The following is a 57,671-nucleotide window of genomic DNA, read 5'->3' as shown; positions in this document are numbered from 1 at the left end:
CGACTGTTTCTTCGTCTGCCTTTAAATCTTTATCCGTGATCTGTAATTCGTGTTTGACAGCATATTCGTCACTGCTTTCTGATTTGCTTGAATCTCTTGAAACGGAATCGCTCTTTTTACTTTTAAAAATATCAAATAGTCCCATGGTTAATCTCCTTTTAAAAAACGTTGTACTATAAGAATACTGAAAGTGCTTTATTTAGTCAATTGATGAATTGAAATCACTTGATTATTCAAATCAAGGGCTATGAGTTGAAGTTATATTAGAGCGGTGACAAACTATTAGCATAATAGTTTTTAAGGAGGAGTTTTAATGGTAAAAACGTACAGAATAGTAGAGAATCCACCTTTCCCAAACCATCCATTGCCGGTGCTTTATTATCCTCATGCTTTAGACGAAGTGTTTGACCGGTCAGATCCTGCTGAAAGTGTGAAAGCCTTCTTCAGTGACAATGGCTACAGTAATGGGTGGGTAAATGGTATTCATGATCATCATCATTTCCACTCGAACACCCACGAAGTATTGGGTTGTATTGCCGGGAGAGGGACAGTACAACTGGGTGGTCCAGGCAAAGATGAATATCCTTTCAATAAAGGAGATGTCGTACTCTTACCCGCAGGAACGGCACATAAACTGATCGATTCCACAGATGATTTCAAAGTGGTGGGGGCGTACCCTGATGGCATGGACCCCGACATGCAACGCGGAGAGGCACCCGATTATGACGAAGTTCAGCAAAAAAGTTACGATGTCTTGGTTCCGGCCACCGATCCCGTAACGAAGTTTGAAGGGCCTGTACATGAACACTGGCAAGTATAACTGAAAAAAAGTGCTGGGGCCCTGATTCCAGCGCTTTTATTGTCTAAAATATCAACCGTTTACATATAAGTAAAACTTATACTAATTATAAAAATAAACAGTTAGACTTTTGTTTGAAGAGCCTATATGATTGTTTTGTAAGCGATTACCAAACGTGTTTATAGATAACATGAATTATTTTAATAAATGCTAATTAGATTATAAAATATTATAGGAGGCGTAACATGAGAGAAGTTGTCATTGTCGAAGCAGCACGTACACCGATTGGATCTCACGGAGGAGCATTGAAAGATGTTTCCGCGGTAGATTTAGGAGTGGCCGTTGTAAAAGGTGTTATGGAGAGAGCGAAACTTGATCCGAGCCAGGTAGACGAATTGATCTTCGGAAATGTTTTAAGTGCCGGGTTAGGCCAGAACGTCGCAAGACAAGTTGCCATCTATTCTGGAATCCCACAAGAAGTGCCATCGTTTGCTGTAAATAAATTATGCGGGTCAGGACTTAAATCAGTCGCTCTTGCAGCTCAAGCGATCATGGTTGGCGATGCGGATGTCATTATTGCAGGCGGAACCGAAAGCATGAGCAATGCGGCTCACGTCATGAAAGATGCACGCTGGGGCAAACGCATGGGGGACATGAAAGTCGTCGATACAATGCTTAAGGACGGTTTAATAGATGCCTTTAACGATTATCACATGGGTATCACAGCTGAAAACATCAATGATAAATACGGGTTTACACGAAAAGAGCAGGATGACTTTTCTTTAACCAGTCAAAACAGAGCAGAAGAAGCGATGAAAGCCGGTAAATTCAAAGATGAAATCATTCCTGTTGAAGTGCCGCAGCGTCGTGGAGATCCTGTCATCGTTGACACCGATGAATATCCAAAATTTGGGATGACCTATGAAAAGCTGGAAAAAATGCGTCCGGCATTCAAAAAAGACGGTTCTGTCACAGCCGGAAATGCTTCAGGGCTCAATGATGGAGCAGCAGCTTTGATCTTGATGAGCAAAGAAAAAGCGGAAGAGTTAGGTATGAAACCACTTGTGACTTTGACTGCGTATGCAAGTGCCGGTGTGAGCCCGACAATTATGGGATGTGGACCGATTCCTGCTACTCAAAAAGTATTGAAAAAAGCGAACTTAACTGTTGAAGATTTAGATTTGATCGAAGCGAACGAAGCGTTTGCGGCTCAGTCACTAAGTGTCGTTAAAGACTTGAACTTAGATACGGACATCGTCAACGTCAACGGCGGAGCGATTGCCTTAGGCCATCCGATCGGAGCAAGTGGTGCGCGTATCCTGGTGACACTGATTCACGAAATGCTGAAGAGAGACTCTAAAAAAGGTCTTGCCACATTATGTATTGGCGGCGGTCAAGGTATTGCCGTTACAGTAGAACGATAGGAGGATAAGGATGGACAAGGTAATAGGAATCAACGAAGCAATCAAAGACATCAGAGATGGCGATACACTTATGATCGGTGGCTTTATGGCCAACGGTGCTCCAGAAAAATTAGTGGATGCATTGATCGCAAAAGGAATCAAAGATATCATCTTGATCAGCACAGATACCGGCTTGGTGACAACCGGATCAGGCAAACTGATCTCTAGAAAATTAGTGAAAAAACTATATGCTTCTCATATTGGAACAAATAAAGAAACAGGCCGTCAGATGAACGAAGGGGAAACAGAGGTCGAACTCGTTCCTCAAGGCACATTGGTCGAACGCATTCGCGCCGGTGGATACGGTCTGGGTGGTATTTTAACAAAGACGGGCTTGGGAACACTAGTTGAAGAGGGTAAACAGAGAATTACCGTTGATGGCGAAGAATATTTACTTGAAACACCATTAAAAGCGGATTTCGCACTCATTCACGCAGCCAAAGCTGACCGAAACGGGAATCTGGTGTACAAAGGATCAACAAACAACTTCAATAATGTCATGACTGCAGCAGCAAATGTGACGATCGTTGAAGCTGATGAAGTGGTTGAAAACGGTGAAATCGATCCGAACTTTGTGCATACGCCTGGCGTATTTGTCAATCATGTCGTGGATGGAGGTGCAATCAATGGATAAATTAGAAATGCAGGAGTTTATTGCAAAACGTGTAGCAAAAGAACTGGAACACGGCTTGGTTGTCAACCTGGGTATTGGCTTGCCTACGAAAGTAGCGAATTATGTCCCAGAGGGTATAGAAGTCATATTCCAGTCTGAAAATGGGTTTGTCGGATTGGGTTTAACACCGACGGAAGAGGAGCTGGATCCCAACATCGTCAATGCAGGTGGCATGCCTGTTACGATTAAACCGGGTGGTGCTTTCTTTGACTCATCTACTTCTTTTGGAATCATTCGTGGCGGACACGTTGATTTAACTGTGTTAGGTGCTTTACAAGTGGATGAAAAAGGGAACATCGCCAACTACATGATCCCTGGAAAAATGGTTCCTGGTATGGGCGGCGCAATGGATCTGCTTAGTGGAGCTAAAAAAGTAATTGTCGCAATGGAACACACTGCCAAAGGAAGACATAAGATTTTGGGAGAATGTAATTTGCCGCTCACAGCTCTTGGGGCAGTGGACAGTATCATTACCGAAATGGGTGTAATCAAAGTAACGAATGAAGGATTACTTTTAACTGAAATCAATCCGGGATTTACTGTCGAAGAAGTACAGGAAGCCACCGGTGCAAAACTTTATGTAGACAAAGAATTAAGAAAAATGGAAGTATAAAAAAATAATATAAATGGAGGAATAAAACATGGTAGAAGGAAAAGTTGTCCTCATTACAGGTGCAGCAAGCGGAATTGGACATGCAATCGGTTTGGAATTTTTAGAAAAAGGTGCCAAAGTTGTCTTCACTGACGTCAATGAAGAAAAACTGAATGAAGTAACAAAAGAATTACAGGATCAGGGTAAAGACTGCATAGGCATCAAAGTTGATGTAACGAAAGAAGAAGACATCAAAAGTGCCTTTGACCAAACGATCGAAAAATATGGTCGTTTAGATGTTTTACTTAACAACGCTGGGTTACAACACGTTTCTCCAATTGAAGATTTCCCTACAGATAAATTTGAATTCATGATCAAAGTCATGCTGACGGCACCCTTCATGGCAATCAAACATGCGATGCCAATCATGAAAAAACAAAAATTCGGACGCATCTTGAATATGGCTTCAATCAACGGGTTGATCGGATTTGCTGGAAAATCAGCTTACAACAGTGCGAAACACGGCCTTATCGGTTTGACTAAAGTAACAGCTTTAGAAGCGGCTGAATATGGTATCACAGTTAATGCTATCTGCCCGGGCTATGTTGACACACCACTTGTTCGTGGACAGTTGAGTGACTTGGCTGAAACTCGCAATGTTCCTTTGGAAAGTGTACTGGAAGATGTTATTTATCCATTAGTACCTCAAAAACGTTTGCTTGATGTATCTGAAATTGCGCACTTAGCTTTATTCTTAGCAAGTGACGAAGCTAAAGGCATAACTGGTCAGGCATCAGTGCTTGATGGCGGCTATACTGTTCAATAAATTTCAAATAAGGTAAGGGAAACGGTAGGGACAGATAAAGTCTATTTCTACCGCTGTTTCCTTGTTAATAACTGTAAAATCAAAAGTTATAGGGAATGCCTGCAGTATTAAAATAAAGTTCGATTAGATAAGAGGAGTGAGAAATATGGAAGTATTAGGCATTATTATTGGGTTAATTATATTGATGGGCCTAGCCTATATGGGTTATTCAATTATTTGGGTTGCCCCAGTTGCTGCCGGGTTCGTTGCGTGGACAGGCGGTCTTAATTTACTAGATGCATACACAGGTGTTTACATGTCTGGACTTGTCGGGTTCCTGCAGACATGGTTCCCGGTATTCATGCTCAGTTCCATCTTTGGTAAATTGATGGAAGATACAGGTATGGCACGTTCGATCGCTTTAACGCTTTCTAAATTATTAGGAGAAAAAAGAGCGATTTTAGGCGTGTTCATATCTGCTGCTGTATTGACGTATGGTGGTATCAGTTTATTCGTTGTGGTATTTGCTGTTTATCCACTGGCCTTATCTTTATTTAGACAGGCCAATCTACCAAGACGTTTAATTCCAGCAACCATTGCTTTAGGTGCGTTTACCTTTACAATGACGGCTTTACCAGGTACACCTCAAATTCAAAACTTGATTCCTATGCCTTATTTCTTCACAACGCCAACTGCCGCACCTATTATGGGTATTGCCGCAGCTTTAGTTATGGCAGTCGGTGGCTATTTCTACTTGATGTGGAGACAGAATCAGTTGATCAATAAAGGTGAACTTTTTGACGAACCAAAAGACAACACGGTTGTTGAAGTATCAGATGAAGTACCTAACGTATTTTTATCATTGATCCCACTTCTATCCGTTTTAATTACGTTAAATATATTGGAATGGAACATTGTGGTCTCATTGTTGGCAGGTATTATACTTATTCTGCTTTTAAGCTTACCAAGAATCAGACACATCGGTGTGACAAATTCAGTTAACGTCGGAGCTAAAGGTTCCGTTACGGCTATCTTAAATACCAGTGCGGCGGTTGGTTTTGGTACAACGGTACAGGCTGTTCCAGGCTTTGCCATTTTAACTTCCGCTTTGATGTCGATCCCAGGAAATCCACTTGTTTCGCTATCAGTAGCAATCAACTTGCTTGCTGGTGCAACAGGTTCAGCTTCAGGTGGTATGGGTATTGCATTAGAAGCACTCGGTGAACAATATTATAACCTGTCACAAACATCAGGTATTTCTCCTGAAGCATTCCATAGAGTGGCTTCCATCTCATCTGGTGGACTGGATGTTCTCCCACATAACGGTGCAGTATTAACCTTACTCACAATTACAGGGTTATCACACAAAGATAGTTACGTGGATATTGCTGTCGTAGCGATTGTTATTCCGGTTCTTTCTGTTGTTGTCGCTATTATCTTAGCTTCAATGGGCTTATACTAAAAAATAGTTACTTCTTTATAAGATATTAGACAAAAAAAGAGTGAGCTGTGAGAAATCATAGTATCACTCTTTTTTTCGTTTTGGATCATGTTCGATATAAGGATTGCAATCTTTTGTTAGTGATCGCGTGCCCTTCAGGTACCCGAAAAACCGACGAAGGGAACGCAAGTCACATTAACACAATAATTTAGAATAAAGCAGTATAAAAATCAAAAAAGCAAAAGGATAGGATGCTTGTCCTATCCTTTTTTATGTGATTGATAATATTCTTTCATGTAATTAAAAACATAATCCTCGATTCGCGAATACCGTTTTTTTTTTCTGCGACATAACACAACTTCCCAACGTAGGGGGTGCTTAAATTCCTTCCTTATGACATCAGGTGATGAATAATATTGTGCAACCGGTGTGGGTAAGACCGTAAATAAATTGGAATTACGGGTTGAGTTGAGCAGCAGATCCCAAGAAGCAGACTGTAAATACAGTTGTGGTTTAACGTTCTGACTCGAAAATTTATTTAACAATTGATGATGGATCATGTAGCTTGAGTCAAAGATGGCCATGGGCTGGTTATGCAGATCCGTCCACTGCAGGTTATCTTTTTGAGCCAATGGATTCTGACTGCTCATAAAGGCGGACAGAGTGTCGTTTCTTATGACTACTTCTTCAACGGTGCTGGAATCGAGACCGGTGGGGCGCAGGAGCACTGCTATGGGGAGCTCCTGTAAAAGTAAATCTTTTTTCAATTCTACAGCCCCTGCTTCCTTGATTTCAAAGCGAATCTCCGGATTAGTGGAAATCAATGTCGGTAAAATTTCTGGAAATACGACCGAGATAACGACGGGAGGGATGCCTATTTTTATGGTTCCTTTTAATTGTGTCGATTCTTCCTGAAGGTCTTTGATCATGTCATCATACTTTTGAATGATTTCCTTGGCATGTTGGTACAAGACGTCACCTGCAGGCGTTAATGTTTGCAGTCTTCCGTGAGCGCGTTCGAATAAAATGATGTTTTCATTTTTTTCCAAATTCGCAATGGTCTGACTTAAAGCGGGTTGAGAAATATGCAGAATTTTTGACGCTTGAGATATATTGAAATCATTTTCAACAATGGAGATGAAATAATGCATTTGTTTGATATCCATGCAAGATCCTTTCTTAAGCTAACCGGCTATTTGAACAGCTCATGATACTAAAATGAGTACTTCTCTCGGATTAATAATGATATGTTGTCCTTTGATGATGCCAAGTGGGGTTAATCCGGCTGAGTGTCGATTAGCTAGAATCGTCCATTCATCAGGAAAAGGGTAACTGCTTTTTAATTCCACTTCTTCTGAATGAGGGGTGGTATTGATAATGACTGCCATCATTGTCCATTCTTCTTCATTCAACGTATTGGGTATGGTATAAGCAAGCAGGTTTTCTTTCAGTTGTGCAAAGGTAACAGCGGCGCCCGTTTTGTTGGTTGCGTCACGTAACGGTGCATAGGCTTTCCTGATCGCCATCATTCCTCTGTAATACTCGAGCAGGTGTTTGTTTTCATAAGCTTGCGACCAATTCAACTGGTTGATCGAAATCGATGATTTGAAACTGTTCTCATCGCCTGACTTAGTACGGCCCCATTCTTCTCCAGCTTGCAAGAACATACCGCCCAAAGAAGTGAACAGCAAAGCGGCACTGAGTTTATTCAGCTGAATAGCTGTTTCATCCCGGCGATAATCTGGTTCATGCTGAAGTGTTTTGACCAATTTATCATAGAGGGTCAGATTGTCATGCGCCGAAGCATAGGTGATGACCTGAGCAGGATTTCTGGCCCACTGTTTTTCGTCAGGCAACGTAAAACGTCCAACGTCCGACTGTGTATTGGCGAGTATGCTTGCGACCAGATCATTCGTAGAATAAGAACTTGTATCAAAGCCGTTTGCCCCTTGTAAGAATCCGCCAGCTCTTTCATCAAAGACAGGACCCTTGATCGCATCTCTGAAGTCATCATTAAAAAGAGCGATACCGTCAACCAAATCATTGGCATGAAATTTATCGGCTGGTTTGTTCGGTTCATAAATAGCGACACTCCCGGCATTCCAAGGTTCGCCGTAAAGCAAGACGTGCGAAAAGCCTTTTTCATCAAGTGTTTGACGAAGGGTGTTCATCGTGTTGACGTCATGAAGACCCATCAAATCAAAACGAAAACCATCAATATGATACTCTTCTGCCCAGTAGAGGACGGTATCGATAATATACTTGCGCATCATTTTACGTTCACTGGCTGTTTCATTGCCGCAGCCTGATCCGTTGGTGAATTCGCCATAATGGTCCTGACGGTAAAAATAATCAGGGACGGTCAGCTGAAACCAGGATTTCTCTGTGAAGAAGGTATGGTTGAAGACAACGTCCAAGATCACACCGATGTCATGCTGATGCAAGTGCGCAACCATTGTTTTGAATTCAAGAATACGTTTTTTAGGATCGCTGGGGTCAGAGGCGTATTTCCCTTCAGGTACCATGAAGTTCTTAGGGTCATACCCCCAGTTGTAAGCAGGTGAATACTCATCGTTTTCAAAGTCGAAAGCGGGTAACAGATGAATATAATTAACGCCTAACTCTTCTATATAAGACAGCCCCGCTAATTGGTTTTTATCGGAACCCACCGTAACGTTTTCTTCAGTAAAGGCCAGATATTTCCCGCGGCTGTCGGTTGAAAAGTCAGCCTGTTCATCGCTAGAGAAATCCTCCGTGTGTACTTCCCAAATAATGGCCTCAGTAATCGCAGAGACACCTTTATATGAATCGTTTGTCCAGTTGTCGGGATTGGTTTCTCCGAGATCGATGATTGCAGACCGGTTACCGTTCAAGCCGACCGCTTTTGAATAGACATCTGCAGATTCAACTTCATTTTCATTATGAATAAAACTATACGTGTAAAAATACCCGTTTAAATCTTCATTAAAATTAAAAAACCAGCAATTGTTTTCCAGCTGCATTTTACGTTTATAAAGGGGAGTGGTTGAGTCAGCTTTTTCATAGACATTCAAATAAACATGCTGAGCCAAAGGAGACCACACTTTAAAGAAAGAGGTTTCTTTTGTGTAAGTAAGTCCTAAATCAGTTTCAGTGTAAGCATGATCTTCTAAATAAGGGATACGTTCTTCGATAGGATAGTGAGGAGTCATTGTTATATTCCTTTCATGAATCTGTAAGTACATTATACCATGGTCAATGTGTTTCAAGAAAAAAAAGAGCTACCCGTTTGACTGACAGTCGTTAAGGGAGTTCTTTAACGACTGTAAGCCGACAGACAGCTGTTTTGGTTGATTTGAAGCGTTAAGACGATTTCCAGTAAAAGGTTTCCATCCGAGGCGATATAAAACGACAGACTGAGGTTTTCCAAAAAATGAGGGAAACACCTTTTTTATGGATATATAGGATAAACTAACTGGATAAGATAAGAAATGATATTATCAGGAACAAAGGTTGTGAAGATGACAGTTGTAAAGAACCGTACAAATTGTTTTTCGTTTTATTGGTTTATTAGGGTGCTTTTGACCGCGACGTTCACTGAGTGAGTTAGGCACTTATTAAAGAGTGTAGTCAACAAAAATTTTCAGGGCTGCTTTATGTCCAATAACTATTTGACTGCCTTCGGGTGACTCTAAAGTCAAAGGCCCTTCAAAGGGTTCGATGTTGATCAAATGATAGCTATTTCCCAACTGAATATCTTTTTCGAGTAAATAATTCAAAAAATCTTCCTGGTCATCAACTTCTTTAATTTTGAATTGCTCGCCTACGTTGACATCGATAAGCGGATATTTAATGGTCTCAGGAATTGAACCGTCTTTATTAGGGATCACTCCGCCGTGTGGATCAAACTTGGGTTCACCTAAAAATACATTTAGCCGTTCAATCAATAAGTCGGAAGAGGCATGTTCAAGTAAATCGGCATCTGCATGTACTTCATCCCAATCGTAACCGAGCTTTTCAGCTAAAAAAACTTCCCAAATGCGATGCTTACGAATCAGCTGATGGGCAACGCGTTTGCCAGAGGGCGTGAGTTTAACGCCTTGATAAGGGATGTGACTGATCAGTTTTTCTCTCAACAACCGCGCGTTCATTTCGGTTACTGAAGCCGCGGATATAGATAGAGCATGAACCAGATCTTTATTAGAGATAACCGTTTCGTCCCCGCCAAGTTCATAAATCGCTTTAATAAAATTTTCTTTATTGGGTGTCATGTATGTCCGTCCTTTTTTATCTTTATAGTTAAGTTTTACCATACTCATTTGAAGGTTGTCAAAAAGATATGCAAATTGAATGATTCGTTTGACTAAAAAATATTTTTAGGGTAGACTAAAAAATATACAAAAGCAACTCTAAGCAATTACAAATGGGGGATAGATATGACAAAGTTAAGATGGTTTAGCATAGCCATACTGCTAGTGTTGATTAGTGGATGCAGTACAGATAATAACACTAATCGAAATGATAGCGAAACAGTATCGATCGTTACAACGACGTCTTTCTTAACCGATTTGGTTGAGACGATCGGTGGAGAAAATGTTTCTGTTACAGGTTTAATGGGACCGGGAGTAGATCCACATGATTATCAACCGTCAACATCGGATATCACCGCAATGGGAGAAGCCAATATCGTCATTTATAATGGTTTGAATTTAGAAGAACGGTTTGCAGAGGTCTTCGATCAATTAGGTGAACGAGATGTGTTAACAATCGTCGCAGCGGATGCTTTAGATGAAGCGAGTATGCTTTTTGATCCGGAAGAAAGTGATTTTCAAACAGTGGATCCGCATATATGGTTCAGTGTTTCAAGATGGAAACAAGTGACGCAATACATTGCGGATGAATTGAGCGCTTATGATCCTGATAATGCAGAAAATTATAGGAGAAATGCCGCAGAATATTTAGACGAATTAGATGAATTAGCTCATTATGTCGAAAATAGAGTAGAAGAAGTGCCGGAAAAATCACGTTATCTGGTGACAGCGCATGATGCGTTTCAGTATTTCGGTGAAGAATTCAACTTTGAAGTGGTTGGACTACAGGGACTAAATACACGTACAGAAGCCGGAACTGGAGATATCAGTGAAATGGCGTCGTTCATAGTGGAAAAAGAAATAAACGCAGTATTTGTAGAAAGTTCGGTATCACCCAGAAGTATCGAAGCGTTGATCGAAGCGACTAACAGTCGTGGACATCAATTGAAAAATGCTGGAGAGTTGTATTCAGATGCTTTAGGAAGCAGTGAAGATGATGCGGATACTTATATAACGATGTATCGGTCAAATGTGGATACCATAGTATCGGCTTTAAATGAAAATTAATAGCCAGAAAGGGGGAGTTAAATAATGAACGATATAGCAATCAACATAGACAAACTTACTGTGGCTTATGATGCTCAGCCCGTTTTATGGAATATATCGCTGAAATTTCAAAAAGGAAAAATGATAGCTATTGTCGGTCCTAATGGTGCAGGGAAATCAACCATGATTAAATCCATGCTTGGTTTAGTGTCACCTGTCATGGGTTCGGTTACGCATCAAGACGAAAATCAAAAAGCGGTACCCTACAGTGAATTAAAAAATCGAATCGCCTATGTACCTCAAAATACATCCGTGGATTGGAATTTCCCGACAACTGTGAGAGATGTTGTCTTAATGGGAAGATACGGTCATTTAGGCTGGTTTAAAAGACCCCGAAAGAAAGATAAGGATATAGCTAAGCAAATGCTTCTGAAAGTGGGGCTTCCGACTTTCGCAAAGCGTCAGATCAGTCAGCTTTCTGGCGGACAGCGCCAGCGCGTTTTCTTGGCCCGAGCGCTTGCTCAAGAAGCAGAGGTTTATATTATGGATGAACCGTTAGCCGGTGTAGATATGAAGACCGAACATATTATCATGAAGTTGCTTAAAAAATTAGTTTCAGAAGGCAAAACAGTCCTCGTTGTTCACCATGATCTGCAGACAGTTGAGACTTATTTTGATGAGATCGTTTTTATCAATCAGGAAGTTATCGCTGCAGGACCAGTTGACCAGACGTTCAACAAACAAAATATCGACCTGACATATCATCGTGATCGCAATGTAGGGGAAGGGGGGTAATTATGCTGACTCAGGTTCTTTCTGTGTTTACTGATTATACCTTTCAACTTGTTGCTCTTGGAACAGGTATCATCGGACTGCTCAGTGGTGTGATCGGAACATATGCGACACTCAGAAAAGAAAGCTTGTTAGGGGATGCCTTAAGTCATGCGGCGTTACCGGGAATTGCTTTGGCTTTTGTTATTATACAACGTAAAGAATTAATGTTTCTCATGCTCGGTGCCGTTGTTTCAGGGATAATTGCCACAGCAATCATCCAAGTGATGACGAGAAATACGGTGGTCAAGCTGGACAGTGCCTTGTCTCTTGTTTTATCCAGCTTCTTTGGATTGGGGCTGGTGGTTTTAACGGCGATTCAAAATAATCCGAATGCCCAGCAGGCAGGGTTAAACAGTTTTATTTTCGGACAAGCCAGCGCAATGTTGCGGAGGGATGTTCAGTTAATAAGCAGCGTGGGTCTGGTATTGCTGTTACTTGTTGTCGTTTTTTGGAAAGAGTTCAAATGTTATACCTTTGATCCGATGTTTAGTCGCTCTTTAGGCTTTTCAAGTAAAATCATCGAATTTCTCTTATCTATGATGATTGTATTAACTATAATTATAGGCCTTGAATCTGTGGGCGTTATTTTGATCAGTGCGTTACTCATTGGTCCGTCGATTGCTGCGAGACAATGGACTCACCGTTTAAGCGGTGTTATGATTTTAGCCGGGATTATAGGTTTCATGTCTGGAGTAATAGGGACATTGATCAGCTCGTTGGGTGTGCGTATCCCGACCGGGCCAACGATTGTAGTCGTTGTCAGTGTTTTTGTCTTTGTGAGTCTCCTGTTTGCACCGAAGCAGGGATACGTTGCAAAATATATTTTAAGACAGAAGAAACAGAAACTCTTTAAGAAACGCTTAGATGAGCTGGAGGAGGCTAAACAATGAGCATGATAAACGAGATTACATTAATTGCTGTTGTCGTTGCTATCGCTTGTGCGTTACCCGGTGTTTTCCTGGTTCTAAGAGGAGCGACGATGGTGTCAGATGCCATCACTCATACGGTATTACTCGGGATCGTTCTAGCTTTCTTCATTACGCAGGATTTGAACTCGCCACTTTTAATGATTGGAGCGACTCTGGTTGGTTTAGCAACGGTTTGGTTGATTGAAACCATTCAACGTTCAAATCTGGTATCTAATGATGCAGCAATAGGCATTGTTTTTCCTTTGTTTTTTAGTATTGCAATCATTTTAATTACTTTCTATGCTGGGGATGTTCACTTGGATGAAGACGCAGTATTGATGGGTGAACTGGCTTTTGCTCCTTTTCGTAGACTGGATTTATGGGGTTACGACCTTGGTCCACAATCACTTTGGGTGATGTTTATCATCTTGATTATCAATTCGGTCTTTATTTTCTTTTTCTATAAAGAACTGAAAGTCACAACCTTTGATCCAGCATTTGCAGCTGCAATAGGTTTTTCACCGGTGGTCATTCATTACGCGTTGATGACACTGGTTTCACTTACAGCAGTTGGTGCGTACGATTCGGTTGGATCGATATTGATCGTCGGCTTTATGGTGGGACCCGCGCTGTCGGGTTATATACTTACCCATTCATTGAATAAAATGATTGGTATCACCGTAATTATGGCGATTATCAATAGTGTAAGTGGTGTGAGATTAGCATTTTTCTTTGATACTACGATTGCCGGCATGATTGCTGTGGTGACTGGTTCAACGACGTTACTAATCTTGATATTCTCTCCAAAAAAAGGACTTTTTCAACATCAAATCAGTCAGAATAGAGCACGTAGAAACTTAAATAAAGAAATTGAAAAAATGGCCTAACTAAAAATGACCCCTGTTTTGACTACCAGTCAAAACAGGGGTCATTTATTTATCAATCGGTATTTTTGGTGGTTCCCCGCTTAATTAATGTGAAAGTCAGTGGGACTAAATCATCCGATTTTTTTCCGAGCTGTCTTAAAAGTAATCGGCAGGCGTTACTACCTTGTTCTTTGATACCATAATCAACCGTCGTCATATTCATGACATCGCTTATAAATAAATTGTCAAAACCTATAACAGAAATATCCTTAGGTACTTTATACCCTTTCTTCTCAAGTCTTGAGACTGCTAAAGCCGCAATGTTATCGGAATGAGTGATGATGGCATCGGGTTTAACCGCTTGTTCTTCGATCCACTGAACAACACGGTCAACATCATGATCTGAGACTATATGTAAAAAAGAGTCAGATGCATAAGGGGTAATGCCTTTTAAAGAGCAAAAATTGTTGTAAGCCATGATCCGTCGCTCTGTATTCAATCCACTGGCTGTCCCATATATATTTAGAATCCGTCGACAGCCCGTATCCCAAGCATAATTCAAAGCGAGTTGTGTCCCTTCGTAATGATCGATAAATACAGAAGGGATAGGATGGGTATCCACATTATGTAAGGTTACGATTGGTCCGTCTTTTAAATAGCTTTCCAACACTTCCCATTCATTGGCGCGGTAAATAAGGAAGATTCCATCCAGCTCTTTTGCTTTCAAGAGGTCAAAGGCTTCGCGTTCTCGTTTTTTGTCACCATTCGTAATAAATAAAGTCGTGGTGTATCCAGCAGAGTAAGCAGTCGAAATGAATGAATTTATTCGGGCCACAGCTGTATCGTTGAATTGCGTGCTGATAATACCGAAATTTTTAGTCTCGCCTGTGCGCAGCATTTGGGCATGCTTATTCGGTCTGTAGTCAAGCTGTTTGATCGCTTCTTCTACAGTTTTTCGTGTTTCAGTACCAACATATCCACTCGAATTTATGACACGGGAAACGGTTGCGGATGAGACCCCGGCATGCTCGGCGATATCTTGTATTGTAGCCATATGTCTGTCTCCTTCCTTACTTAGTATACCAAATTATTATGTCGTAGAAATAAAAAAATAGCAGACCTTTACTCGTTTTGTCGGCCTTCAATATTAGCTCTTAAAGGTAATGTTGAAGGAGAGGAGTGAAGGTCTGCTTGGTTTATTGTCATTCAGTGAGAAAGCTGCTGATTTACTCTGAAAAAGTTTGTTTAGGTAAAATACGCTGGGTTGTTTCCAATTCCATCAATTCTTTTTGAGCATGGACCGCTTTTCGACCACCAGGTGTTGTTTTCTCATAAATACCACTTGAATTCAATGTCCAGGCTTTGACATTATCATAGAGGTACATTTTCAGTATGGAAATGATGTATTTTTTCCATTTGTCGCTTAAAATAGGAAAGGCAATTTCTACACGTTTGATCATGTTTCGCGTCATCATATCTGCAGAGGACAGGTATATGTTCTCTTCACCATTGTGATAAAAATAATAGATACGGCTGTGTTCCAGGAAACGTCCGATAACGCTTCGGACGGTAATGTTTTCACTCACGCCTGGAATGCCGGGTATCAAGCAGCAGATACCGCGAACGATCAATTCTATTTTCACTCCGGCTTGACTCGCTTCATAAAGTTTAAGCAGCATCATCTTGTCAGTCAGTGAATTCATTTTGGCAATAACATGACCGTTTCCATATTGTTTGTGGAGGCGGATTTCTTTTTCGATATTTTCGATAAACGCATCACGGATATCAAAAGGAGAAACATGAAGATATTGGTAGTGTGGTTGATCAGTATAACCGCTCAAGTAGTTGAAGAAATCAAACACGTCTTGGGTGATTTCCTTATTGGTCGTAATGATACTCATATCTGTGTAAAGTTTTGCCGTTTGTTCGTTATAGTTACCCGTTCCAAGATGAACGTATCTTCTAAACCCATTTTCCTCTTTTTTTATTACGAGTGTTGCTTTACTGTGCGTCTTCAATCCTTTTACTCCATATAAAATGTGAGCGCCGGCTTCTTCTAGTTTTCTGGCCCAGTGTACATTGTTAGCTTCATCAAATCGGGCTTTCAGTTCAACTAAAACCGTAACTTGGATGCCTTGCTTTGCTGCTTTTTCAAGCGATTGCACTAATAGGGAATCGTGACTGACTCGATACAACGTTTGTTTAATGGCAACTGTACGGTCATCATCCACAGCTTGTTCTATAAACTGGATGATCGGGTGGAACGAGTCGAAGGGATGATGAAAGAACAAGTCTTGACTCTTAGCCATGCTGTAAATAGATTTTTTTGTAAAAATTTCAGGATAGGCGGGTGTATATTTTTCGAAAAAAAGGTTAACACTTGCGTCTTTAAGTATATTGACCGTACCGAATAAACAGGTTAAATCGAGGGGGCCATCAATATAATAAATGTCACGCTGTTTGATGGACAGTGCTTTTTTTAAATAGGTAATGTCTGTCTCGACCGATTGACTCGTTTTGCGCGTATCGAGTTCTAATCTGACAGCCATCCCATTTTTTCTTTTTTGCAAGTAATCTTCAATGGTTGAGAGTAAATCTTCGGCGCCTTCTTCTTGAATTTCCAGATCTGCATTGCGTGTGATGCGAAAGGTGAACGAGTAGATTACTTTATAGCCCTTAAATAATTCTGACAGGAAGGAGTAAATGATGTCTTCTGAAAAAAGGAGTTGAATTGTTTCCTTACTGTTTATTAAAAAAAGTCGATCTAGTCGTTGGGGGATCGGAATAATCGCAATAAAAGGGCTACCCAATTTTTCGAGACGAACAAACAGATGCAGGACCCCGTCGTTTAAGTGAGGAAAGGGACGGTAAGCATCGATACCATAAGGTGTGAGTGCTGGTTCGATCTCAAATTTAAAAATTTCTCTGGCTCTTTCCTTGTCTGCTACAGATAACTCATCGATCGTAGTGAAATGAACAGAATGAGCTTCCAATTCCTTTTTCTTTTTCTCGAAAAGAGAATAATGACGCTTGACTATTTCCTGATTCTTGACAGTGACTTCCTGTAACTGTTTTTTGGGTGACCATTGTTTTTTCGTATCCGGTTCACTCACGCCCATTTTCAGTTGATCCTGCAAACCGGCCACACGCACTTTATAAAATTCATCCAAATTGGAACTGCCAATAGCTAAAAATTTCAATTGTTCCAGAAGCGGATTAGATGGATCATCTGCTTCTTCGATCACACGTGCATTAAAATCAAGCCATGACAATTCTCTGTTTTGATAATATTTCGGGTTTTCTAGTAAAATGTCTTGACCCTGCATATTTATACCTCCGTTTGAACTGATTCATCTAGTTCTTTTTGAAAAGTGATGGACAGTGATTTGCCTAGAACACGTTCAATATGGTTTTTATGTCTGTTTGCACGATATTCTTCAGCAATAGCCTCACCGCTATACGTCACGCACAATTCGTAATTATCGTCATCGGTTTCAATGAGGTCCATGTCATGAACGAAATTGACATGAGAATCACTCAAGGCTTCTGCAAATTTAATGATGCTTCCCAGATAAAGCAGTACGTCTAGTTCTTTCTTATCGTACCAGCCTTTAAAGTTGCTCGTGTACTGTTTATAGAGTGACCGGTTTTTGTAGCTGGCTAATAGCGCTAAGCGTACACGGTCACTGTGATTGAATCCGTGAAGATTAGTGTTCGATATAATGTAGAACGTATGCTGTGATTTTGAATCATCTTCAATGTAACTGCTTAAATAATAAAGGGTGGCACCATAATGCAGGAGATAAAGGTGTTCATCTTTGATATCTAAGATGCCTTTATCCTTGATCAATTCGATCAGACGGTCAGCTAAAATGATCCGCTGGTGAGCGCTGATCGGGCGAATGTCATATTGTTTAAACAAACGCTGAACCGTTTGTCGTTTGATACCGAATAAATCATAGGCGTCATCATATTCCTGGTTAAGTCGCTCAAGAATAATACCTTCACGCAAGCCGCGATTACTTATAGCGAAAGATTTTGCCTCCATCACGTTGATAAGTTCCGTAAAGACGATTCCGGCCGGAATAATGATATCGCGCCGGTCTTCGCTTAAACCATCTAAATCTCCCAATTCTTCCATTGAACTCTTTACAAGTAGATCAAATGTTTCATCTAAATCATCTTTAAACATCTGATATTCATGGATACCTGCAATCGGATAATCTGTTTCTCGTTGATAAATTTCGGCATAATTACGCGCCGATCCGCCGATCCCAATTAGCGGAACGGAAAGATTTTCGAGCCAATCCAGTGTTTTTAATTGTTCGTTGACCCATTTACGCGCCTTTTTTATGGCTTTTTTGTCATTGTGTTTTTTTTCGTCGAAGAATTGCTTCTGCAGGGAAACTGTACCAAACGGGAAACTGTGTGCTTCCTTGATTTCTTTGTTTTTGAAGTAGGTGACTTCGGTACTGCCTCCGCCGATATCGATACTTACACCATCGGGAATATCCATCGTATATCTTACGGCATAATTGCCGAAATACGCTTCTTTTTGTTCAGTTAAAATAGTTAGTTCTAAATCCACTTCTTTTTTTACACGGGCTATAATAACGTCTCTATTCGTCGATTGTCTGATTGCTGCGGTAGCTATGGCGATGAGGTCTTTAATTTTATAACTTTCCGCTATTTTGGTGAAGCTTTTTAATACTGTAATTAAAACGTTGATACCTTCTTCAGACATTATATTCTTAGTATCTAAATACTGTACAAGACGAGCGGGTGTTTTTATGTTCTGAAGTTCTGTTATGCCTTGATAATCATCCATTTCAAAAATTACTAATCGTATAGTGTTAGAACCTACGTCTAATAGTCCAAAGCGATCTCTTGTCATTATGGTTCACTCCTATATTTATTTGTAGCTTTCAATGTCACAAAGGTGCTTACTTTCTAATTATACTATTTCCAACCGCATAAAGTCTAAAGATGAACCCTTCTTTACAAGAATATTACAAACGCGGAGTAAACGCTATCATTAATACGTGTTATACAAAAATCGGCTTTTTTATACATAAAATCATCTTTTTTTTCAAACTTCTGTAACAAATTGTAAGCCAATCGAAATGTACATCAAAGGTTTTATCGGTATAATAACGGAGCATTGCAAACAGATTTTATACATAAACCCTAAATTAGAAAGGATTGACTATATAAATCATGAAAAAAAATATACTGAGTTTTGCTTTGATTGGTTTAGCTTTTTTACATTTTAATTATTCTCAACCTGTATCCGCCGATTCCTTAGACACTATTAAGGATCAACAAGAGCAAGCAAGACAGGAAATACAGTCACTTCAAACAGAAGTAAGTACTGTTGTAGAGGAAGTAAAAAAATATAACGAGACATTAATGAATATAGAAGAAAACATTAGCACAAAAGAAGCAGAAATCGAGGAAACAAAAGAAGAGATAGCTGAACAAGAAGAAGTGCTCAAAGCTAGATTTGAGCAAGCAAGTGATCGACTACAGTCATTGCAAGTCAATGAAGTCTCACAAAATATTGTTTTAACTGTTTTGGGATCTGAAAACATTTCTGATTTGTTAAACCGCGCACTCGTTGTTATGCGACTGACAGATGCCGGTAATCAACAGATCGAACTAGCTGAAGAAGAAGCGCAAAAACTCATTGATTTAAATGAAAAATTAGTGGATACACGATTAGAATTAGAAGAGCAGCAAGAAGAAGCTGTTGTTCAAAAAGAAGCGCTTGATAGTAAAGTGACTTCTTTAGATACCCTGATACTTGAAAATCGTTCTGAATTGTCTTCACTTGTAAAAAAAGAAGCCGCAGAAGTGGCCCGCATTGAAGAAGCGCGTCGTTTGGCTAGAGAAGAAGCAGAACGTGCTGCAGCGGAAAGAGAATCGGCACAAGCAAGAATCGAACAAAAAGCGGTACAAGCTAAAAACGAACAAGAAGAATCAACTTCTTCATCTGCAAAACAAGTGAGCGCGAAACCAGCCGCATCTAAATCGGTTGCCAGCGAGACTAAAACGTCAGCTCCTAAAAAAGTTGAGACGAAACCCGTTGTCAAAACAGAATCAAAACCGGCGCAATCTTCTGGAAGAACGTTAAAAGTACAAGCAACAGGTTATTCAACCAAACAACCTGGATTAAGTACACATACGTTTATGGGCATTGACTTGCGTAAGAATCCACGTGTAATCGCCGTAGACCCTTCTGTTATCCCATTGGGTTCAAAGGTTGAAGTCGAAGGCATGGGCGTTTATATTGCCGGAGATACAGGCGGCGCGATCAATGGAAACATTATCGATATTCATTTCAAAACAGTGGCTGAAGCCTTACAATGGGGAAGACGTCAGGTTACTATTCGAGTCTTGAACTAAAAAAATCAGCTATCATAAAAAAGCCGGCGTGTTAAATCTTCAGAGATTTAACGCGCCGGCTTTTTTACTGTAAAGAAATAACTAAATCAACTCATTACAAGCGTTTGGTTGCTTTTTACGGTTCTATCCTGTTTAATCAGTATTATAGAAATCAGAGAAAGAGGAGAAATAATGCATACTAAAGAATCGTTACTCAATGATTTGAAAAAGTTGAAGTTAAATCCTGAAGGAACCTTACTTGTTCACTCTTCTTATAAAAGTATTGGCGAAGTGGCTGGCGGACCAGAGACAGTTTTAGATAGTCTGAGTGCTTTTATGAAAGAGGGACTGCTGGTTTTACCCACGCATACCTGGGAATATATAAGTAAGGAGAAACCGGTGTTCGACGTAAAAAACTCGCCTTCAAATGTGGGAATCTTGACAGAAAAATTTAGACAGCGAGAAAATGTCTGCCGTTCCGAGCATCCAACACATTCAGTTGCCGCTTTAGGCATGGATGCGCAGAAGTTTACCGATGGGGAGTACAAACATGAAACGGCCTGTGCCAGAGATTCTGTCTGGGGGAAGATTGTCGACAGGAAAGCTGACATCCTCTTGATCGGTGTAGATTTGACTAAAAACACATTTATACATGGCATAGAAGAGTGGGTAGGCATTCCGGGACGACTGAAGGATACGCACGATGAGCTCTACAGCATCCTGCATTCAGGAAAAAAGGTTCAGGTACCGACTCGCCGGCATCAGGGTCTTTCTTGGTCCGATCATTTCTGGAAAGTCGAAGAGATTTTACTGGAAGAAGGAGCGATGAAAAAAGGCACGTTTGGAGATGCCACTGTCCGTGTGGTCGATGCCGAAAAAACGGCAGAATTGCTGACAGAGCTACTCCAGGTGAATCCCGATTTATTCTCCGACAACGAACCACTTTCTGACAAGTGGCGTTATTATTTTCAGAACCAAAAATAAAACAGACGATTTTAAGAGGTGATAAATGTGAAGTTAACGATACGTCAACGAACATTAGGGACAATTCCGTTGCTGGAAGTTGTAGATGAACGAAGAAGAAACGATGTGTTGCCTCTGATCGTGTATTATCATGGGTGGCAGTCAGCGAAAGAACTTGTCCTTACTCAAGGACGTTTATTGGCTGAAGCGGGCTTCCGTGTTTTGCTGCCGGATGCTGTGAACCATGGAGACCGTTATCAGCCGATTACTAAAATTCCATCCCTGACTTTTTGGCAAAGTATTCAAACCAATTTATTTGAGTTTGGTTATATTGTGAATCATTTCAAAAAATTGGGTGTCGTTGACGACCGGATCGCAGTGGGCGGCGTGTCGATGGGCGGCATCACAACCTGTGCGTTACTTACGCATCATCCGGAAATACAAGCAGCAGCCTGTGTGATGGGATCGCCCCAGCCGGTAAACTACCGGACACGCTTATTGGAGCATGCTGCTAAGCTGGACCGCTTTTTTCCGGAGGATTATGAATCGTTATTGGCTTGGGTACCCAAGTATGATTTGTCTCATCATCCGGATACCTTAGGTGAGAGACCCTTACTGTTCTGGCACGGAATCCATGACTTGGTCGTTCCGTATGATCATGTCGTGGAATTCGTAAAGGAAAACCCTGGAGCCAATTTGACGTTTATTGAAGAGGATGAAGAACATCTCGTGAGAGTTCCCACTATGAAGCAAATTACAGAGTTCTATAAAAGAGAAATGATCGAGAAGAGTCAGTAAAAGTCTAAAACGCTAGCGATAAACTGGTCATCCATGTGTTTTTCTTTTGTAAGTGTCGAACTTGGAAGCAAGTTCGACACTTAGAGAGTGAAAGTACTGCTCTAAGTGCCGAATGCGGGGCTATTCGGTAATTAGAAGCGACTGATAATTCTGAAACTACCGAAGTTGGGTCAAGTTCGACACTCAGAGAGTGAAAGTACTGCTCTAACTGTCGAATGCGGGGCTATTCGGTAATTAGAAGCGACTGATAATTTTGAAACTACCGAAGTTGGGTCAAGTTCGACACTTAGAGAGTGAAATTACTGCTCTAAGTGTCGAATGCGGGGCTATTCGGTAATTACGATTACTTTTCGATATTGAAAGTGTCGAAGTGAATGCAAGCAAAGCGTGTGATAGCGATGATAATAGCTGAACTTAACGAATAGGTCACTAAGAATAAAAAAATACCCGGAAAACAGTTTAAAAACTGTTTTTCCGGGTATTTTATATTAGTATCAACTATTTAAAACGCCATCAGTTCCCAGAGAATGGTATCGCCATCTTCAGGAACAAAGTCTTCGGCTGATTCAGTCACCATTTCTTCATTGGCTTCAAAGACCCAGAACTCATTGTCTTCGATACTTTGCTCGACGCCTTCGATAGCTTCGATAAAGCCTTCATCGGTAACACTTAGTTCGTAATTTTCTTCCATGATTTCCATTAAAGTCGTGTCGGCGCTGACATCAAGCGTGTCATTCGCCAATTCTTCATCATTCGCATAAATCATGACGGTCACTTCATTGGTTTCTTCTGAAGTGGTCTGCGAGTCCGTATCTCGACCAGAAACCCAAAGGATAATTGCGAGGGCTAAGAGTGCTACAGCAACGGTCAGTAAGATATTAGTTTTCTTTTTCATAAAAAATCCCCTTTATAATTCATCGACCCATTTCGTACTGGGTGTTTTTTGATCTGCGCGATTGAATACGCGCATGGCTATGGGATATAACAGCGCGAAGAATATCACGTTTCCACCGGCATGCATGACGTCGTAGACGAGACCGGATAAATAGTATGGAATAAATATATTCCACCCGAAAAACGGTGCCTGGACGAGGGAAATGACTAAACCATACAATAGGCCTAAAAACCCGACGAAAACCTGCAGAACAGGTGTGGGTATGGATTCATACGAATTTTCGAGTAGATGGGTCAGTCCGATTAAAACAGCATACGCCATGAGTTGCGCAATCGTCCAAGGTCCCATACCCAAGTAAAAATTTGTGAGTATAACGGACAAGAGTGAAACGGCTAACCCGTTTCTCCATCCATAATATAGTGTGATACAAACAATGAGCACAGTCATCGGCTGGACATTGGGAAGAAAAGAAAAGCTTAATCTTCCCACCGAAACAAGTGACGTGAGCAGAGCGATACGAGTCAGAGCATACGTACGGCCTCTTGAATACGTCGACTGTTTACGTAAAGGTACAGATCTCACTTTTCATCCTCCTTTCTGTCGTTGATTTTTATTTATCTGATTGGGCAGACGCCTGATGAACAAGATTCCATCGTTTCCAAATCAGCTTTTGTTTCGCTTTGTTCAAACTGGTGAAGCAATGCGGCGTCAAAAGGTTTCATTGATGCTTTGAGCTGTTCATATTCTTCTTTTGTACAGGCTTCATAAGGGGCCAACGTGTAGGTCCCGCCATCATGGCTTAAGAAAGATACGCCAACAAAATTATCCCAACCATCCCATACGCGTTGTTCAGCCTGATGCCATTCACCCGGTTTGACATCGATGGTATTGGAGGCATTGTGTTCCACATATTCTTTCTGGAAACGGAAGTAGGTATCAAACTGTTCGTCCACGGTGGTATCTTCTTTCGTTCGTTTAGAACCACTTGCAACTGGGAAGTCGAAAATCACAGTTCTGGCTTCAGTAATAACCGCTTCTTTTGCCAGTTCATTCTGATCGTAGACGCCATTTGTTCCGATCTCGGCATGGATCTTCCATCCAAGTTCTTTAGCTACCTTGACCAGTGGATCTGTTGCGTTGATACGTACACGACGAATGTAATACGGGCTGTGGCTCATATGCACGCCAGGAGAGACGCCTCCGGCAACTTGTGATAATGTACCTTCAGGTTTCACTGTCGTTGCAAGTAAGGGTGCGTTAACGCGTAATGCTTTAGCATAAGCATCTGCTGCATTACGAGAGGCATCACGCAGTTCGTTCATCCACTTCACTTCATCTTCTTCAGTGCCGTTAACGAGTGCCAGGGCATCTTTCCAGCCTGTTACAGATGTACCGATGAGTCGGTCACGTTGTTGAATATCGTTCCATGAATCGATTTCAAGCGGTGTCAAGGTCATACGCAGACCAATACGAGCAGAAAGCTCTTGGGCGCGTTTTAGCCCTTCTAGATCTAGACTGTTCGTACCATCTTCGTTTTCCTGAACAAAAGCTTTGACGTTGATCGTTGTCAGGTTACAGACGCCTTTAGAATCTAAAATGATTTCACCACAGGGATTGACCCCTTCAGCGTTAGGACGGCGGCGACGTGCTTCTTCCATATTGAAGAAACCGGGTTCACCTTCAAGCTGCATCATTTCAAAGACGAGATGTAGGAAATCTCGTGACGGTTTAGTCTCGAAAGCAATGGAGTTGTTACTCATGCGGCGGTGATCCAAACCTTCACGGCGGTCACCAACGGCGTTCAAGTTATCGAACCAGCGCGGCTTCATGTCTGCTTTTTCTAATAATTTACCAATATTTTTGTGATGCTCGAGTTGTTCTTCTGTCCAGATGCCATTCATCCCATATTTAGCAAACATGGATTCCTGATCATCGGCATCAAATAAGAATATTTCTGCAGTTCTTCTCACTCCACCAACAACAACGTTTGCGCCAATCAAGTTTCCGATATCTAAAATGTGTACCGGACGGACTTTACCGTAGCCTTTCTCATCAATCTCGATTGGATCCAAATGCGGATCGATTTCGTTCTTAAGCACTTTATTGATGCCTTCGAACATTTCTTGCAGTGGGGAAGGTCCGGAGGCTGTACCGCCGAAAGTCTTCAAGCGCTCGCCTTCAGGACGGACACTGTTGTAACTGATCTTAATGGTATGGATATCTTCGTTTTCTTTTTTTGTCAGCAGATCCAGGTACTGAGTGAGAGATTCAACCCAGCCTTCTTTTGAGTCGCCGACGTAAATTTTAGCGAAACCATTTTCCATTTTGACCGTTTGCGTATGTTCTAAGCGCTGCTCCATGGTTACTGGGCGGTACTGAGAATGCAAGAGTGTCGTGTTCGTGCGGATAGGGTCCATCTTTTCAGCCATTTTCTTGCGTGACTTGAAGCCGACACCTGTTCCGACGAGCAGGAGATAGAAGAGTTCACCGAGATCTTCCCATGTTTCAATAGACAGGAAAGAACAGTTGAAATTACCTAAAGCAAAATTTTTGTTCACTTTTTCGTTGGCATTTCCGAGCCAAAGGGTTCTTCCAGAAGGGAACTGTTTCGTATTATAAATAGATTCAAAAAGCTCTTTGGCTTCCTCGCGCATCTGTTTCAAATGAATCGAGTAGCCGATTTTTTTTAAATGTTTGTATTCCAATGCCATATTGTATTCAATGGCGCGTTTGACTGTTTCATGCCAATATTCTCTGCGGCTTTTATCTTCGAGCCAGCGGGAATAGGTGCGGCTATAGACAAATTCTCCAAGTTCATTAAGCGGATTGGGACGCATTGCTACGTATTCTTCTACGTAGGAAGTGGGTAAAAATTCCATGGATGTAACTTCCTCTCATTTGTTCTTTTGATACTATATATGGTATCAAATTATGGAGTCATACACAACATCTATGGTTTTATTAAATTTGTGTAACAAACAATGTTCTCTATTGACATGGCTCAACGGCAAAGAAAAAAGCCCTCATTCTATGAAAATAGAACAAGAACTTTCTCAAATAATTAGTAAATTTTAATAGGGACCGCGAATATGATCGTGAACATTTTCCCAATAAAAATCATTGATGCGTTTTAATTCTTCCTGAGTGAAATCTCTGACATCGAGTGATTTCAAGTTGTCGATGACTTGCTTTTCATTCTTAAATCCGGGAATGACACTTGTCACAGCTTCTTGCTGCATTACCCATTTAAGGGCAGCACGCACCAGACTCTCACGGTCCGCTGCCATCCAGGCGACTTGTTCGCTTAATTCGACACCTTTTTCAAAAGGCAGGCCACCGAATGTCTCGCCGACGTTGAAAGCTTCACCATCTTTGTTGAAGTTACGATGATCATCTTCCTCAAATTTGTGATTCTTGGAGAATTTACCTGTGAGCAAGCCGCTGGCCAGAGGCACACGTGCTATGATGCCCACATTTTTTTCCTGCGCTTTTGGAAACAGTTCTTTCAGCGGTTTCTGTCTCAGTACATTGAAAATTACCTGGAGGGCACTTGCGTCAGTATTGTTCAGGACATATAAACCTTCTTCGTCTGTCTCAACACTCACACCGTAACTCCTGATTTTACCTTCTTTTTTAAGTTTATCCAAGATAGGAAAAATATCTGTTTCTTTAAGCATTTTTAATGGGGCACAGTGAATCTGATAAAGGTCGATCGTTTCACGGTTCAAACGGCGCAGACTGTTTTCCAGATACGTGCGGATCTGTTCTTCCTTGTAAGTATTCGGATCATCGATATCGCCCATACGTATGAATTTAGTCGCAATATGAATGGAATCTTCTTTACCTTTCGTTGCTTTAGCCAGCAGTTCTTCACTGTGACCACCACCGTAAACGTCAGCAGTGTCAAAAAAGTTAACGCCCGCTTCCATTGCATGATGTAATCCTTTTAATGAATCTGAGTCATCGTTTTTACCCCAGCTGCCACCGATCGCCCAAGTACCAAAACTGAGCTCACTGATTTCAAGACCTGTGTCGCCTAACTTGTTATACTTCATCCAATCTACTCCCTTTAGTTAATATAGTCTTAGTATACCAGATAAAAAGTAAGCGGTTAACTTTTTTTGAGAATTGGAATCAAAGCAAAGCGTCATGGGAACTTGGGATTATTGATAGGCTGACAAATGTTCCCATTTTTGGTAAAATGGCTAAGGATAAAAGGACAACGGAAATGGAGGAATTAAACATGGAAGAGGTAATGATAGAATTTTATAAAGAGAAAGACGAACAGGCGTTTTTAGATGTCTGGCAGGAAAAATACGGCCAGTTAACTGATGATGAAATCGACCAACTTTATGCTGACATTGCGGATGCGATCGACGCAGCGATAAAAGAGGGTGAACACAGGTTAGGTCAGCCTTATGAGTATAAAGATGTACTGATTGGTAAATCTGATTTCAACGCATTTCATTCCCTGTATATTTTTGAAGCGGTAAAAGAGTAAGTTCGAGACGATAAAAGAGTGAATGAGAGGGAGGTGATTTTTTTGCCGAATGAACTGATCGAAAACAAACTGCAGTTACTGCCGGATTTGCCCGGGTGTTACATTATGAGAAACAAAGATGAAGAAATTATATACATCGGTAAAGCGAAGAATTTGAAAAATCGCGTGCGTTCCTATTTTCGTGGTGAACACGAAGGGAAAACAAAACGTCTGGTTGAAGATATCGTGGATTATGAAACGATCGTCACAGGTTCGGACAAAGAAGCCCTCCTTTTAGAAGTCACCCTGATTCAAAAGCATCAGCCAAAATATAATATCCGTTTGAAACACGGGACCAGTTATCCGTATCTGAAAATCACAAATGAACGTGATCCGCAGCTGGTCATCACGTCAGATGTTGAAAAAGATGGCGCACACTACTTTGGACCTTATCCGGACGTGTGGGCAGCTTCAGAGACAAAGCAGCTGATCCAGAAGATATATCCGCTGCGCAAGTGTAATGGGTTTCAGAAACGGGCCTGCTTGTATTATCATATCGACCAGTGCATCGGCCCATGTGATCATGAAGTGCCGGTGGAAGAATACGAAGCCCAGATCAGGCGCATCCGGTCTTTTTTAAATGGGAATGTTTCCGATATCAAACGGGATTTGAAACAGAAAATGCAGGAAGCTGCAGAAGAAAGAAATTATGAGCGTGCAGCTGAATTTCGCGATCAGATCTCTTATATTGAACGGACAGTAGAGAAGCAATCGATCATTTCAAATGACTATACACCCAGAGATTTCTTCAACTATTATATGGATAAGGGCTGGATCTCGATTCAAGTCTTTTTTGTCCGCCAGGCGACTCTGATCAAGCGTGAAGCTACGATGTTTCCTATCTTTGATACCCCAGAAGAAGAATTGATGAGTTTCATCCTTCAATATTATGCGAATATAAACAATCTGAAACCTAAAGAAGTTTATGTTCCGGACACGGTGGATACCAGCCTGCTTGAAGAAACGCTGGGAACAAAAGTGATGATACCCATACGTGGGCGTAAGAAAGAATTGCTTGAACTGACAGGGAAAAACAGTGAGATTGCCTTGAAGCAGAAATTCCGACTCTTGGAAATGAAAGAGCAGAAAACAACAGGGGCCGTAGATGAACTGTCGGAGGTGCTGGGGCTGCCTTACATCGAGCGGATCGAAGCCTTTGACCATTCGAACATCCAGGGAACAAACCCTGTATCAGCGATGGTCTCATTTAAAGACGGTGTGGCAGACAAGAACAATTACCGGAAATATAAAATAAGAACCGTTGTTGGCAGTAATGAATATGCGACCACTCAGGAAGTCATCAGACGACGCTACTCACGGTTATTGAAAGAGAAAAAACCATTACCAGATTTGATTCTTATGGATGGTGGAAAAGTGCAGGTGAATGCGGCGGTCGATGTGTTGCAGAATGAATTCGGACTGGATATTCCCGTTGCTGGGATGGTCAAGGATAAAAAACACCGGACTGCCGGGTTGATCTTTGGAAATGATCTGGAACCGGTCATTTTAAATCCTAGAAGCCGGGCATTTAACCTTGTTCAGCGTATCCAGGAAGAAGTTCATCGGTTTGCCATCACTTTTCACCGGAATGTACGTGGGAAGAACAGTATTACGAGTCAGTTGGATGACATTGAAGGCGTCGGACCGAAAACACGGACAAAAGTCTTGCGTCATTTTAAATCCATGAAACGACTCAAAGAAGCGGAAATAGAAGAATTGACAGATTTGGGTATCCCTATTAAAGTGGCTGAACGAATCAAACAGACAGTTAAATAAGCACTATACTCAAGGAGAATAAACATGATCAGAGATGCAAAAAAACAAGATGCTGAAGAAATTATTGAGTTGTTCAAGATAATATTGACGGATATGGAACTTCCCATTATGGAAAAAGTAAGCTGGGAAGAGTTGAAACCGGCGTTAGTCGAAGCAGCCAGACGCGATAATTACCGACACAGCTTCAGAAATGCGATTGTAAAAGAAGTGGATGGGAAAGTAGCCGGTTTTTGTTTTGGATATAAAGGTGGGTTGAGCGATGACGTTGATGAACCGCTCGAATCGATTTTAAAAGAATATGAGCTTCCATTATTCGAAACCTTCACCGATTCCGAAACATTCGAAGGTGAATGGTATCTGGATACACTCGTCACAAGTCCCAAGTACAGAGGCCGGGGGATCGGGAAAGAGCTGATGGAAGGGGCTTACAGTAAGGCGCGCGCTGACGGGATGACGGTTGTCGGTCTGAATGTCGACCACGACAATCCACGTGCCAAGCAGCTTTACGAGCGTCAAGGATTCGAAAAGACGGGAGAAATCGTTTTAGCCGATCACCGTTACGACCATATGCAGAAACAAATCTAAACTAAAAAGCCTCGCGACCCACTGAAAGATCTTCAAGATCTTTCGGTAAGTCACGAGGCTTTATTTAGTTATTTGATTTTTACTTTTTGCCACAATTTTCGCTTGAACTTTATCCAGATTGTATGCATGAAACTTAAACTGTATTTTTCCTGTTGATATTTTTTCAAGACAGTCGATTTATTTTCAGCATAATGATCGAGAAGTACAGCTATCGCCAGAGCGACTGGGATATCCTGTTCCTTGATAAAATCAACGCAATATAAATCACCCATGTACGTAACACTTTTATCGATGGTTCCAATTTTCTTTCCAAAACGTCTCACCGTGAATTGCTGTTTTTCATAATTAGCGGTGATTATCCAATTCAAGCGAGTGATGGTGAAAAACGGGTTTTTGATCCCTCTGAGTCCCGGTCGTTTTTTTAAGGAGCCAATTTTTCTGCCGTCTTTATACAAGCGGAATTTAGGAAACAGAGATAGAATGACCTGTTGGACATCTATGAGACGTTCACCAGCTAAAGAGAAGACAGAGAGTTTGTTGCCGACGCGACCCCATTTGCCGACGATCAAAAAAACCTCTTGTCCTTTGGTATCTGTTACAATCAGCCGGTTTTGGTTTGACCTGTATTCTTGTTTGATGAATAAGCGAACCATTTCATATCACCTCTAGTCCGTATGTTGGCATCTTGTTTTTCTTTTATTATAACACTAGACTCTCAAAAAATGAAGAAGAGAGTCCAGTGAAAAAAAAGTGCACTGACTGAATGGCTGCGCTCTTTAAGCGCTACTATTTGTGAATGTGAGACATGACTGTCGTCAATTCTTTCAAGGCAACAACGATTGCATCAACTTTATTCTCCATCCGGTGCAGTAAAAATAATGAAATGAAGATGGGAAAACCGACATTTGCGATCATATCCAGCGCCGTTGTGAAAAGGGTCAATTGAGTATCCATAGTCTACCTCCTCTCTATCTACAATAACGAGAAAAGGAGACTAACTGTCACCTGTGAAGAATCAAATGCTGTCTTGTCTGTTTAAGCGGTAACCGCTATGGAAAACTGGTCCTACAAATTGATTGTATTTGAATCCGGCTTGGATTGCTTCAGATACAAAGACTTTAGCTTTTTTAATGGCTTCAATCGGTTCTAAGCCTTGAGCAATTCCGGCAGTAATGGCTGCGGCAAAGGTACAGCCGGCTCCGTGATTGTTGGCATTCTCAATTTTTTTAGAGGATAAAGTGAAGTACTCATTGCCATCGTAAACTAAATCGATGGCTTCGTCACCAGCGAGTGATTTTCCGCCTTTGACGACAACGATTTTAGCCCCTTTTTCATGGATGATTTTTGCGGCTTTTTTCATATCTTCCAGGTTGAAAAGAAGACCGATTTCAGCAAGCTGGCCAGCTTCAAATAAGTTAGGGGTGGTGACTGTAGCCAACGGAATCAGACGGTTCTTGATAGCTTCCACATTTTCAGGGTTCAATACTTCATCTTCACCTTTACATATCATCACGGGATCGACCACTAGAGCTGTTTCCGGGTGTTGTTCGACTTGATCAGCGATCGCTTCGACGACTTCTGCGTTAGGCAACATACCTGTTTTGGCGGCTCCAATACTGGGTCCGGCAAAAGCTGTGATGAGTTGATCCTTGACAACTTGGGCACTCATGGCTGTGACACCGTGACTCCAATTGTTAGCTGGATCCATCGTAGCAATGGTGGTTAAAGCAGCAATACCGTACGTACCGAACTCGGCAAATGTTTTTAAATCAGCGGCAATACCCGCACCGCCACTTGCGTCGTTTCCGGCTATCGTCAATGTTAATTTTGGTTGATTCATCATTTAACCTCCAAAGGTTCATTCATAGTGTTTTTAAGGTTGATTATAAAAGAAATAGTATTATTTCTTTACGTCATAAGTATAATGGTTATAGAGAGAATCTGCAAAATAATCTATAACTATAATTTGATTGTTTAGGAGTGGTCGGCATGGATGCCTTACAAGAAGTTGCTGAGTGGTTAGAATCGAGTCAGAAGATTGCTGTCATTACCGGAGCTGGAATGTCGACCGAAAGTGGGATCCCGGATTTTAGATCAGCCAAAGGTCTCTACAACGAACAGACAAATAAAGGCGTCCCCATGGAAGAAGTGTTGAGCGCACATTTTTTTGATAAGTACCCCAAGGAATTTTACCGCATTTACAAAGAAAAGTTACTTTGCCCGAGGGCTCTACCCAATAAGGGGCATCATTTTTTGAAACGTCTGGAAGATTTGGGATACGACGTGACGATCATTACTCAAAATATCGACGGCCTACACCAGAAAGCGGGCAGCGGGAATGTTCTGGAGGTGCATGGCAATGCCAGTATTGTGGTCACCCAATCGGGGAAACTGGCAAGATTTGATGAAACCAGTATGAATGAAGAGGGTTTAAGTGTCGATGGGGAGTGGGCACGGCCGGCTATTACTTTGTATGGCGAAGCACTGGATACAGATGTCCTCAATAAAAGTATCCAGGCGGTCAAAACAGCGGATATCTTGTTCGTTATGGGAACGAGTTTAAATGTCTATCCTGCAGCCGGTTTGATTTATGACTATACTGGAAGCAAAAGTGCTTTGATCAATAAAGGAGCGACACCTTTGAATGCGAATTTCGACTTTGTTTTTGACGAGACGATCAGCGGCTGGGTCGACGCTCTTTCCGCTCATCTGAGCGGCTAACTCGAGTAGGTGAACAGTCAGGATGTAGCCTATTCGATTAAGGAAATCGGATTTGTTATAATGAACAAAAATGAACGTGACCTAGGCAGGTGGAAAATATGATGATAGATAAAATAACGGAGATAATGGCGGGTCATCAGTCAAATGCCATTACGAAGCAAAAAAAATATGCGGTTCTGCTTCCTTTAGTCAAAGTGGATGATGCCATTCACGTGCTGTATGAAGTCCGTAGCAACCGCGTATCACAACCGGGAGAAACCTCTTTTCCAGGCGGAGCTGTTGAAGGAGACGAGTCATTCCTCGAAGCAGCCACTAGAGAAATGGAAGAAGAACTCGGGATCGAGAAAAGCGCGATACAGGTATTAGGAGAAATGGATTATATTGTAACGCAGACACACATCATAAAGTGTTTTGTAGGCTGGCTGCCCGACAGTGAGGTGGTCGATTTGAAACCGAATGAAGAGGTAGCGGCTGTTTTCACTATGCCGCTCGACTACTTTTTGAATCATGAGCCCAAATATTATGAAGTCAGGTTGAAGATGGAACGAGACGATAATTTCCCATTTGAATTGATCTCTGGAGGGAATCAGTACAAATGGCGTAACATCAATCAACGCATTCCGTTTTACGATTTAACGGATCATTACCTTTGGGGATATACTGCCCACATCACCCATCGGTTCAGTGAATTGATAAAAGAGGAAACAGCTGAGATAGAAAAACTAAAGTAATGAAAAGGATGGATAAAGTGATGGAAGCTGCAAAATCAATGATCACGTGTAACGAAACAAGAGTCGTGCAGACTCACCGTATTCTCCCGCCCGATTTAAACGATCACCAGACATTATTCGGCGGAAAGCTGATGAGTTACATTGACGATACGGCTTCAATATCCGTGTCCAGGTTTGCTCGAACGAACGATATCGTGACGGCTTCGATGGATGAACTGCATTTTATCCACCCTGTCAAACCGGGGCATTCCGTTTGTGTGGAAACGTATGTCACCGGAGCTGGCCACACGTCGGTCGAAGTCTTTGCGAAAGTTTTAGGGGAAGAGTTACTGACGGGTGAGCGGTATATAGCAGCCACCAGTTTCATCACCTTTGTCATTGTTGGACTAAGTAAAGACCAGACATTGCCACGTATCCATTCGGAATCAAATGAAGAACAGATGGTTTGTGGGGAATATCAGGACCGAAAAGAGAGACGTCTAGCCGATCGCTCAGCCAATGAAAAACTGGTCAAAGCTATTTCAATTCTGCCTCCATGGATCAGCAAAGGAAATTAGCTTTTAAATAGGGAAACAAAAAAACCACTAGAAAAAAACTAGTGGTTGAAGTTTGTCATGATTGAGTTAAGCTGTATAAAACTTTCCACTCAGTACACGTGAAATAGCCTCAGCCACACCGTTTTGGCGGTTGCTGGATGTTTCATATTGGGCGACCTCTTTTACTTCGGGTTCTGCATTGGCCATCGCAACCGAGTATTTTGCCCATTTCAACATGGATAGATCATTGATGTTATCGCCTAAAGTCATAACTTCATCAGCCTTGATGCCCAGTTGTTTGGCTAATTGAGAGACAGCAATGCCTTTTTGAGCACCTTCGTGGTTTATCTCCAAGTTCCGTTTGCTGGAAGCCGTGATCGCTAAACGCGGGACAGTGCGGTACAGATCGTCTTTCAACGGATCAAGCACGTCACGTCCTTTTTTTGAATGCACAGATACTTTAAGAATGATGGCACTGTCATCGTCAACAATTTCCTTATAGTCGTCGACGAAGTTGATAGCCATTATATCCACATGTGCAGCTGCTTTTTCTTGGGCTTCTTCGTAAGTGGTGTCAGGGCTCATATCGTACAACATGGCGGTCACCATTTCTAGCCGTTGTTCTTTACTGTCAGAAAAGATACCTTTGTTTGTCATGAGTTCTTCATGGATGTCGGTGTATTTTGAAAAAACAGACAGCACATTTCTTACCGTACTTTTTTCTAAGCCGCGGTTATACATGTTTTTGCCGTTCTCATCAAAAAGCTGCGCACCATTTTGAGCAATCAACGGACACTTTATACCGTTTTCTTCCAGCAGAGGGAATGCGAGCGGAAAGTCGCGTCCTGTAGCAATAGCAAAGTGAATACCTTCATGCTGCGCCCGCTTGATAGCAGAGATATTAGCTTGACTGATGTCCATTTCTTCATTTAGCAACGTGCCGTCCATATCAGAAACGATTAATTTTATCATACGTTGGTCTGCTCCTTTTTTTCTCGATCATACTCATCTATGAGTAGCATACCAAAAATGATTTCAAAGCGCATGACTTTAAATGAATTTCGTACACTTTTACATAACTTTTACATGAAAGGATGAAAACATGTCGACACCTATCACTAATGATTGGCGCCCAATTTTAGAAAAAGCAACAGCAAATGAATCATATAAGGAACTGAAAATGTTTTTGAAAGAAGAATATCAGACAGAATACGTTTATCCCAAAGAAGAAAATGTCTGGCAGGCTTTTGAATGGACCCCGTATCAGAAAGTGAAAGTCGTCCTGCTGGGCCAGGATCCGTATCACGGTGAAAATCAGGCACATGGCCTAAGTTTTTCTGTCAATCCCGATATCGCGATTCCGCCTTCACTGCGCAACATGTATAAAGAACTGGAAACTGATTTAGGCATTTCTCCCGTCTCCCATGGATACTTGAAGAAATGGGCAGAAGAAGGCGTCTTACTCCTCAACACGGTATTAACTGTTCGGAAGGGGACGGCCCATTCTCATCAGAACAAAGGTTGGGAAAGTTTAACAGATAACGTCATTCGGGCATTAAATGAACGAGATGAACCGGTCGTCTTTCTGTTATGGGGGAATGCAGCCAAATCCAAACGTAAAATGATAGATGAATCAAAACATGTGGTCATCACCTCGGTGCATCCGAGTCCGTTGTCTGCTTACAGAGGCTTTTTCGGATCAAAACCCTTTTCCAAGACAAATGAAGCTTTGGAAAAAATGGGGCAAGCGCCCATTGACTGGCAGCTTCCTGAAAAGCCGCAGTAAGTAAAAAGAGAAATAGCCAAGTCTGCTGTAATTCTTCGATTATAAGTGTTAAGATAAAGAGCGTATAAAAACAACTTTGGAGGGAAATCCTGTGGAATTATTTGACAGTTTAAAAAGTAAAATCAAAGGGAAAGATTTAAGAATCGTTTTTCCTGAAGCAAAAGATGAACGTATTTTAGGTGCTGTTGTTCGTTTGTACCATGATGATTTACTCACACCTATTTTGATTGGTGACAAGGACGAAGTATTAACGGTTGCCAAAGAACATGGTTTTGACTTGACGGGCATTGATATCATGAACCCGAATACTTACGATAAGTACGATGAAATGGTTGAAGCGTTTGTTGAACGTCGTAAAGGAAAAGCAACCGAAGAACAAGCAAGAGAACAATTGAGAGACGTGAACTATTTCGGGACAATGCTTGTATATATGGACAAAGCAGATGGTTTAGTCAGTGGGGCTATTCACTCTACTAGTGAAACCGTTCGACCAGCACTTCAAATCATCAAAACACGTCCGGGTGTCAGCCGTACATCTGGTGCCTTTATCATGTTACGTGGTCGTGACCAGGAAAAATATGTGTTCTCTGACTGTGCAATCAATCCGAATCCAGATGCTCAAGTCTTAGCGGAAATTGCAGTAGAAAGTGCCCGTACAGCTAAAATGTTCGGTATCGATCCTAAAGTCGCTCTCTTGAGTTTCTCATCTAGAGGTTCTGCACAATCTCCAGAAGTAGATAAAGTACGAGAAGCAACACGTATCGCTCAAGAGATGGCACCGGAGTTTGAAATTGACGGTGAACTGCAGTTTGATGCCGCATTTGTTTCCTCCGTAGCCAAACAGAAAGCACCCGATTCAAAAGTGGCCGGACAAGCAACTGTGTTCGTCTTCCCTGAATTACAATCAGGAAACATCGGCTATAAAATTGCTCAGCGTTTAGGCAACTTTGAAGCTGTGGGACCAATCTTGCAGGGATTGAATAAGCCAGTTTCCGATTTATCCCGTGGTTCTATAGAAGAAGATGTTTACAAAACAGCAATCATCACAGCTAACCAGGCACTACAAAACTAAACTCTTTCTGTAAGCGATGAGTTAAAATGTTTTTTTGATTCTGGAACTTTTATAAATAAAAAAAATTGCATTTCTATTCGTTGAAATTTAACGGATAGAATGCAATTTTTCTTTTTATTATTTTGTACCGAACAATCTGTCTCCGGCGTCTCCGAAGCCCGGGGTGATATAACTATGTTCATTTAAGCCTGAGTCGATTGCGGCTGTGTAGATCTGAACATCAGGAAAGGCTTTCTGTACAGCAGAAATCCCTTCAGGAGAAGCAATTAAACAACTTAAATTAATGTTTTTTGCATCGTGTTCAACTAAAGTTTGGATGGCAGCGATGGCTGTTCCGGCAGTAGCCAGCATAGGATCCACTATAAAAATTTCGCGCTTGTCTATATCCTTAGGGAATTTAGCATAATATTCAACTGCTTCCAGCGTAACAGGGTCTCTATAAAGACCTACATGTCCAACTTTTGCCATTGGGATCATGTTCAAAATACCGGTGACCATGCCTAATCCGGCACGCATTAAAGGGATAATAGCGATGTTTTTGCCACTTAATACATAAGATTTTGTTTTGGACACAGGCGTTTCGATTTCAATCTCTTTGAGAGGTAAAGAGCGGGTCATTTCGTAGGCCATTAAAGAGGATACCTCTTGAACTAATTCTCGAAATTCTTTAGAGCCCGTTTCCTTTTTACGAATCATCGTCAGCTTGTGTTGCAGTAGTGGATGGTCAAAAACAAATACTTCTTTAGTCACTATGATCTCTCCTTCTTTTTACTAAGAGTGTATGCTACAGTATAATGCAACAATACACAAGGAGAAATTTGAAAGTAGGTGCGCAGTTGAAAGTTACTATGCAGGAAATATTAAAGATGGATAGTTTTTTAAATGTCGCTGTTGTAGCGTTGCTGCAGTTCAACGCACAATTAATGGACTGAACTGCAGCTATTCAGAGGGCATATACAGTTCAGCCAGTTGGCCTGTGTGTAAACTAAATCTAACGATACGATAGTTGAAGTTCAGAAAGAACTATAGTGCTGAACTACACTCAAACGTCTGCTAAATAAAGTTGACTCATCATATTAGACACCGAACTAGTTCTATCCCCACTATAAATAAAGTTCACTCTACCACAACGGTACCAGACTCAAAATATATCACCCCAACGCATACAGAAGCACGATTATTCTTTTGAAATATCAAATATCGAATAATCTGGCCTGGCCAGATTAAACATCTTTTATTTAAATCAATGACTGGATACTTTCTTTCGAGCAAGGAAGCATACTTAAATAAGGATGGCTGTTCGCCAACTTACATGCTTTTTATTAGATGAAATGATTTTTACAATGGTATACTTATTAATGATAGTAAGCCTTTTCAAAACAAGCTAAAGAGGAGAATACATACATGGCTGATTATATTATGGCGATAGACCAGGGTACAAGCATTACTCGAGCAATTATTTTCGATAAAGACGGTGAACCGCGGTGGAAAGCTCAAAAAGAAATCAATCAGTATTTCCCCGAACCAGGATGGGTCGAGCATGATGCCAATGAAATTTATTTAAAAACCCTTCAAGTCGTTGCCAGTGTCATGATCGAAGCAGAAATAGAGGCAGACGAGCTGGACAGTATAGGCATCACAAATCAGCGGGAAACAACGGTTATTTGGGACAAGGAAACAGGCGAGCCCATCTATCATGCTGTCGTCTGGCAATCCAAACAGACTTCAGAGATAGCAAATCAGCTGATTCAAGACGGCCATAAAGAGATGATCCATAATAAAACGGGACTAATCATAGATTCCTATTTCTCGGCAACGAAAATAAAATGGATATTAGATAAAGTGGAAGGGGCAAGAGAACGGGCCGAAAAGGGTGAGCTTTTATTCGGAACGATCGATACGTGGTTACTCTGGAAATTGACAGGTGGAAAGGTTCACGCGACGGACTATTCCAATGCCAGCCGTACTATGCTTTACAATATTTACGATTTGAAATGGGATCAGGATATTTTGAAATTGCTTGATATCCCGGAAAATATGTTGCCTGAAGTCCGTCAGTCTTCCGGGATATTTGGAGAGACCATAGATACCATATTCAAAGGAGTCAGTGTGCGGATCGCCGGAATTGCCGGAGATCAGCAGGCAGCTCTCTTTGGTCAGACCGCTTTTGAAAAAGGAATGGTTAAAAATACTTATGGCACCGGGGCATTCATTATTATGAATACCGGTAAAGAACCGATCCAGTCAGAAAATGGCTTATTGACGACTCTGGCGTATGGGCTTGACGGTGAAGTGTACTATGCACTTGAGGGAGCGATTTTTGTGGCGGGATCAGCTATTCAATGGCTAAGAGATGGCTTGCGTATGTTTAGAAAGGCATCTAAAACAGAAGCGTTTTCGACACGTGTAGAAACGACGGATGGCGTCTATGTGGTCCCGGCCTTTACTGGCTTGGGCGCACCACACTGGGATCAGGATGCAAGAGGGGCAGTGTTCGGCCTGACGCGGGGCACTGAAAAAGAGCACTTCATCCGTGCAACATTGGAATCTTTGGCCTATCAGACCCGTGATGTCGTGGATGCGATGAATGAAGATGCCGGACTCAAGACCGAAACCATGCGTGTGGATGGTGGAGCAAGCATGAATGACTTTTTGATGCAGTTCCAGTCGGATATCTTGAATGTCACCATCGAACGCTCTAAAATCATGGAAACGACAGCCTTAGGATCCATCTACTTGGCAGGTTTAGCTACCGGTTTCTTTAAAGACTTAGACGAAATCAAAATGAAATGGGAAAAATCAGCTACCTTTGAACCAGAGATGTCAGAAGAAAAACGCGAAGACCTTTATGAAGGCTGGCAAGCTGCCGTAACCGCGACGCGTTCATTTAAATTCAAGCCAAAAAAATAAATGCTGAAGAATAGTAGGCGTGTAATTCTAGAGATAGAATCGCTGAGTGTATGTATTTTGGAGCTCATAATAGGAACCAAAAGATCTAACACTTTAAAGATAGGCTACTTGATCTATTGATCATTGATGGAAGCATTACAGGGCAGGGCTTACAGCGGGTCTTAACCAGTTCCTAAAATTCATGTTATATTTTGTCAAAAAAAAGAACCCCTTAAAGTTAGATTTCAAGTCTGACTTCAAGGGGTTTGTATCATTAAGGCCAATCTCTTTGGTGTGGGCTAGTATTTTTTCTTGAATATAATTCGATTTATTTGAGTGCACGATTTTTACCAGTGTGACGCATCGGTCGGTTGATTGAGGGCTTCTATCCATTGCTGATCAACGATTTTTAATAATGTTAATGATATTCCTTGCATATTGTAAGATGTTAAATGAGTACCAACTTTTACAAAAGAAATATCAAGTTGTTCCATATTAAATAAACGTCTCAGGTCATTTGCAAAAACATATTGTTCCATCAATGGAGTAGAGCCAAGCCCGTTGACTAAGAGTGCGTATTTTTCATAAGGAACCCAATTGTTAAGTCGTCTGAGCTTATTTATCAGTTCAATCGCTAACTGTTCTGAAGAAATATAGGGTTCCTTCCGGTAACCTTCTTCTCCGTGTATGCCTACACCAAAATAAACTTCATCGTCATCAAGCGTATAGGAAGGAGTCTCGTTTCCAGGCAATCTGGCCGGAGTCAACGCCACCCCTAGCGTATAGAGATTATCAATTACATTATTACCGATAATTTTTAAATCAGCTAATGCCACTCCCTCTTTTGCATAGGATCCAACTATTTTATGTACTAAAATAGTACCGGCAACGCCTCGGTGTCTTTTTTTATAGGATATGTCGTTTTCGATAGAGTGATCATCGGTCACGATAATCATTTCTACGATATGACCTATTTGCTCCGCTTCTTTTTTTGCTTGAGAGAAAACAGCGATATCGCTGGCAAAATTCTTGACTATCAACAAGACGCCTTTTCCAGCATCTGTTTTCTTGATCGCTTCTAATATAGCTTCCGCAGAGGGTGGAACAAACACCGCACCATTTACGCTCGCTGTTAACATGCCATCTCCTACGTACCCAAAGTGGGCGGGCTCATGTCCGCTTCCGCCACCACTAATTAGCGCAACTTGACTTTTATTATTTCTATGTATAATTCTATATTTCGAGTCATAATTGATGAATTGTTTACGTTCGAAAAAATAGCCTTGAAGCATTGCCTCTACATTATGTTTCGGGTTATTTTGAATATATTTCACTTTCAATCACTCCTTATCATGCATCTTGTTTAATAAATCGGTGTACATATATTCTGCCATTGCTTCTGGAGAAATCTCGCAGCCAGATTGAATCCAGTCTTTAATGACTCCAACTAGTCCATGACTTAAAAAACTGGTAATGAGATTCCTGTTTTCCAGGTTTTCTTTGTCTGCAGTATGATAAATGTCATCGAGTGCTCGGGAGAACAGTGATTTCAAGTTGGAGTATAAATACTCTATAAATCCATTTTGCTCAGAAACAGCTAAAGCATTCTTGTAAAAGTCTTGTTCTCTGTCAAAATAAATAAATATCTGCTTCATAATGATGTCCCAGCGTTCATAACCAATCAAATCGCTGATGTTTTCCTTACTTTCCGTTTTGAAAACCCATTCCAACAACTCATATTTATCTTGAAAGTGATAATAAAAAGTCTGTCTTCTCATATCAGCAGTTTTCATGATTTCGCTGACAGAAATTTTTACAAAAGACTCTTTTTGCATCAACGACTTAAAAGCATTTGCAATAATTTTTTTGGTGATCAGTGATTGGTCCATTCAAATCCCCCTCGTTTAGTATAAACGATACAATAGTAATTAACGAGGGTCTTGTAACAATGTTTTTGACAGATTATTGAAATTGTCCGTTTTATTATAAGCGCTTTCATACTATAATGAACTTAATCCTTTCATATTCAATATAATCTGAAAAGGAAAATCTTTAGGAGGTTTTAGAATGGATAAAATATTTGTCAGTCCAAGTCGTTACATTCAAGGGAAAGATTTAATGCACCATGCCGGTCAGTATATGGAGCACTTCGGTAAACAAGTCATAGTCTTAGCGGATGAATTTGTGCAGGATCTTGCAGCCAATACATTGATTGAGACTTTATCAGATACTTTTACAATAACTAAGGTGACCTTTAATGGTGAATGTTCAATGAAAGAAATTAATCGTATCAGTGAAATTGCCAAAGAAAAATCTGTTGATTTTGTCTTGGGGATGGGCGCGGGTAAAGCGCTGGATACTGCAAAAGCTGTCGCAGATAACATGAAGGTCCCTGTCGTTGTTTTTCCAACGCTTGCTTCAACGGACGCACCGACGTCAGGTTTATCAGTGGTTTATACGGAAGATGGAGCTTTTGAACAGTACTTATTCTATAAAAAGAATCCGGACTTAGTATTGATGGATACTAAAATCATCGCGGGTGCCCCAGCGCGTATGCTAGCTTCAGGTATTTCTGATGCCATGGCTACCCTGGTTGAAGCCCGTGCTGTGAAACAGAAAAACGGGAACACAATGAGTGGCGGTAAAGCAACGATCGCAGGTTATGCGATTGCAGAGAAATGCGAGGAAGTTTTATTCGATTATGGCGTACTAGCCTATGAATCCAATAAACATAAGGTAGTTACACCGGCACTTGAAGCGATCGTTGAAGCAAACACGTTGCTTTCAGGTTTAGGTTTTGAAGATTCTGGACTTGCCGCAGCACATGCCATCCATAATGGCTTTACTGCTGTCGATGGCGACATCCATCATCTATCCCATGGTGAAAAAGTTGCCTATGGAACGTTGACCCAACTTGTACTTGAAAATAAAACGATCAAAGAAATCGATCGCTATCTCGAGATGTATGTCGCTCTGGATCTACCTGTAACATTAGAACAGATGCATCTGGAAGATAAATCATATGAAGAATTGCTGGCAGTAGGGAAATCCGCAACAAAAGAAGGAGAAACGATGAGTAATATGCCATTTACTGTCACTCCTGAAGACGTCGTGGAAGCTATCCGAGCAGTCGATGTATACGCAAAAGCTTACCTAAAAAGAACAAAATAAATCAAGTTGGGAGTGATGCTATGCATAGGATGATGTTCCTATCGTCTAGTGTCACTTTTTTCGTTGATGTAAAAAAGTGAGAAGTCGAAAAAGTATAGGTTGGATTGCAAGAAAAATATCCAACCAATGAGCGAAGACAAGGAGGAAATAGAAATTGAAAAAAATTATAAATGATTCGAGTAGAGTGGTAGATGAAATGATTGAAGGATTCTGTTTTGCTCATCAAGAACTGGTGAAGAAAATTGATGACTATCGTGTGATCGTGAGCAGAGACATTGAAAATCAGGTTGGGCTCGTCAGTGGTGGCGGAAGTGGACATGAACCCGCTCATGCAGGTTTCGTTGGTGAAGGCATGCTTTCCGCAGCCGTTTGCGGCGAGGTATTTAGCTCCCCGACACCAGATCAAGTACTAGAAGGGATCAAAGCAAGTGATAACGGACAGGGCGTCCTTCTGGTCGTGAAAAATTATACCGGTGACGTCTTGAATTTTGATATGGCCAAAGAATTAGCTGAAATGGAAGATATAGCAGTGGAAACGGTGCTGGTTGATGACGATATTGCAGTTGAAGACAGTACTTACACCGCAGGGAAAAGAGGCGTCGCCGGAACCATTTTTGTCCATAAAATCCTTGGAGCATATGCCAGACAAGGAAAAACTTTAAAGGAATTAAAAGAGCTTGGAGATGACCTGGTCGGACGGATAAAAACAATTGGCGTCGCTTTGACTGCTGCAACTGTCCCGGAAGTGGGCAAACCTGGTTTCAACCTGAAAGCTGATGAACTGGAGTATGGTGTAGGTATCCACGGTGAACCTGGTTACTTGAGAGAAACGTTGAAAACCTCTAAGGACATTGCAAAAGAACTTGTGGAGAAATTGTCCCAGTCATTCACGTTTAAAGAGGATGGACAATATGGAGTATTAGTCAATGGCTTAGGTGCCACACCGTTGATGGAACAATATGTATTTTTAAATGATGTCAAAAAGGAACTCGCTGAATCGAACATGCAAATTGCTTATACAAAAGTGGGGAACTATATGACGTCTCTCGATATGGCAGGATTATCGTTGACTATTATCGAGTTTAGCGGGACGACTGAAATAGCTGCGTTGAATGAAGAAGTAACCACACCAAGCTGGGGATAGGAAGGAATGAACAGAAATGACATTAACAACTGACGAAACAAGACAATGGTTACTTGAATTCAGTAAAAGGATTCAAGAGCAGAAACAATATTTAAGTGACCTCGACCAGGCAATTGGTGATGGAGACCATGGTTCCAATATGGCACGAGGGGTAACGGCGGTCGAAGATATGATCAAGGATGACAGTTTGACAAAACCCAGTGAGGTGATGAAAAAAGCTGCAATGGCGATGATAAGCAAGGTCGGTGGTGCGTCAGGACCTTTGTACGGTTCCGCATTTTTAGACATGTCTAAAATAATAGATGAAGAAAGTCTGCCTGAAGTTGTGGAAGCCGGGTTAAACGCGATCAAGAAACGTGGAAAAGCTGAGTTGGAAGATAAAACAATGGTCGATATGTGGGGACCCGTTGTGGAAGCCTTGAAGACAGATACATTGACACAAGCATTTATTGAAGAAACGATGGAAGCAACCAAACCACTGAAAGCAAAAAAAGGACGCGCTTCTTATTTAAATGAACGTTCGATTGGTCACCTGGATCCAGGAGCAGTATCCAGTGGTTATTTATTTATCGCTATGATTGAGGAGGTTGGGAAAAATGACTAAATCGTTTGGTGTTGTTCTTGTTTCTCATGTTGAAGAGTTAGCTTTTGGTTTATACAAACTTGTCAAAGAGGGCGCAGCTGATACGTCAGTGACGTATACAGGTGGAACAGATGAGGGTGGTGTAGGATCAAGTTTTGATAAAATCATGAAAGCAGTGAACGATAATGAAGCAGATGATATATATGCTTTCTACGATTTAGGAAGCGCAAAAATGACTTTGGAAATGGTCAGTGAAATGAGCGATAAAAATATAGAAATAATGGATTGTGCTTTTATTGAAGGCGCGTATACGGCGGGGGCCCTCATTCAATCAGACAACAAAAAAGAAGTGATCGATGAACAGTTGAAGCCGCTTATAATTAAGTGAGCAAAGGTATTGTAATACTTTTAACGCAAAAAAACGGGACAGTCATTAAATTGACTGTCCCGTTTTTTTATTTGATTAGTAAGATACGAAGTCGAAAAGTAGTGCCACGAGTGCAAGCCCAATAGCAGTGATACTCATGCGTTTGATGTCTGCTTTTAAGAAGAAACCAATAATACCTAAAACAATAGCGACAATAGCCATAATTGTTGTTTGCCAGAAAAAGCCGACAATTGCTGCTAAAATAGCCACCCAAGCTATAACAGTTCCTATTAAATTCATATTCATTCGTTTAACGCCTCCTTATCTTGTGATAGTGATAAGTTACACAAATCGTTTTCATTATAAATTTTACCATAAATGGCATGATCTGTGCTACACTAGTGTCCAATAATACAGAAAAAATGGAGGGTCATGTGATGGAATGTTATAGTCACAAAGTACAATATTACGAAACGGATCAAATGCAGATCGTTCATCATTCGAATTATATCAGATGGTTTGAAGAAGCACGTACATATTTATTGGATGAAATCGGATTCAGCTATCAACGGATGGAAGACGAGGGCATCATGATACCGGTCTTAGCGGTCAATGCGGAATATAAATCAATGACCCGTTTTGGTGAAACAGTCTTGATCGAAGCGGCAGTCAAACAGTTTACCGGTATTAAACTGATTATGGAATATACTGTACGCGATAAAGAAACCCAAGAAGTTCGCTGCGTAGGTGAAACGAAGCATGCATTTATAGATGAAAAAACCTACCGTCCCATGTCGCTTAAACGTAAACATGTAGAACTGTATGCGTTGTTTAATGGATTATTACAGGAATAGAGGTTGTTCAGACAATGGAGTTGATCTTGAGTGTTGGACCTCAGGCTGCAGGGAAAATGACGAACTCACAGGCAGAAAAAAACTGAGTCTGTCACTTCGGAAACAAAACGATGAACTCACGCGTAGAAAACAGTTGAGTCAGTCATTTCGTGAGTAAAGCTTATAATTGATTTAAAGGTAAGATATTCGTCAAACAATAAAAGCCCCTATTAAAAGGAAAAAACCGGAAGAATCCTCATTTAGTGCTGACCCCTAAAAGTTAGAGTTTTATTACACAGCTAAATCCTACCTTCTTCAACTTTTACGAGTTTGATCCATTTAAACTGTAAGGAGATAGATCAAAGCACCATTTCGATCAGGCTTCCTGGAATCAGGAACGGACTGATTAGCGATAATGATTTTTCGCTAAACGAGAATGGAAATAACCAGAAAAGCTGGTTTAATTATCTCGCTTTTGCTCAATTAATAAGCGAAAGATGATTATTGAAAAGCTATGAGAGTACATTCGTTTATTTGTTAATTTAAGAATCTAAATTAAACTTTAAGAGCCCTTAAGAGGCGTATATATTCAGTAGCCCCAATTGTTATATATAAAGTAAAGAAAGCTACTGACTCGATATTTCTTATCATGTTTAGTATTGTAGAATATTCTTTTTGAATACGCAAAAGAACCTCCCGTTTTGGAAGGTTCTTTTCATTTTTCTAATTAAATTGGGTTATCTAAAAATCATTCCTCCGTCTGATATAATCGATTGACCTGTGATGTAATTAGAATCTTTAGAAGCCAAGAATCCAACAAGATTTGCGACATCTTCTGGCTCCTGTGTTCTTCCTAATGCAATGCCACTGGCATACTTTTCAAAGGCTTCTCCTTTTTTAGTTCCCATGTGTTCCATCATTTTTTCATCTAATCTATCCCACATACCCGTTCCAGCTATTCCAGGACAGTAGGAATTAACTGTGATTTTGTCAGGAGCCAGTTCTTTAGCGGCTGCCTGAGTTATACCTTTCACTGCAAATTTAGAAGCGCTGTATGGAGAAAGCATTTCAAATCCTTCATGTCCAGCGATACTACCGGCATTGATTATTTTACCACCTTCACCTTGCTCTTTCATCTGGTTTGCAGCTGCCTGAATACCGTACAGGACTCCTTTGACATTGATATCCAGAACAAAATCGATATCTTTAGGCTTCAAGTGAGTGATAGGAGCAACTGCACCTTCCACTCCCGCATTGTTGATAAAGACATCTAATCGACCAAACTTCTCGACTGTATATTTAACTAAATTATTCTGATCTTCTAGTTTAGATACATCTCCTTTAAATGTTTCGATAGCAAATTTATCTTTTGAGAATTCTTCTTTTGTGTTTGCTAAAGCCTCTTCATTTAAATCACTGATGACTATTGAAAAACCGTCATTTGCTAGTCGCTGTGCTATTCCTTTTCCTAATCCTTGGGCTCCACCTGTAATTACTGCTACTTTATTAGTTGACATTAAAAATTACCTCCCATAAGTGATAGTTTAGCTAATCAATAAAAAAGAATCAGTTTTCACCGCCTAATTCTACTGACTACTTACTGACAACACCATACATCTAAATTTAGTTAATTTCAATTCAAACATCACTTCGTCTCATACAAGGGGTTGGTGCCTTTCAAAAAGGATTCTTCCGGTTTTTCTCATTTAAAAATAACTCATCGATTAACCGCACTAATCTTTACGACTAAATCGTTGAGTTTTTTTGTCGGAATGTTTCCATCCCTTATTGATGGTTAAAGTAAACTGCTAGCAACTTCTTCAACATCAGAAACGAGGGAAAGACCTATCGCTTTAATCGTCTAAAACACCTGTCTCAAGCAGAGCAATGAAAAGATAGGCACTTGATTGAGCGCCCGGATCGACATAGCCAATAGAGCCGTCGCCAATGAAAGACGCGCGACCTTTAGTTGCTTTCATTTCTTTTGTATCAGTTAGGGCCTCATCGATAACGTCTTTTGACAATGTCCCATCTTTTAAAGCGTCAACACCATGTGTCCACATATCGACCATTGTTTTTTCTCCTGTTTTTGCTTTGCCGCATGTACTGATTCCGTCTAAACCGGCAGATACAATGTCAGAAAAATCAGTGGATTCTTTTGCTTTTTTGGCCATCTCAATAAAAGCTGATCCATAAAGCGGACCGCTCGCACCACCAACTTTACCGACAAGAGCCATACCGACTTCTTTAAATAAATCTGCCAGGTCATCATAATCTCTGGATTCAAGTTTATATTTCAGCGCTTGAGCACCGCGGTTCATATTACTTCCGTGATCCCCATCTCCGATAGCGGTATCTAACTGATTTAAATGTTCTCCGTTCTCTATAACTTTCTAACCAAATAAAAGCAACCCACTTTTCGCTTTCTCTATTTCTGTCATGTTAACGAACCATCATTTCAATTTTCATATCAAGGATTTGACTTTTTTCGCTGTTTGGCCAACTTCAGCTGCAGCGCCAATTTTTTTGAGCATAAACGAATCGCTTTAACATTTCACCTCGGACTTGATCCGGTTGATTGACTATGTTTTCGGTTTAAACGTGCTTTTCCAATTCATTTTCTTCACTATAATTGTACCCGTTGTGAGAGGTAATTCCTAATTATTCACTTTAGCAGTGTAGATTTGTTATACTTAGATAACTTTAGAAAATACTAGAGATATAAGCGAGGAGAGTAGCAGTGAAAACACTTATTATTTTATCTCATCCAACTGTGGATGAATCAAGCAGTCAACAATTTTTGATGCACTCTTTGCCCGAAGACGAAAATATCACGGTACATGTGCTTGAACAAACGTATCCAGATGGCGTGATCGATGTAGAGAAAGAGCAGGCGCTCCTGCTAGAGTATGACCGCGTCCTTTTTCAGTTTCCATTTTACTGGTATTCTTCGCCCCCTTTGTTAAAAAAATGGCAAGATGAGGTACTGACAGATCATTTTGCTTTTGGCTACCGTGGAAACAAGCTTAATGGAAAAGAATTTGGACTGGTTTTAGTTATCGGCCTGCCCGAGAAAGAATACCAAACCGGCGGACAGGAAGGGTTTAGTATCAGTGAGTTGACCAAACCTTATCAGGCAATGGCGAGAAAAACAGGGATGACTTATTTGAAACCATTAACCATCTTTCAGTTTCCTTATCTGACAGAAAAAGAAAAGATGTCACTGCTTGTTGATTATCAGCAGTACGTCAGTTTGAAACATCCCGTTTCATTGAAAAGAAAAGAAGCGTGGATACTTGACCAATTAAAAAATACTTCAAGAGAAACATTGCCGACAGAAGGGACACTTTTCATTCTTGAGGCTGTCAGCGAGGCTATTGAAGATAACCGGATGGAACTTGATGAGTTGAGTCTACATATCGATAACTATGATGTATAAAGGAAGAAGAGTGAACGTATGGAAGACAAGCAATGGTTGATGAATCAGTTGGAGAAATTATTTGAAGAAAGTCGGGATTACAAGCAAAAAGCACTTCTTCAAGCGACTAAAGAACTGCTGCAAGAACAGGAAAAGCGGAGAGAACAGCTGCAGGGAGAACTGGATGGTACGCTTTGGAGTCCGGGGAATTGGAATAAATAAACCTTTTTCGATCAATTTATGAAAAATCAGTCCTAAGACCGTTATTATGAATACCTATCTTTTATATACTAGTATCAAGAGAAAAAAATGGAGGACGTACTGATGAGAAAAGGTTGGTTAGGTTGGGGGCTCTTCGCATTGATTTTAGTGACGTTTCGATCCCAAACGGTGTATGCAAAAGACAATGAATTGGTTGAGATGGCAGTTTCTGTCGAATTGCTGGAAAATGGAACGGGTGTGATCACTGAACGCAGACGTGTGATCTTGGAAAGCGGGACAGAAAACTATATCGTGATTCAAGAAGAAGACGGGTTAGAAGTGATCGACTTTCAAGTAGAGGGCTTGACTGAGGACGATGAATGGGACTCGGAGCGCTCGCGAGAAGAAAAAGCCGGGACTTACGGCATCTTGGAAACACGTGATGGCGTCGAACTTGTCTGGGGCATAGGGGATTATGGTGAACAGTCTTACACACTGTCCTACACTGTAACCAATATAGTCAGACAATTAGATGACGGTCAGGCATTATTTTGGGACTTTAATAGATTTGGAGAACTGGAACCCGAGTATTTAACGATCGAAATTAACGGACCGCAAGCCTTCACCGAAGAACACACGCGGCTTTGGGGATTCGGATATCAAGGGAACGTCCAACTCGACAATGGTGTGTTGCGGTCTTATTCAGAAGGCGGTGTCGAAGCGAATCGTCCCGTAGCGGTCTTGATGCATTTTTTGAATGATTCATTTATTCCTTCCTATTACGTAAACGAGACCCTGGCTGAACAGCTTGAAAGGGCCGAAGCCGAAACCACTCGAGGTGGAACGGAAGATGATTTTGACAGCTCCATTCTTATCGGCTTATTCGGAACTTTGCTGGCGGGGTTCGGCGCCTTCATATTTGCTTTGTTTAAAATTGATGCCAAGAAGAAAGAAAAAGGAAAAGTGCCGACGGGTTATGCACAGCGTAAACGCAATAAAGGATTGATGCATACAGTTATTCCTTATAAAGACGGCGAACTAACAGACATAGTATTTTTTCTACAACAGCTTCAAAAAGGGACATATGAACAGTACATCTTTGCTTATCTATTAAAGTGGTCGAAAGAAAAAGTCATTTATATTGAGACGGATACAGCAGAGAAAGGCAAAAAAGAACGCACACTGTTGACCTTTTTTCCTAAAGCCTTTCAATTGAAGAGAGAGAACAGTTTCAACTCTTCACAGTTCGAAAATGACTTGTGGGAACTGTTTTTGAACGCGTTGAATGACAATAACCAGATAACAAATAAAGAAATGACCAATTGGGCCGAGAAAAATGGCGAAAAACTGTATGCCTTGCAGCAAAGTCTGCTGGATGAATCGGAAGCCGTCTTGATAAAAGAAGGCTACTTGATAGAAAAAGAAGTGCACTTCTTTAAAATGAAAATACCGTTCATGAGTACGACTAAAAAAGGTCAGAAATTATATGATCAGTTGACTCAGTTTGAAAACCATATTAAAGCCTTGGAAAAAGATGCGTCACTTTCTTACCGTCAGTTGATCGAAGAAAAAGATTTCCTGATCTGGGCAAGCTTATATGGAAAAGAGGAAAAGATGATCGATCAGTTAGAAGAAGTTGTTCCGGAATGGACAAACCAGGAAGTTGAAGGACTGCCGTACTTTTATTCCGGTTATTACGGCCTGCATATGATGTCAGCGAGCGTTCATACTGGACTTTCCAATGGTGGGTATACGAACACCGGTGGTACAGGTGGTGCAACGTCTATCGGTGGCGGTGGTGGAGCTATCGGAGGCGACGGCGGGGGCGTCCGATAACAAGAGAACTGAACAATATATTCAAAGTAGAAAGCCTTTAAACAGGTTCTGTTTAGAGGATTTCTACTTTTTTTGTTGAGGGAAATATTACCTCATATAGAACAAGAGCAGTTTCCGTCAACTTCAACGAAACATTTAGTTGTTATTTTGTTTTTTTCAAAAACAGAATAAGCACTAACATCATAATCTGGTTTGTGTTATATTCTTAGATATTAGTATACAAGTTAGCGATTACATAAAGGAGTTAGACTATGCAAAATATAACCTTACAAGATCAAACGTACGAAAAATTACGGGAAATGATCATAAAAACAGATTTATATCCAGGTCAAAAAATCTCGGAATCAAAATTAATGGAGTTATTAGGCGTTGGCCGCACACCTATTCGGGAATCGCTCAAACAATTGAAGAAACAAGGACTAGTATATACATTTCCTCAATCGGGGACCTATGTTTCAAAGATTGATATGAGCCAGGCCGTTCATTCACGTTTCGTCAGAGAATGTGTGGAGAAAGAAGTCATGGTCGAATTAAGTGCCAATATGGATAAAAAAGCCGAGCAACGGTTACAGGTTATTTTGGATGATCAGAAGGTGGAATTCGAAAAAGGAAACATCTCCAGCTACCATGATTTAGATAATGAATTCCACCGCGCATGTTATGACATTGTCGGAAAAGGTCAGATATGGAACTGGATCAAAGAGTTTAGTGTTCATTTGGATCGCTTCAGATGGTTACATTTAAAAAACATTACCTTTGACTATAACCCGATACTGGAAGAACATAAAGAACTTTTACGTGCGATCAAATCAAAAAAAACGGAAGAGGTAAAAGATCTAATTGTAAGTCATATTCACTTTATGGTGCGTTCTCAATCCAATATCATCGAGAAATACCCTGAATTCTTTTTAGAAGAAACTGTTCAGGATCTAAACGAAGCGCACTACGATATTTTATAAGAAATGATAGTATGAATGTGATAAATAGACAGATAAAAGACTATTATCATTTATTTTCAAATCGTGCAAACAAAATTTTAAACAACACGCCAATGGTCCGATTCGGTGAAGGTGAAGAATTGGTCGGTGGCTTACTATTCTTGACTGATGAAAAAACAGCCAGTTTTGTCAATGGCGTCGTTTGACCGATTGACTGCGGATTTAAAGCAGATTCAGGCGTTTAAGTCTCTTGTACTATTAAAAAAACGGCCTCTTTTTTCAAAAATATCTTGGGGCAATCTGGAGGGTAAAAATGGATCAAAACTATTTAAACTTACTTAGAGAAAAATATTCGACACCAGAAGCGGTCTACACTGAACTCATTAACCTGGAAGCCATACAGAACTTACCTAAAGGGACAGAGTTATATCTTTCGGATGTTCATGGGTCTTCTCAGGCGTTCGAACACATTTTGCGTACTGGGGCCGGTAATGTTCGGGAAAAAATCGAAAATCACTATGGGGATCAGTGGACGACCGAACAGAAAGACTGGTTTAGCCTGCTTATTAGTTATCCGAAATATGCGCTGAAACATGATCATTTTGAGGTCGTTAAAGATGATGAATGGTATGCAGATACGATCATAAATATGGTGGAATTTATGGGTTTTTGCGCGGTCAAGTATACACGGTCAAAACTTAGAAAAGCCCTGCCCGAAAAGTACACCTATATTATCGAAGAACTTTTATACACGGATTTTAATCAGAAAAAAAAGAATTTGTATTATAAAAACATTCTGAATCGGTTGATAAGTCTGAATCAGGCAGAGTCTTTTATTATCGCCTTGAGCGAAGTCATTCAGCGGTTGGTCATCGATCATCTGCATTTAGTTGGAGATATATTCGATCGCTCGAGCGGGGAAGACCGTGTGATGGAGAAACTGATTAAACATCATTCCGTCGATGTGCAGTGGGGAAATCATGATTTGCTATGGATGGGTGCACGTTTCGGTTCCAACGTAAACTTGATCACACTCTTGCGCATTGCAGCACGATATGGTTATTTATTTGAGCTGGAAAAAACATATGGCTTGAATTTGAGACCCCTTTTTCTGCATGCAGAAGAAAATTATAAAGTGTCTGACGCATTCAAACCCAAAGGGTCTAAAACAGCTTCTTTATTGATAGAAGAGAGTGAAGAACTGCTGACCAAAGCACATCATGCTTTGGCGGTCATTCAATTTAAACTGGAAGAACAGATCATCGAAAGACGACCAGAGTTTCAAATGTCCAAGCGATGTCTTTTAGAAAAAATAGATAAAGAGAAACAGGTTGTTGAAATTGATGGAAAGAACTGGTCCTTAACTGATTTTCCATATAATCAAATTAGTGAAGAGCAACCTAATCAGCTATCCAGTGAAGAGGAACATATTGTCAGTACTTTGATTGACAGTTTTCAGCGATCCGTGAAAATTAAAGACTATATTACTTTCCTGCTTGAAAAAGGAAGAATGTATCTAATCTATAATGGTCATTTATTGTATCATGGGTGTTTGCCGATGGATGAAAATGGCGATTTTCAGTCGATTGAACTTGAGGGTAATAAAGTAGCTGGAAAAGAAATGCTGGACACCTTTGACCAATACGTCAGAAAAGCAGCCAAATCACCTCACACTAGTGATGATTATGCGACAGATGTCCTATGGTATGCGTGGGCTGGTGATAAATCACCTTTATTTGGCAGAAATAAGATGACGACATTTGAGCGGTATTATATAGATGATACTGAAACACACAAAGAGGAACGAAATGCTTATTTTAGTTTAAGAGAAAATGAAAAAGTAGTCGAAAAAATATTGCATTCATTCGGACTGGAAAACACAAGTGCTAAAATAGTGAACGGACACACGCCTATAGAAGTGAAAAAAGGGGAAAGTCCAATTAAAGCGGGCGATCGTTTAATTGTCATCGATGGCGGTATGAACGAAGCTTACCGGGAAGCAACGGGGATCGCGGGTTACTCATTACTAAATAACTCATATGGGTTTCAAATCGTGACACACCAGCCCTTTGAAGCTGTCTCAGAGTTGTTCAATCGGGGGAAAGATGAAACAAGCTTGAAGCATGTGATAGATGGAAAATTAGAAAGAACATTGATCAAAGATACAACGATCGGACTAGCCATCCAGAAACAAATCGATATATTACTGGAAGTTGTTCAATACATTGATTCACAGGACACATCGATAGCGGACTAAATGAGTCTTGAAAAAGCGATAAATTTGATAGAGCTCATTTTAAGGGAGCTTTATGCTGATATGCAAGTAGAAAGTAAATAGGAGGAAATCATGACTAAAAAACAGAAGATTTTATCTCAATTAAAAGATAATTACTTATTTGCTGTGATTCGAGGTAATTCAGCAAAAGATGCAACAATGATCTCTGAAGCCATTTATGAAGGTGGTATAAAAAACATTGAAGTAACTTTCACAACACCTCAAGCGGACGATTCAATTAAAACATTGGCGAAACAATTTGCGGATACGGATATGGTCGTCGGTGCCGGAACAGTTATGGATGCCATCACTGCACGTATTGCCATCATTGCCGGAGCAGAATTCATCGTCAGTCCGAACTTTGTCCCGGAAATATCATCCATCTGCAACACGTATGCAGTTCCTTATCTGCCAGGATGCGGCACAGTAACAGAAGTCGCGATGCCATGGCAACGGGTGTTGAAGTGGTTAGAGTCTTCCCAGGAGGAAATTTAGGCCCTGCATTCATTAAAAATGTGCACGGTCCTATTCCGCATGTGGAAATGATACCTTCAGGTGGTGTAAGTCTGGACAACATGGATCAGTGGATGGAAAATGGTGCGTGGGCAGTCGGGATTGGAAGTGCATTAACAAAAGATTTGAAAGAAAAAGGATATGTTAGTGTGACTGAAAATGCTCAGGCATTTGTCGATAAATATCATGACTTAAACTAGGATGTGCAAAATGGCTAGTGTTGTATTAATTGGAGAATCGATGGGCTTATTTAGTGCCCAGGAGTATGGCGCAGTTAAAGATGTATTTCGTTTCAATCGTTCTGTGGCGGGAGCAGAACTGAATGTAGGGGTTGGATTGTCAAGTCTCGATCATACGGTTAAGTATGTGACGAAATTAGGTAGAGATCCCATTGGAGAACACATTTTAGATTTTCTGAATGCAGAAAAAATAGACACCAGTCATGTGCTTTTTTCAAACGATCACGAAACAGGTTTGATGCTGAAAAATAAAGTAAGTGACGGAGACCCAATAACAGCTTATTACCGGAGATGCAGTGCATTTACAACTTTATCAGTGGATGATATCAAAGAAGTGGATGTTTCATCTGTCAAACTCCTGCACGTTACGGGGATCCCGCCGGCAGTCAGTCATAACGAAAAGTGTTGCTCATGGAGCCTTTGTCACTGAAAAAGGCAAAGACACAATAAACGTTAAAGGATTTAAAGTCGATAAAGTCATAGATACGGTCGATGCCGGAGACGGCTTTGCGGTTGGGATCATCCACGCCTACTTGGACGGATGTTCCTGGACTGAAGCGGCAGTCTATGCAAATGCTATTGCTATTGGATCACTCCAAGTTCAGCACGCAGGAGATAACGAAGGCTTACCGACAAGAAGTAGACTTGAAAGTTATATCGAGAAGTATAAACAGTAAAGAAACGACTTGACGTCTTAACGTACTGAATAGCAGAAATAAACATATATATTTTATTTATAATGCTCGTCAGACTGAATCGTTCTTTTTGGTTAATCTTTCTTCTTTTGTTATGGTAATAACAGAGAGAAAAATTAAAGGAGCGATAATGATGAATGTATTAATTGTTGGAGCAAATGGTCAAATCGGGCAACATTTAGTGGATGAATTAAAGGATGAAGGCAAACACACGCCGATCGCTTTTGTCAGAAAAGAAGAACAAGTTGAAAAATTTAAAGAAAAAGGTGTCGAAGCTAGACTAGGGGACTTGGAAGGTACCGTTGCTGAAATTAAAGAAAGCATGCATGATGTTGATGCGGTGGTCTTTGCGGCAGGTTCGGGCGGAAGTACCGGAGATGATAAAACACTACTTATTGACTTGGATGGAGCCGTCAAAGTAATTGAAGCCACTAAAGCCAGCGGGATCGAGCGTTTCGTCATGGTAAGTGCATTTGGCGCCGCCGACCGAGACCGATGGAGTGAAGAACTTAAACCTTATTATGTGGCCAAACATTTTGCGGACATGTGGCTGATGGATTCAAGTCTCAACTATACTATTGTACGTCCGGGCATGCTGGAAAATAAAGAGTCCATTGGTAAAGTTCTCATAAAAGACGCCATTACAGATACTGAAGTATTTAGCGTTCCGAGAATTGATGTCGCTAAAGTGATTGTGTCTGCATTAGATAACGAAAAAGCGTACCATAAATCATTTGATTTAGTCACCGGTGACGATACAATTAACGAGGCATTAAATAAACTTTAAATAAACCTAATAGCGATCAATTGATTTAGGCTTATCGAAAAAAGCATTGCCAAAGAGACATTAGGCAGTGCTTTTTTGCTCGAATAGTCAAAAAGGAACGTTGGTGGTATACTATATTTGCATTTAGACTAAAATATTGACCTAAAAGGAGAGAATAAATATGATCGAACAATTAAAAAGAGGAATCATTTACGTGGCGGCATTAGGTGCCTTGTCACTTGTGCCCATGTCAACGGTAAACGCAGCTGAAGGAATTGATACAAGTGTCGTCGATGAAGCCTGGGGACTTCCTACATATGTGTATGGTGGCGGTCTTGATGAAACGCAGGTTGCAGAAACAGCCGATTTACTGGGTATCGATGACATGGAAAATGTAGCAAGTGTTGATGTGACCGGTGAAGATTTGCAGAATTATCTGGGTACCGGATCGGGAAACACAGCGAGCATGATTTCCTCAGTGTTGGTTCAACGTGAAGGTGAAGGAGACGGCGTGACTGTTCTCATCGAAACGCCAGACGATATTACTCAAATTACTGAAGAACAGTACGCCAATGCTGCAATAACAGCTGGTGTGGAAGATGTAACGATCATGGTCGCAAGTATTCGCCCGGTCACAGGGGAAAGCGCCTTGACAGGTATTTATAAGGCCTTTGATGTAAACGGTGAAGAATTGGATCAGGACCGTATGGAAGTGGCTCAGGAAGAACTTGAAACAACGAATAATATCGCACAAGAAAATGCGGATAATGAAGAATTTGATACCTCACGTTTTGACCAGGCGATCGTGGAAATCAAACAGCAATTGGCTGAACTCCGTGAGCGTCAAGATGAACTGGCAACCCGTGAGGATATCGAGCGCATCATTAATGACGCACTGGAAAATAATGACCTGCAGAACGTTATCAGTCAAGAACAGATCGACCGTTTGTTGGCTTTCTTTGAACGCTATCAGCAAACCGGCGCGATCGATTCCGAACAAGTTAAAGAACAGCTTGAAAACCTATCGAATAATATAAGAGATCGTTTCGGAGATGTCTGGCAAGATGCAGAAGACAGCGGTTTGATTGATCAAGTTGGAAACTTTTTCAGACAAATTTGGGAAGCAATCAGAGGATTCTTTGATTAAAATTTAAAAAAAGACAGAATCACAAAAATAAACTGGATCCTATAAAGTAGACGCTTAATAAAGCACCCTACTTTTAGGACCCAGTTTTTTGTTGTTTAAAAATTGAAATACTCCCTCTGATATTGGTAAACTACAGATAACTATTGGGTTTG

At 40.9% G+C, this 57,671-nt stretch carries 57 protein-coding genes and 2 pseudogenes (1 of these 59 running past the window's edge); 38 read left to right on the top strand and 21 right to left on the bottom strand.

The genetic code is table 11. The features are described 5' to 3' along the window. Positions 1-145: the 5' portion of a hypothetical protein gene (locus tag AX762_RS02390; protein ID WP_071847567.1), read on the bottom strand. The gene continues 359 nt to the left of window position 1, outside the view; only the first 145 of its 504 coding nucleotides appear in the window; its start codon is at positions 143-145; the stop codon falls past the left edge of the window. Between the two features lie 168 nt (positions 146-313). On the opposite strand from AX762_RS02390, the gene AX762_RS02385 reads away from it, so the two are divergent. The 6 genes from AX762_RS02385 to AX762_RS02360 all read left to right on the top strand — a co-directional run bounded on the left by AX762_RS02385 (position 314) and on the right by AX762_RS02360 (position 5,794). Continuing rightward, complete coding sequence (locus AX762_RS02385; protein ID WP_071847566.1) at positions 314-820, top strand: cupin domain-containing protein; 507 nt, start codon at positions 314-316, stop codon at positions 818-820. Positions 821-1,044: 224 nt separating this feature from the next. Next, a complete protein-coding gene (locus tag AX762_RS02380; RefSeq protein WP_071847565.1) occupies positions 1,045-2,223 on the top strand; it encodes an acetyl-CoA C-acetyltransferase in 1,179 nt (392 codons plus the stop codon). 10 nt (positions 2,224-2,233) lie between these two features. Beyond that, positions 2,234-2,896, top strand: coding sequence for a CoA transferase subunit A (locus tag AX762_RS02375; RefSeq protein ID WP_071847564.1), 663 nt, complete (start codon positions 2,234-2,236; stop codon positions 2,894-2,896). After that, positions 2,889-3,548, top strand: a complete 660-nt coding sequence (locus AX762_RS02370) for a 3-oxoacid CoA-transferase subunit B (protein ID WP_071847563.1) — start codon at positions 2,889-2,891, stop codon at positions 3,546-3,548. Before AX762_RS02375 ends, AX762_RS02370 begins: the two co-directional genes overlap by 8 nt. A gap of 28 nt (positions 3,549-3,576) precedes the next feature. Beyond that, on the top strand, positions 3,577-4,353 hold the full coding sequence (locus AX762_RS02365; RefSeq protein ID WP_071847562.1) for a 3-hydroxybutyrate dehydrogenase: 777 nt from the start codon (positions 3,577-3,579) through the stop codon (positions 4,351-4,353). A 145-nt stretch (positions 4,354-4,498) separates the two neighbouring features. After that, entirely contained in the window at positions 4,499-5,794 is a 1,296-nt protein-coding gene (locus tag AX762_RS02360; RefSeq protein ID WP_071847561.1) for a GntP family permease, read from the top strand. Positions 5,795-6,033: 239 nt separating this feature from the next. On the opposite strand, the gene AX762_RS02355 is transcribed toward AX762_RS02360, so the two are convergent. The 3 genes from AX762_RS02355 to AX762_RS02345 form a co-directional block, all read right to left on the bottom strand. After that, positions 6,034-6,939, bottom strand: a complete 906-nt coding sequence (locus tag AX762_RS02355) for a LysR family transcriptional regulator (RefSeq protein ID WP_071847560.1) — start codon at positions 6,937-6,939, stop codon at positions 6,034-6,036. Positions 6,940-6,978: 39 nt separating this feature from the next. Next, positions 6,979-8,964: a type I pullulanase gene (gene pulA / locus AX762_RS02350; RefSeq protein ID WP_071847559.1), complete on the bottom strand. Its 1,986-nt coding sequence runs from the start codon at positions 8,962-8,964 to the stop codon at positions 6,979-6,981. A gap of 405 nt (positions 8,965-9,369) precedes the next feature. Continuing rightward, positions 9,370-10,023 (bottom strand): metal-dependent transcriptional regulator, encoded by a 654-nt coding sequence (locus AX762_RS02345; protein ID WP_071847558.1) that lies wholly within the window; start codon positions 10,021-10,023, stop codon positions 9,370-9,372. 165 nt (positions 10,024-10,188) lie between these two features. Here AX762_RS02345 and AX762_RS02340 point away from each other — a divergent pair, with 165 nt between their 5' ends. From AX762_RS02340 to AX762_RS02325, 4 genes are read left to right on the top strand one after another with little or no spacing between them, the layout of a single operon-like run. Continuing rightward, on the top strand, positions 10,189-11,130 hold the full coding sequence (locus AX762_RS02340) for a metal ABC transporter solute-binding protein, Zn/Mn family (RefSeq protein ID WP_071847557.1): 942 nt from the start codon (positions 10,189-10,191) through the stop codon (positions 11,128-11,130). A gap of 24 nt (positions 11,131-11,154) precedes the next feature. After that, a complete protein-coding gene (locus tag AX762_RS02335; protein WP_071847556.1) occupies positions 11,155-11,904 on the top strand; it encodes a metal ABC transporter ATP-binding protein in 750 nt (249 codons plus the stop codon). A gap of 2 nt (positions 11,905-11,906) precedes the next feature. After that, positions 11,907-12,833: a metal ABC transporter permease gene (locus AX762_RS02330; RefSeq protein ID WP_071847555.1), complete on the top strand. Its 927-nt coding sequence runs from the start codon at positions 11,907-11,909 to the stop codon at positions 12,831-12,833. After that, positions 12,830-13,738, top strand: a complete 909-nt coding sequence (locus tag AX762_RS02325) for a metal ABC transporter permease (protein WP_071847554.1) — start codon at positions 12,830-12,832, stop codon at positions 13,736-13,738. The genes AX762_RS02330 and AX762_RS02325 overlap by 4 nt, the downstream gene beginning before the upstream one ends. 52 nt (positions 13,739-13,790) lie before the next feature. Here AX762_RS02325 and AX762_RS02320 read toward each other — a convergent pair whose 3' ends face one another. The 3 genes from AX762_RS02320 to AX762_RS02310 all read right to left on the bottom strand — a co-directional run bounded on the left by AX762_RS02320 (position 13,791) and on the right by AX762_RS02310 (position 18,611). After that, positions 13,791-14,771 carry a LacI family DNA-binding transcriptional regulator gene (locus AX762_RS02320; protein ID WP_071847553.1) on the bottom strand — a complete coding sequence of 327 codons (981 nt, stop codon included), beginning with the start codon at positions 14,769-14,771 and terminating at the stop codon, positions 13,791-13,793. Between the two features lie 172 nt (positions 14,772-14,943). Beyond that, a complete protein-coding gene (locus AX762_RS02315; protein ID WP_071847552.1) occupies positions 14,944-17,043 on the bottom strand; it encodes an RNA degradosome polyphosphate kinase in 2,100 nt (699 codons plus the stop codon). Between the two features lie 2 nt (positions 17,044-17,045). Next, positions 17,046-18,611, bottom strand: a complete 1,566-nt coding sequence (locus AX762_RS02310) for a Ppx/GppA family phosphatase (protein WP_071847551.1) — start codon at positions 18,609-18,611, stop codon at positions 17,046-17,048. 323 nt (positions 18,612-18,934) lie between these two features. Here AX762_RS02310 and AX762_RS02305 point away from each other — a divergent pair, with 323 nt between their 5' ends. The 3 genes from AX762_RS02305 to AX762_RS02295 all read left to right on the top strand — a co-directional run bounded on the left by AX762_RS02305 (position 18,935) and on the right by AX762_RS02295 (position 21,862). Continuing rightward, entirely contained in the window at positions 18,935-20,122 is a 1,188-nt protein-coding gene (locus AX762_RS02305; protein ID WP_071847550.1) for a 3D domain-containing protein, read from the top strand. 171 nt (positions 20,123-20,293) lie between these two features. Beyond that, positions 20,294-21,085, top strand: coding sequence for an AAC(3) family N-acetyltransferase (locus AX762_RS02300; RefSeq protein WP_071847549.1), 792 nt, complete (start codon positions 20,294-20,296; stop codon positions 21,083-21,085). 27 nt (positions 21,086-21,112) lie between these two features. Beyond that, positions 21,113-21,862, top strand: a complete 750-nt coding sequence (locus AX762_RS02295; protein WP_071847548.1) for an alpha/beta fold hydrolase — start codon at positions 21,113-21,115, stop codon at positions 21,860-21,862. Between the two features lie 502 nt (positions 21,863-22,364). Here AX762_RS02295 and AX762_RS02290 read toward each other — a convergent pair. From AX762_RS02290 to AX762_RS02275, 4 genes are all read right to left on the bottom strand, one after another. Continuing rightward, complete coding sequence (locus AX762_RS02290; RefSeq protein ID WP_071847547.1) at positions 22,365-22,757, bottom strand: DUF4430 domain-containing protein; 393 nt, start codon at positions 22,755-22,757, stop codon at positions 22,365-22,367. Positions 22,758-22,769: 12 nt separating this feature from the next. Then, on the bottom strand, positions 22,770-23,339 hold the full coding sequence (locus AX762_RS02285; RefSeq protein WP_071847546.1) for an ECF transporter S component: 570 nt from the start codon (positions 23,337-23,339) through the stop codon (positions 22,770-22,772). A gap of 32 nt (positions 23,340-23,371) precedes the next feature. Further along, positions 23,372-25,636 carry a ribonucleoside-triphosphate reductase, adenosylcobalamin-dependent gene (nrdJ, locus tag AX762_RS02280; protein ID WP_071847545.1) on the bottom strand — a complete coding sequence of 755 codons (2,265 nt, stop codon included), beginning with the start codon at positions 25,634-25,636 and terminating at the stop codon, positions 23,372-23,374. A gap of 192 nt (positions 25,637-25,828) precedes the next feature. Then, on the bottom strand, positions 25,829-26,812 hold the full coding sequence (locus AX762_RS02275; protein ID WP_071847544.1) for an aldo/keto reductase: 984 nt from the start codon (positions 26,810-26,812) through the stop codon (positions 25,829-25,831). 188 nt (positions 26,813-27,000) lie between these two features. Here AX762_RS02275 and AX762_RS02270 point away from each other — a divergent pair, with 188 nt between their 5' ends. Genes AX762_RS02270 through AX762_RS02260 form a run of 3 tightly spaced genes read left to right on the top strand, consistent with a single transcriptional unit; the run spans position 27,001 to position 29,658 of the window. Next, positions 27,001-27,258: a hypothetical protein gene (locus AX762_RS02270; protein WP_071847543.1), complete on the top strand. Its 258-nt coding sequence runs from the start codon at positions 27,001-27,003 to the stop codon at positions 27,256-27,258. A 42-nt stretch (positions 27,259-27,300) separates the two neighbouring features. Further along, complete coding sequence (gene uvrC, locus AX762_RS02265; RefSeq protein ID WP_071847542.1) at positions 27,301-29,073, top strand: excinuclease ABC subunit UvrC; 1,773 nt, start codon at positions 27,301-27,303, stop codon at positions 29,071-29,073. 24 nt (positions 29,074-29,097) lie between these two features. Further along, positions 29,098-29,658 carry a GNAT family N-acetyltransferase gene (locus tag AX762_RS02260; RefSeq protein ID WP_071847541.1) on the top strand — a complete coding sequence of 187 codons (561 nt, stop codon included), beginning with the start codon at positions 29,098-29,100 and terminating at the stop codon, positions 29,656-29,658. A gap of 68 nt (positions 29,659-29,726) precedes the next feature. Here the strand turns inward: AX762_RS02260 and AX762_RS02255 are convergent, their stop codons facing one another. The 3 genes from AX762_RS02255 to thiD form a co-directional block, all read right to left on the bottom strand. Continuing rightward, complete coding sequence (locus tag AX762_RS02255) at positions 29,727-30,311, bottom strand: LURP-one-related/scramblase family protein (RefSeq protein WP_071847540.1); 585 nt, start codon at positions 30,309-30,311, stop codon at positions 29,727-29,729. A 133-nt stretch (positions 30,312-30,444) separates the two neighbouring features. Then, positions 30,445-30,612 (bottom strand): YvrJ family protein, encoded by a 168-nt coding sequence (locus AX762_RS02250; protein ID WP_071847539.1) that lies wholly within the window; start codon positions 30,610-30,612, stop codon positions 30,445-30,447. A 61-nt stretch (positions 30,613-30,673) separates the two neighbouring features. After that, positions 30,674-31,498, bottom strand: coding sequence for a bifunctional hydroxymethylpyrimidine kinase/phosphomethylpyrimidine kinase (thiD, locus tag AX762_RS02245; protein WP_371261623.1), 825 nt, complete (start codon positions 31,496-31,498; stop codon positions 30,674-30,676). 149 nt (positions 31,499-31,647) lie between these two features. Between thiD and AX762_RS02240 the strand changes: the two genes are divergently transcribed. From AX762_RS02240 to AX762_RS02230, 3 genes are all read left to right on the top strand, one after another. Beyond that, positions 31,648-32,379 carry an NAD-dependent protein deacylase gene (locus tag AX762_RS02240; RefSeq protein WP_071847537.1) on the top strand — a complete coding sequence of 244 codons (732 nt, stop codon included), beginning with the start codon at positions 31,648-31,650 and terminating at the stop codon, positions 32,377-32,379. Between the two features lie 98 nt (positions 32,380-32,477). Then, the gene (locus tag AX762_RS02235) at positions 32,478-33,110 is read left to right on the top strand and encodes a CoA pyrophosphatase (protein WP_083432753.1); all 633 of its coding nucleotides are present in this window, start codon (positions 32,478-32,480) and stop codon (positions 33,108-33,110) included. A 20-nt stretch (positions 33,111-33,130) separates the two neighbouring features. Next, complete coding sequence (locus tag AX762_RS02230; protein WP_256244358.1) at positions 33,131-33,667, top strand: acyl-CoA thioesterase; 537 nt, start codon at positions 33,131-33,133, stop codon at positions 33,665-33,667. A gap of 66 nt (positions 33,668-33,733) precedes the next feature. Here AX762_RS02230 and AX762_RS02225 read toward each other — a convergent pair whose 3' ends face one another. Further along, positions 33,734-34,618 carry a Cof-type HAD-IIB family hydrolase gene (locus AX762_RS02225; RefSeq protein ID WP_071847534.1) on the bottom strand — a complete coding sequence of 295 codons (885 nt, stop codon included), beginning with the start codon at positions 34,616-34,618 and terminating at the stop codon, positions 33,734-33,736. Between the two features lie 130 nt (positions 34,619-34,748). On the opposite strand from AX762_RS02225, the gene AX762_RS02220 reads away from it, so the two are divergent. Beyond that, a complete protein-coding gene (locus AX762_RS02220) occupies positions 34,749-35,432 on the top strand; it encodes a uracil-DNA glycosylase (RefSeq protein WP_071847533.1) in 684 nt (227 codons plus the stop codon). A 91-nt stretch (positions 35,433-35,523) separates the two neighbouring features. Beyond that, on the top strand, positions 35,524-36,504 hold the full coding sequence (pta, locus tag AX762_RS02215) for a phosphate acetyltransferase (protein ID WP_071847532.1): 981 nt from the start codon (positions 35,524-35,526) through the stop codon (positions 36,502-36,504). Positions 36,505-36,621: 117 nt separating this feature from the next. Here pta and upp read toward each other — a convergent pair whose 3' ends face one another. Then, the gene (gene upp / locus AX762_RS02210) at positions 36,622-37,254 is read right to left on the bottom strand and encodes a uracil phosphoribosyltransferase (RefSeq protein ID WP_071847531.1); all 633 of its coding nucleotides are present in this window, start codon (positions 37,252-37,254) and stop codon (positions 36,622-36,624) included. A gap of 654 nt (positions 37,255-37,908) precedes the next feature. Between upp and glpK the strand changes: the two genes are divergently transcribed. Next, positions 37,909-39,414 (top strand): glycerol kinase GlpK, encoded by a 1,506-nt coding sequence (glpK, locus tag AX762_RS02205; RefSeq protein ID WP_071847530.1) that lies wholly within the window; start codon positions 37,909-37,911, stop codon positions 39,412-39,414. A gap of 326 nt (positions 39,415-39,740) precedes the next feature. Here the strand turns inward: glpK and dhaQ are convergent, their stop codons facing one another. Further along, positions 39,741-40,727 (bottom strand): DhaKLM operon coactivator DhaQ, encoded by a 987-nt coding sequence (gene dhaQ / locus AX762_RS02200; protein WP_071847529.1) that lies wholly within the window; start codon positions 40,725-40,727, stop codon positions 39,741-39,743. A gap of 6 nt (positions 40,728-40,733) precedes the next feature. After that, the gene (gene dhaS, locus AX762_RS02195; RefSeq protein WP_071847528.1) at positions 40,734-41,282 is read right to left on the bottom strand and encodes a dihydroxyacetone kinase transcriptional activator DhaS; all 549 of its coding nucleotides are present in this window, start codon (positions 41,280-41,282) and stop codon (positions 40,734-40,736) included. 178 nt (positions 41,283-41,460) lie between these two features. On the opposite strand from dhaS, the gene AX762_RS02190 reads away from it, so the two are divergent. The 4 genes from AX762_RS02190 to dhaM all read left to right on the top strand — a co-directional run bounded on the left by AX762_RS02190 (position 41,461) and on the right by dhaM (position 44,679). Continuing rightward, on the top strand, positions 41,461-42,564 hold the full coding sequence (locus AX762_RS02190) for a glycerol dehydrogenase (protein WP_071847527.1): 1,104 nt from the start codon (positions 41,461-41,463) through the stop codon (positions 42,562-42,564). A gap of 154 nt (positions 42,565-42,718) precedes the next feature. Further along, complete coding sequence (gene dhaK, locus AX762_RS02185) at positions 42,719-43,708, top strand: dihydroxyacetone kinase subunit DhaK (RefSeq protein WP_071847526.1); 990 nt, start codon at positions 42,719-42,721, stop codon at positions 43,706-43,708. 16 nt (positions 43,709-43,724) lie between these two features. Continuing rightward, positions 43,725-44,312, top strand: coding sequence for a dihydroxyacetone kinase subunit DhaL (gene dhaL / locus AX762_RS02180; protein ID WP_071847525.1), 588 nt, complete (start codon positions 43,725-43,727; stop codon positions 44,310-44,312). Further along, a complete protein-coding gene (gene dhaM / locus AX762_RS02175) occupies positions 44,305-44,679 on the top strand; it encodes a dihydroxyacetone kinase phosphoryl donor subunit DhaM (RefSeq protein ID WP_071847524.1) in 375 nt (124 codons plus the stop codon). The genes dhaL (AX762_RS02180) and dhaM overlap by 8 nt, the downstream gene beginning before the upstream one ends. A gap of 75 nt (positions 44,680-44,754) precedes the next feature. On the opposite strand, the gene AX762_RS02170 is transcribed toward dhaM, so the two are convergent. Next, a complete protein-coding gene (locus tag AX762_RS02170; protein ID WP_071847523.1) occupies positions 44,755-44,964 on the bottom strand; it encodes a hypothetical protein in 210 nt (69 codons plus the stop codon). Between the two features lie 131 nt (positions 44,965-45,095). On the opposite strand from AX762_RS02170, the gene AX762_RS02165 reads away from it, so the two are divergent. Beyond that, on the top strand, positions 45,096-45,512 hold the full coding sequence (locus tag AX762_RS02165) for a thioesterase family protein (protein ID WP_083432752.1): 417 nt from the start codon (positions 45,096-45,098) through the stop codon (positions 45,510-45,512). A gap of 716 nt (positions 45,513-46,228) precedes the next feature. Here the strand turns inward: AX762_RS02165 and AX762_RS02160 are convergent. Further along, complete coding sequence (locus AX762_RS02160; RefSeq protein ID WP_071847522.1) at positions 46,229-47,008, bottom strand: acetoin reductase; 780 nt, start codon at positions 47,006-47,008, stop codon at positions 46,229-46,231. Positions 47,009-47,344: 336 nt separating this feature from the next. Further along, positions 47,345-47,878 (bottom strand): dihydroxyacetone kinase subunit DhaL, encoded by a 534-nt coding sequence (gene dhaL / locus AX762_RS02155; RefSeq protein ID WP_143139261.1) that lies wholly within the window; start codon positions 47,876-47,878, stop codon positions 47,345-47,347. A gap of 353 nt (positions 47,879-48,231) precedes the next feature. Between dhaL (AX762_RS02155) and AX762_RS02150 the strand changes: the two genes are divergently transcribed. The 11 genes and pseudogenes from AX762_RS02150 to AX762_RS02110 all read left to right on the top strand — a co-directional run bounded on the left by AX762_RS02150 (position 48,232) and on the right by AX762_RS02110 (position 57,519). Beyond that, positions 48,232-48,930 carry an NAD(P)H-dependent oxidoreductase gene (locus AX762_RS02150; RefSeq protein WP_071847521.1) on the top strand — a complete coding sequence of 233 codons (699 nt, stop codon included), beginning with the start codon at positions 48,232-48,234 and terminating at the stop codon, positions 48,928-48,930. A gap of 18 nt (positions 48,931-48,948) precedes the next feature. Further along, on the top strand, positions 48,949-49,131 hold the full coding sequence (locus AX762_RS02145; RefSeq protein WP_071847520.1) for a hypothetical protein: 183 nt from the start codon (positions 48,949-48,951) through the stop codon (positions 49,129-49,131). A 102-nt stretch (positions 49,132-49,233) separates the two neighbouring features. Continuing rightward, complete coding sequence (locus AX762_RS02140; protein ID WP_071847519.1) at positions 49,234-50,946, top strand: DUF2207 domain-containing protein; 1,713 nt, start codon at positions 49,234-49,236, stop codon at positions 50,944-50,946. Positions 50,947-51,197: 251 nt separating this feature from the next. Continuing rightward, a complete protein-coding gene (locus AX762_RS02135) occupies positions 51,198-51,905 on the top strand; it encodes a GntR family transcriptional regulator (protein WP_071847518.1) in 708 nt (235 codons plus the stop codon). A gap of 62 nt (positions 51,906-51,967) precedes the next feature. Next, positions 51,968-52,090: pseudogene (locus AX762_RS12520) on the top strand (D-mannonate oxidoreductase); the annotation flags it as partial. Positions 52,091-52,197: 107 nt separating this feature from the next. Beyond that, positions 52,198-54,141 (top strand): fructose-bisphosphatase class III, encoded by a 1,944-nt coding sequence (locus AX762_RS02130; RefSeq protein ID WP_071847517.1) that lies wholly within the window; start codon positions 52,198-52,200, stop codon positions 54,139-54,141. 90 nt (positions 54,142-54,231) lie between these two features. Next, positions 54,232-54,872, top strand: a pseudogene (locus AX762_RS02125) (bifunctional 2-keto-4-hydroxyglutarate aldolase/2-keto-3-deoxy-6-phosphogluconate aldolase). A gap of 10 nt (positions 54,873-54,882) precedes the next feature. Beyond that, on the top strand, positions 54,883-55,341 hold the full coding sequence (locus AX762_RS02120) for a PfkB family carbohydrate kinase (protein ID WP_256244357.1): 459 nt from the start codon (positions 54,883-54,885) through the stop codon (positions 55,339-55,341). Next, complete coding sequence (locus tag AX762_RS13060; protein WP_256244356.1) at positions 55,250-55,588, top strand: carbohydrate kinase family protein; 339 nt, start codon at positions 55,250-55,252, stop codon at positions 55,586-55,588. The genes AX762_RS02120 and AX762_RS13060 overlap by 92 nt, the downstream gene beginning before the upstream one ends. A 148-nt stretch (positions 55,589-55,736) precedes the next feature. After that, positions 55,737-56,393: an SDR family oxidoreductase gene (locus AX762_RS02115; RefSeq protein ID WP_256244355.1), complete on the top strand. Its 657-nt coding sequence runs from the start codon at positions 55,737-55,739 to the stop codon at positions 56,391-56,393. A 160-nt stretch (positions 56,394-56,553) separates the two neighbouring features. Next, the gene (locus tag AX762_RS02110) at positions 56,554-57,519 is read left to right on the top strand and encodes a DUF1002 domain-containing protein (protein WP_071847515.1); all 966 of its coding nucleotides are present in this window, start codon (positions 56,554-56,556) and stop codon (positions 57,517-57,519) included. Positions 57,520-57,671: the final 152 nt, after the last annotated feature.

This window comes from Alkalibacterium sp. 20 (assembly GCF_001885615.1).
In the GTDB taxonomy this organism is placed as follows: domain Bacteria; phylum Bacillota; class Bacilli; order Lactobacillales; family Carnobacteriaceae_A; genus Alkalibacterium.
The sequence above is the reverse complement of the archived record's forward strand: the minus strand, read 5'-3'. Positions and strand labels throughout refer to the sequence as shown.

What these genes read in the sequence shown, in the direction of transcription:
- AX762_RS02250 (WP_071847539.1), bottom strand. Translation starts at nt 30,612, where the DNA reads ATGGATACTCAATTGACCCTTTTCACAACGGCGCTGGATATGATCGCA.
- AX762_RS02335 (WP_071847556.1), top strand. Translation starts at nt 11,155, where the DNA reads ATGAACGATATAGCAATCAACATAGACAAACTTACTGTGGCTTATGAT.
- dhaM (WP_071847524.1), top strand. Translation starts at nt 44,305, where the DNA reads ATGACTAAATCGTTTGGTGTTGTTCTTGTTTCTCATGTTGAAGAGTTA.
- pulA (WP_071847559.1), bottom strand. Translation starts at nt 8,964, where the DNA reads ATGACTCCTCACTATCCTATCGAAGAACGTATCCCTTATTTAGAAGAT.
- AX762_RS02260 (WP_071847541.1), top strand. Translation starts at nt 29,098, where the DNA reads ATGATCAGAGATGCAAAAAAACAAGATGCTGAAGAAATTATTGAGTTG.
- AX762_RS02310 (WP_071847551.1), bottom strand. Translation starts at nt 18,611, where the DNA reads ATGACAAGAGATCGCTTTGGACTATTAGACGTAGGTTCTAACACTATA.
- AX762_RS02255 (WP_071847540.1), bottom strand. Translation starts at nt 30,311, where the DNA reads ATGGTTCGCTTATTCATCAAACAAGAATACAGGTCAAACCAAAACCGG.
- AX762_RS02165 (WP_083432752.1), top strand. Translation starts at nt 45,096, where the DNA reads ATGGAATGTTATAGTCACAAAGTACAATATTACGAAACGGATCAAATG.
- nrdJ (WP_071847545.1), bottom strand. Translation starts at nt 25,636, where the DNA reads ATGGAATTTTTACCCACTTCCTACGTAGAAGAATACGTAGCAATGCGT.
- AX762_RS02275 (WP_071847544.1), bottom strand. Translation starts at nt 26,812, where the DNA reads ATGAAGTATAACAAGTTAGGCGACACAGGTCTTGAAATCAGTGAGCTC.
- AX762_RS02135 (WP_071847518.1), top strand. Translation starts at nt 51,198, where the DNA reads ATGCAAAATATAACCTTACAAGATCAAACGTACGAAAAATTACGGGAA.
- AX762_RS02300 (WP_071847549.1), top strand. Translation starts at nt 20,294, where the DNA reads ATGCATACTAAAGAATCGTTACTCAATGATTTGAAAAAGTTGAAGTTA.
- AX762_RS02170 (WP_071847523.1), bottom strand. Translation starts at nt 44,964, where the DNA reads ATGAATATGAATTTAATAGGAACTGTTATAGCTTGGGTGGCTATTTTA.
- AX762_RS02190 (WP_071847527.1), top strand. Translation starts at nt 41,461, where the DNA reads ATGGATAAAATATTTGTCAGTCCAAGTCGTTACATTCAAGGGAAAGAT.
- AX762_RS02355 (WP_071847560.1), bottom strand. Translation starts at nt 6,939, where the DNA reads ATGGATATCAAACAAATGCATTATTTCATCTCCATTGTTGAAAATGAT.
- AX762_RS02315 (WP_071847552.1), bottom strand. Translation starts at nt 17,043, where the DNA reads ATGCAGGGTCAAGACATTTTACTAGAAAACCCGAAATATTATCAAAAC.
- AX762_RS13060 (WP_256244356.1), top strand. Translation starts at nt 55,250, where the DNA reads ATGTTTCATCTGTCAAACTCCTGCACGTTACGGGGATCCCGCCGGCAG.
- AX762_RS02110 (WP_071847515.1), top strand. Translation starts at nt 56,554, where the DNA reads ATGATCGAACAATTAAAAAGAGGAATCATTTACGTGGCGGCATTAGGT.
- AX762_RS02290 (WP_071847547.1), bottom strand. Translation starts at nt 22,757, where the DNA reads ATGAAAAAGAAAACTAATATCTTACTGACCGTTGCTGTAGCACTCTTA.
- thiD (WP_371261623.1), bottom strand. Translation starts at nt 31,498, where the DNA reads ATGAATCAACCAAAATTAACATTGACGATAGCCGGAAACGACGCAAGT.
- AX762_RS02365 (WP_071847562.1), top strand. Translation starts at nt 3,577, where the DNA reads ATGGTAGAAGGAAAAGTTGTCCTCATTACAGGTGCAGCAAGCGGAATT.
- AX762_RS02230 (WP_256244358.1), top strand. Translation starts at nt 33,131, where the DNA reads ATGGAAGCTGCAAAATCAATGATCACGTGTAACGAAACAAGAGTCGTG.
- AX762_RS02120 (WP_256244357.1), top strand. Translation starts at nt 54,883, where the DNA reads ATGGCTAGTGTTGTATTAATTGGAGAATCGATGGGCTTATTTAGTGCC.
- AX762_RS02160 (WP_071847522.1), bottom strand. Translation starts at nt 47,008, where the DNA reads ATGTCAACTAATAAAGTAGCAGTAATTACAGGTGGAGCCCAAGGATTA.
- AX762_RS02305 (WP_071847550.1), top strand. Translation starts at nt 18,935, where the DNA reads ATGAAAAAAAATATACTGAGTTTTGCTTTGATTGGTTTAGCTTTTTTA.
- glpK (WP_071847530.1), top strand. Translation starts at nt 37,909, where the DNA reads ATGGCTGATTATATTATGGCGATAGACCAGGGTACAAGCATTACTCGA.
- AX762_RS02220 (WP_071847533.1), top strand. Translation starts at nt 34,749, where the DNA reads ATGTCGACACCTATCACTAATGATTGGCGCCCAATTTTAGAAAAAGCA.
- AX762_RS02145 (WP_071847520.1), top strand. Translation starts at nt 48,949, where the DNA reads ATGGAAGACAAGCAATGGTTGATGAATCAGTTGGAGAAATTATTTGAA.
- AX762_RS02320 (WP_071847553.1), bottom strand. Translation starts at nt 14,771, where the DNA reads ATGGCTACAATACAAGATATCGCCGAGCATGCCGGGGTCTCATCCGCA.
- AX762_RS02225 (WP_071847534.1), bottom strand. Translation starts at nt 34,618, where the DNA reads ATGATAAAATTAATCGTTTCTGATATGGACGGCACGTTGCTAAATGAA.
- AX762_RS02330 (WP_071847555.1), top strand. Translation starts at nt 11,907, where the DNA reads ATGCTGACTCAGGTTCTTTCTGTGTTTACTGATTATACCTTTCAACTT.
- AX762_RS02115 (WP_256244355.1), top strand. Translation starts at nt 55,737, where the DNA reads ATGATGAATGTATTAATTGTTGGAGCAAATGGTCAAATCGGGCAACAT.
- AX762_RS02345 (WP_071847558.1), bottom strand. Translation starts at nt 10,023, where the DNA reads ATGACACCCAATAAAGAAAATTTTATTAAAGCGATTTATGAACTTGGC.
- AX762_RS02130 (WP_071847517.1), top strand. Translation starts at nt 52,198, where the DNA reads ATGGATCAAAACTATTTAAACTTACTTAGAGAAAAATATTCGACACCA.
- AX762_RS02375 (WP_071847564.1), top strand. Translation starts at nt 2,234, where the DNA reads ATGGACAAGGTAATAGGAATCAACGAAGCAATCAAAGACATCAGAGAT.
- dhaL (WP_071847525.1), top strand. Translation starts at nt 43,725, where the DNA reads ATGACATTAACAACTGACGAAACAAGACAATGGTTACTTGAATTCAGT.
- AX762_RS02140 (WP_071847519.1), top strand. Translation starts at nt 49,234, where the DNA reads ATGAGAAAAGGTTGGTTAGGTTGGGGGCTCTTCGCATTGATTTTAGTG.
- AX762_RS02370 (WP_071847563.1), top strand. Translation starts at nt 2,889, where the DNA reads ATGGATAAATTAGAAATGCAGGAGTTTATTGCAAAACGTGTAGCAAAA.
- AX762_RS02235 (WP_083432753.1), top strand. Translation starts at nt 32,478, where the DNA reads ATGATGATAGATAAAATAACGGAGATAATGGCGGGTCATCAGTCAAAT.
- AX762_RS02270 (WP_071847543.1), top strand. Translation starts at nt 27,001, where the DNA reads ATGGAAGAGGTAATGATAGAATTTTATAAAGAGAAAGACGAACAGGCG.
- AX762_RS02340 (WP_071847557.1), top strand. Translation starts at nt 10,189, where the DNA reads ATGACAAAGTTAAGATGGTTTAGCATAGCCATACTGCTAGTGTTGATT.
- AX762_RS02325 (WP_071847554.1), top strand. Translation starts at nt 12,830, where the DNA reads ATGAGCATGATAAACGAGATTACATTAATTGCTGTTGTCGTTGCTATC.
- AX762_RS02360 (WP_071847561.1), top strand. Translation starts at nt 4,499, where the DNA reads ATGGAAGTATTAGGCATTATTATTGGGTTAATTATATTGATGGGCCTA.
- AX762_RS02240 (WP_071847537.1), top strand. Translation starts at nt 31,648, where the DNA reads ATGGATGCCTTACAAGAAGTTGCTGAGTGGTTAGAATCGAGTCAGAAG.
- dhaS (WP_071847528.1), bottom strand. Translation starts at nt 41,282, where the DNA reads ATGGACCAATCACTGATCACCAAAAAAATTATTGCAAATGCTTTTAAG.
- AX762_RS02385 (WP_071847566.1), top strand. Translation starts at nt 314, where the DNA reads ATGGTAAAAACGTACAGAATAGTAGAGAATCCACCTTTCCCAAACCAT.
- AX762_RS02380 (WP_071847565.1), top strand. Translation starts at nt 1,045, where the DNA reads ATGAGAGAAGTTGTCATTGTCGAAGCAGCACGTACACCGATTGGATCT.